Source organism: Mycobacterium simiae (genome assembly GCF_008370645.1).
Lineage (GTDB): Bacteria > Actinomycetota > Actinomycetes > Mycobacteriales > Mycobacteriaceae > Mycobacterium > Mycobacterium simiae_A.
Map to the genome: position 1 here is coordinate 1 of NZ_VTZN01000015.1, position 48,874 is coordinate 48,874.

Here is a 48,874-nt window from a genome sequence, read left to right on the forward strand (position 1 = left end):
CCGTGCTCATCGCGATCGAAGGCGTCGACGGCGCCGGCAAGCGGACGCTGACCGAGGGTCTGCGCAAGGCCTTCGAAGCGGCTGGGAAATCGGTGGCCGCGCTGGCTTTCCCGCGGTATGGCAGCTCGATCACTGCTGACCTGGCCGCGGAGGCGCTGCACGGCCAGCATGGCGACCTCGCGTCGTCGGTGTACGCCATGGCGACGCTGTTCGCACTGGACCGGGCCGGCGCCGGGGCCGAAATCGCCGAGCTGCGCGGCAACTACGACGTGGTGATTCTGGACCGCTATGTTGCCTCCAACGCGGCCTACAGTGCGGCGCGTCTGCGTCAGGGCGCCGGCGGCGCAGCGGTGGCCTGGGTCCAGCAGCTGGAGTTTCAGAGGATGGGACTGCCCGAGCCCGATTGCCAGGTGCTGCTCGCGGTGTCCACCGAAGTCGCCGCGCAGCGCGCTCGAGACCGGGCCCAAGCCGATCCGGGACGAGCGCGGGACAGCTACGAACGCGACGAGCAACTGCAGCAGCGCACCGGCGCTGTCTACGCGCAGCTGGCTCGCGCCGAGTGGAGCGGACGATGGTTGGTGGTCGACTCCACGGTCGATCCGGACCGGCTGGCGGCCACTCTTCTGGTCCCAAACGGGCGGTTTTGACGGTATTTGCCCGTATCGAATGAGAAACGCCCGTGTGTTGAGTGAGTTTTGTCCCGTTCTGGTGCCAACATGGACACCATGAGGCAAAGGATTCTGGTTGTCGACGACGACGCTTCGCTGGCCGAGATGCTCACCATCGTGTTACGCGGGGAGGGCTTCGACACCGCCGTCATCGGCGACGGCACTCAGGCCCTGACCGCGGTGCGTGAGCTGCGCCCCGATTTGGTGCTGTTGGATTTGATGTTGCCCGGCATGAACGGCATCGACGTGTGCCGGGTCTTGCGCGCCGATTCGGGTGTGCCGATCGTCATGCTCACCGCCAAAACCGACACCGTGGACGTGGTGCTAGGTCTTGAATCGGGGGCTGACGACTACATCATGAAGCCCTTCAAGCCCAAAGAGCTGGTCGCGCGGGTGCGGGCGCGCCTGCGCCGCAATGACGACGAACCCGCCGAGATGCTGTCCATCGCCGACGTCGATATAGACGTGCCGGCACACAAGGTGACCCGCAACGGCGAGCAGATCTCGCTGACGCCGTTGGAATTCGACCTACTGGTCGCGCTGGCACGCAAACCCCGTCAGGTGTTTACTCGTGATGTGCTGCTCGAACAGGTGTGGGGATACCGGCACCCGGCGGACACCCGCCTGGTGAACGTCCACGTTCAGCGTCTGCGGGCCAAGGTGGAGAAAGACCCTGAAAACCCGACCGTGGTTCTGACCGTTCGAGGAGTGGGATACAAGGCCGGACCTCCGTGATCCCCCCCGGAGACGATGCAGAGCGCAGCGATGCTGAGGTGGGGGCACCACCCGCTTGCGGGGGACGGCGCCGGTGATCTTCGGCTCTCGGCGACGCACCAGGAGTCGTTGGGGGCGCTCTGGCCCAATGACACGCGGTGTGAGCGCGTTGAGCCGCGCTGTTGCCATTGCGTGGCGTCGATCGCTGCAACTGCGAGTCGTAGCCTTGACGCTGGGGCTTTCGCTCGCGGTGATCCTGGCGTTGGGCTTTGTGCTGACCAGCCAAGTCACCAACCGGGTGCTCGACGTCAAGGTCAAAGCCGCGATCGAGCAGATCGAGCGAGCCCGCACCACCGTCAGCGGCATCGTCAACGGTGAAGAGACGCGCTCGCTGGACAGCAGCTTGCAGCTTGCGCGCAACACCTTGACCTCGAAAACGGATCCCGCCACCGGCGCGGGCCTCGCCGGTGCTTTCGATGCCGTGCTGATGGTGCCGGGAGATGGGCCGCGCGCCGCCTCGACCGCAGGACCGGTCGATCAGGTGCCCAGCGCATTACGTGGCTTTGTCAAGGCCGGGCAGGCTGCTTACCAGTACGCAATGGTGCACACTGACGGATTCTCCGGACCGGCGCTCGTCGTCGGTACGCCGACCTCCTCGCGGGTGGCCAACCTGGAGCTGTACCTGATCTTCCCGCTCGCCAATGAACAGGCCACCATCACGCTCGTGCGCAGCACAATGGCCACCGGTGGCTTGGTGCTGCTGGTCTTGCTGGCCGGCATTGCGCTGCTGGTTTCGCGCCAAGTGGTGGTGCCGGTGCGGTCGGCGTCGCGGATCGCCGAACGGTTCGCCGAAGGGCACCTGTCGGAACGGATGCCCGTCCGCGGCGAAGACGACATGGCCCGGCTGGCGGTGTCTTTCAACGATATGGCCGAGAGCCTGTCCCGGCAGATCACCCAACTCGAAGAGTTTGGCAACCTACAGCGCCGCTTCACTTCCGACGTCAGCCACGAATTGCGCACCCCGTTGACCACCGTGCGCATGGCCGCTGACTTGATCTATGACCACAGCGCCGATCTCGACCCGGCGCTGCGACGCTCCACCGAGCTTATGGTCAGCGAGCTGGACCGATTCGAGACGCTGCTCAACGACTTGTTGGAAATATCCCGGCACGACGCCGGCGTGGCCGAACTGTCTGTTGAGGCGGTCGACCTGCGGGCCACCGTCAACAACGCGCTGAGCAGCGTAGGTCACCTGGCCGAGGAGGCCGGCATCGAGTTGCTCGTGGACCTGCCCGCCGAAGAGGTGATCGCCGAAGTCGATGCCCGCCGGGTAGAACGGATCTTGCGCAACCTGATTGCCAATGCCATCGACCACGCCGAGCACAAACCGGTGCGGATCCGGATGGGCGCCGACGAAGATACCGTCGCGGTCACGGTGCGCGACTATGGCGTCGGGCTACGGCCGGGTGAGGAGAAGCTGGTGTTCAGCCGGTTCTGGCGCGCGGATCCATCCCGGGTACGGCGGTCCGGCGGCACTGGGTTGGGGCTGGCGATCAGCGTCGAAGATGCCAGGTTGCACCAGGGCCGGCTAGAAGCCTGGGGTGAACCCGGCCAAGGTGCCTGCTTCCGGTTGACGCTTCCGCTGGTCCGCGGCCACAAAGTGACCACCAGTCCGCTGCCCATGAAACCCATCCCGCAACCGGTCTCCCAACCCATTCCGCAACCCAGTGCCCCCGAACATAAGGAGCGGCCGCGGCCGCGCGAGCACGCCGACTGGAGCGGATGATGCGGCGACTCAGGGCGGTTCTGGCCACGCTGCTGCTGGCCGGGTCACTCGTCGGCTGCGCGAGCGTGCCCAGCTCGTCGGCTCCCCAGGCCATCGGCACCGTGGAGCGGCCTGCGCCGTCGAACCTGCCCAAGCCCACGCCGGGCATGGATCCCGACGTGCTCCTGCGCGAATTTCTCAAGGCAACAGCTGACCCGGCCAATCGACATCTGGCGGCACGCCAGTTCCTCACCCAATCGGCGTCCAACGCGTGGGACGATGCCGGTAGCGCGCTGCTGATCGACCATGTGGTTTTCGTCGAAACCCGTGCAGCTGAACGGGTTACGGCGACCATGCGGGCAGATATCCTGGGCTCCCTGTCCGACATGGGCGTCTTCGAGACAGCAGAAGGCCAGCTGCCGGAACCGGGTCCGATCGAGTTGGTCAAGACGTCCGGTGGTTGGCGCATTGACCGGCTGCCCAACGGCGTTTTCCTGGACTGGCAGCAATTCCAGTCGACCTATAAGCGCAACACCCTCTACTTCGCCGACCCCACCGGCAGGACCGTGGTTCCCGATCCGCGCTATGTCGCGGTGTCCGATCATGATCAGCTGGCCACTGAACTCGTCTCCAAGCTGCTGGCCGGTCCGCGTCCGGAGATGGCGCATACGGTGCGTAACCTACTGGCTCCGCCGCTGCGGCTGCGCGGTCCGGTGACCCGAGCCGATGGCGGCAAGGCCGGTATCGGAAAGGGGTATGGCGGCGCGCGCGTCGACCTGGAGAAGCTGTCGACCACCGATCCGCACAGCAGGCAATTGCTTGCTGCACAGATCATTTGGACGCTGGCCCGAGCCGACATCAGAGGGCCGTACGTGATCAACGCCGACGGCGCACCGCTCGACGATAGGTTCGCTGAAGGATGGAACACCTCCGACGTCGCCGCCACCGACCCGGGTGTGGCCGATGGTGCCGGGGCAGGTTTGCACGCGCTGGTGGGCGGGTCGCTGGTGGCGCTGGACGGGCAGCGGATCACCACCATGCCCGGAGCCTTCGGACGGATGGGAGACCAGACAGGTGCCGCCCTATCCCGCAGCGGGCGCCAGGTGGCCTCCGTCGTGACGTTGCGGCGTGGCGCCCCTGATGTGGCGGCCTCGTTGTGGATCGGCGATCTTGGCGGCGAGGCGGTCCAGTCCGCCGATGGCCACAACCTTTCGCGGCCTAGCTGGTCGCTGGACGACGCGGTGTGGGTGGTGGTCGACACCAACATCGTGCTGCGGGCAATTCAGGAACCTGCATCGGGACAGCCCGCGCGGATCCCGGTTGACGCTACCGCGGTGTCCAGTCGCTTTCCCGGGGCGATCACCGACCTACAGTTGTCGCGCGACGGGACTCGTGCCGCGATGGTGATCGACGGGCAGGTGATTCTCGCCGGTGTCGAACAGACCCAGGCGGGCCAATTCGCCCTGACCTATCCACGGCGGCTGGGTTTCGGGCTGGGGAGCTCCGTGGTGTCGTTGTCCTGGCGCACCGGCGACGACATCGCGGTGACGCGCAACGATGCCACGCATCCGGTGTCGTATGTGAACCTCGACGGGGTGAACTCTGACGCGCCGTCCCGCGGATTGCAGATACCGCTGTTTGCCATCGCGGCTAATCCGTCGACGGTGTACGTGGCCGCCCCGCAAGGGGTCCTGGCGTATTCGGCGTCGGCCGCCGACGGTCAACAAGGCTGGTCTGAGGTAGCGGGCCTGATGGTGGCCGGGGCCACACCAGTACTGCCCGGATGAGTGCTGCGCTGAGCTGACCTCACCGGCTACCCTCGCAGTGAGGAGGCGCTTATCGATGTCGCCGAAAGTTCCCTTCCTGCGGTGGGAAGATCCGTTTCGCGCGCTGGATATGCTGGCCTCATTGTGGTCGTCGACCGGATTGCCGTCGGTGAGTGCCGGCGCCGCCCAGGCGGTTTCCATGCCCTACCGGACGCTGTTCATGACGCTGCAGCAACTGCTCGTCGGCAAGGAAGTCACGGTGCGCATCGGTGGCGACGACGTGGTGCTGACTGTCACCGAGTTGAATTCTGACCTCGACCCGCAGGGGTTGGCTGTTGGTCAGCTCGGCGAAGTCAGGGTAGCCGCGCGCGACGTTAGGTGGGGCGATGACCAATCAAGGCACCACTTGCACAGCGCCGTGGCGGTCCTGCGCAACGTCCATATCCGTCCAGGCGTGCCGCCGCTGGTGGTGGCCGCTCCCACCAGGTTGTCGTCAGTGCTGCCGACGGAGATCTTCGATGATGTGCTGCGGCAGGTGGCTCCGCAACTGCGCAGCGAGCTGCGGGAAGACGGCACCGCCCGGCTGCGCTGGGCGCGACGCCCCGGTTGGGGCGGGGTGGAGGTGAACGCCGACGTGGTTGGGACGACATTGTGGCTGCGGCCGCGCGCGGTGATCGCCGGGCACCGGCGATGGCGGTTGCCGATGCGGACTCCCGCCTATCAGGTGCCGCTGCCCGAGCTGCCGCATGGGTTGCTGCTCACCGACGTTAGCCTGGAACCGGGTTCGCTGAAGCTGTCTGCGCTGCTTCCGGAGTGGCGGATGGAGTTGCCGTTGCGGCATCTTGAGGAGCTGATCACCCGATTGAGTCAGGGTGCGCTCAGCTTCAGCTGGCCTTCGTTGCTACGAGGTTCAGACTGATTGCCGGCACGGGGGCGCCTCCGGGTGTGGCAAGCGCTCGCGAAATGAACGATGAGGTCTTCATTTGCTGGAACGGCATCCCGGTTAGCCCGCGGCTTCGTTCCGCAAGTCACTATTTGGGAAAGCCGGGGTCACGACGCGGTCGGTGCGCTGTATCGGTTCGGCAACCAAGATTTCCGGGTCTAGGCAAGCATTCGGAGCACCGATACGGTTCCATTGCCACGCTGATGGCGGGCACCCGGACAATGACGAATGGAGTTGGCGTTGCAGCTGGTCGATCGATTCTGCGTCGCAGTTGCTGGCGGTGTGGGTTTATGCTGCGCCGCTTTAGCGTTCAGTCCGGGCCTGTCAGCCAGTCCATTGCCGGCCGGCGGTCCGACCTGCATCGAGCAATTTGCAGCGCTCGGTTCGGTCGCGCCGATAGGTGCCGCTCCAGTGGTGCTGCCTGGCCCGGCGGTAGCCGGACCTGTGCCCCTCGCGCCAGTGGCTCCGGTGGTGCCGATCGCGCCGGTGGTGCCGGTTGGGCCGGTGGTGCCGGTAGTGCCGGTTGGACCGGTGGTTCCGGTAACTCCGGTCGCGCCAGTTGCTGGCGCTGCTGCACCAGCTGAGGCCGCGCCGGCTGCTGCTCCGGTAGTGATGGCTGGCGGCTCGGGTAAGGGTGCGCCGACCAATCCGACTGCGCCGGTACTCGAACCGGCGGTTTTGCCCGGTCCGCCCGCGCCTGCGGCAGCGGGGCCGCCACCGGCGCCCATCTCGGCAATCCTGGCGGGGGTCGCGACGCCGCTTCCGGCGTGCGCAGCAGCTGGCGCCCCCGCGGAGTAGGGGCGCGTTATCCCACCCGCACCGGCGCTGCGTCGGACTACATGTGGCTGACGTCCTCAACCGCTATCGACCGAACCGCCCACGGAGCCGAGGACACGTAGCGTCACGGTTGTCAGTTCTCGCCGGCACACTGACACCGTGCTCGACCTAGTCCTTCCGCTGCAATGCGGCGGCTGCGGCGCTTCGGCAACGCGATGGTGTCCAGCGTGCGCAGCCGATCTCGTGGTCAAATCCGGCGAACCGCACGTGGTCAACCCCCGGGTGGAGCCGCAGGTCCCGGTTTTCGCGCTCGGCGGCTATGCCGGCGCGCGTCGCCAAGCGATCCTGGCGATAAAGGAGCACGGCCGCCGCGATCTAGTCGCACCACTGGCCCGGGCCCTGGCCATCGGCGTGCACCGGCTGCTGTGCTGGGGCATGATCGATACTCCGCTGACGCTGGTGCCCGCGCCGACACGGCGATCGGCGGCGCGCCAGCGTGGGGGAGACCCCGTCACCCGAATGGCCCGCGCCGCGGTGGCGGGCCATCCGGACATCAGTGTGGTCCAGGCGTTGCGAATGAGAGCGCTAGCCCGCGACTCGGTGGGCTTGGGAATCTCCGCCCGTGAGCGCAACATCGCGGGCCGGGTACTGCTGCGCACCCGGCCAAGCACCGAAGTCCTGATCGTCGACGACATCGTCACCACCGGAGCGACGGTGCGCGAGTCGGTCCGGGTGCTGCAGGGCGCTGGTGTAAGGGTGGTTGCCGTGCTGGCGGTCGCAGCGGCGTGACAACCCGCGCCATGGCTTGGCGCGGCGGCTGGTCGCGCAACCCAAGGAATGTGCCACAAGACCGCCAAGAACTCGCAAAAGGCCGGCCAATTCAGTAGCACCGTAGGGTGAACACAAGCTAACGTCGAAATCAGATCTATGGACTCGAACTCATCATCAGCCATGTTTCCAAAGTTGACGCGCTACCCGCGGTAGGAGGTGAGTGTTCGGCATCTTGCACCGGCGGGCAGCCTGCGGCGGTGATCGCGCTAGGACCGCTCTAACCCTGTCGGTGTGTATCTGAAGACCCGGCACGCAGGGCGCGTGCGACGTGAAAAGAGAAACGAGTTGTCACGAATGTCAAGGCCAACTGTGGAATCCGATCAGGTCTTGGACCAAGCGCCGGCTGACACCGACCAGCAGGCGGAGCCGAAAGCGAACGCCGAGATCGTGTTCAAAGGCCGCAATGTGGAGATCCCCGACCACTTCCGCATCTACGTTTCGCAAAAACTTGCTCGCCTGGAGCGGTTCGACCGAACTATCTATCTGTTCGACGTCGAACTCGACCACGAACGCAATCGTCGCCAACGCAAGTCCTGTCAGCGGGTGGAGATCACTGCTCGCGGCCGCGGGCCGATAGCCCGCGGTGAGGCCTGCGCCGACAGCTTCTATGCCGCGGTTGAATCCGCCGTCGCAAAGCTGGAGAACCGGCTGCGCCGCAGCAAAGACCGCCGCAAAGTGCACTACGGCGACAAGACCCCCGTGTCACTGTCCGAGGCCACCGCGGTAGCGCCACCTCCGGATAAGGCGTTCGAAGCCCAGCCCGGCGAGCCGCACGATCATGATGGCGCAGGCCTGGACCATGAGCCGGGTCGCATCGTCCGAGTCAAGGAGCACCCGGGCAAGCCGATGTCCGTCGACGACGCGCTCTACGAAATGGAGCTTGTCGGACACGACTTCTTCTTGTTCTTCGACAAGGAGACTGAACGGCCGACCGTCGTCTATCGCCGGCACGCCTACGACTATGGTTTGATCCGGCTGGCTTGACGATCACCGGCGAAATCCTGGGCGTCACCTACGATGGGAGTCGCCGCTTTAACAAGAAGACTCCTACCCACAAGGGATATAGCTGTGCTGTCGAAGTTGCTGCGCCTTGGTGAAGGTCGCATGGTCAAGCGCCTCAAGAAGGTGGCCGACTACGTCAACACGTTGTCGGAGGACGTCGAAAAGCTCACCGACGCCGAACTGAGAGCCAAAACTGACGAGTTCAAGCGGCGCCTGGCCGACGAGAAAAACCCAGAAACCATCGACGACCTGCTGCCCGAGGCGTTCGCAGTCGCGCGGGAGGCCGCCTGGCGAGTGCTCGACCAACGTCCCTTCGACGTCCAGGTGATGGGTGCCGCGGCGCTGCACCTGGGCAACGTCGCTGAGATGAAGACCGGTGAAGGCAAGACCCTGACCTGTGTGCTGCCCGCCTACCTCAACGCACTGGCCGGCAACGGCGTGCACATCGTCACCGTCAACGATTACCTGGCCAAACGCGACAGCGAGTGGATGGGCCGGGTGCACCGCTTCCTAGGTCTGGAAGTCGGTGTCATCCTCGCCCAGATGACCCCGGACCAGCGCCGGTTGGCCTACAACGCTGACATCACTTACGGCACCAACAACGAGTTCGGCTTCGATTATCTGCGCGACAACATGGCGCACTCGCTCGACGACCTGGTGCAGCGCGGGCACCACTACGCCATCGTCGACGAGGTCGACTCCATCCTGATCGACGAGGCCCGCACCCCGCTGATCATTTCCGGTCCCGCCGATGGCGCCTCCAACTGGTATGTCGAGTTCGCCCGGTTGGCGCCGCTGATGGAAAAGGACACCCACTACGAGGTCGACCTACGCAAACGCACCATCGGCGTGCACGAAAAAGGCGTCGAGTTCGTCGAAGACCAGCTCGGCATCGACAACCTCTACGAGGCAGCCAACTCCCCGCTGGTCAGCTACCTCAACAACGCGTTGAAGGCCAAGGAGCTGTTCCACCGCGACAAGGACTACATCGTCCGCAATGGTGAGGTGCTCATCGTCGACGAGTTCACCGGTCGGGTGCTGATCGGACGCCGCTACAACGAGGGCATGCATCAGGCCATCGAGGCTAAGGAGCACGTCGAGATCAAGGCTGAGAACCAGACGCTGGCCACCATCACGCTGCAGAACTACTTCCGGCTCTACGACAAACTGGCCGGTATGACCGGCACCGCTCAGACCGAGGCGGCCGAGCTGCACGAGATCTACAAGCTCGGTGTGGTCAGCATTCCCACGAACAAGGAAATGATCCGGTCGGACCAATCCGACCTCATATACAAGACCGAAGAGGCCAAGTACATCGCGGTGGTCGACGACGTTGCCGAGCGCTACGAGAAGGGTCAGCCAGTGCTGATCGGTACCACCAGCGTGGAGCGCTCGGAGTATTTGTCGCGGCAGTTCACCAAGCGGTGTATCCCGCACAACGTGCTCAATGCCAAATACCACGAGCAAGAGGCGGGCATCATTGCCGTGGCGGGCCGCCGGGGCGCCATTACCGTTGCCACCAACATGGCCGGGCGCGGCACCGACATCGTGTTGGGCGGCAACGTCGACTTCCTCACCGACCAGCGGCTGCGCGAGCAAGGCTTAGATCCGGTGGAGACGCCCGACGAGTACGAGGCGGCTTGGCACCAGGAGCTGCCTGTCGTGAAGGAGGAGGCCGGCAAAGAGGCAACCGAAGTGATCGACGCGGGCGGCCTCTACGTGTTGGGTACCGAGCGTCACGAATCGCGCCGCATCGACAACCAGCTGCGCGGCCGGTCCGGTCGGCAGGGCGACCCGGGCGAGTCACGCTTCTACCTGTCGTTGGGCGACGAACTCATGCGCCGGTTCAACGGTGCCGCGCTGGAGTCGCTGCTGACCCGGCTCAACCTGCCCGACGACGTGCCGATCGAAGCCAAGATGGTCACCCGTGCCATCAAGAGCGCGCAGACGCAGGTCGAGCAGCAAAACTTCGAAGTCCGCAAGAACGTCCTCAAATACGACGAGGTGATGAACCAGCAGCGCAAGGTGGTCTACGCCGAGCGCCGCCGCATCCTGGAAGGCGAAAACCTCAAAGAGCAGGCCTTGGACATGGTGCGCGACGTGATCACCGCCTACGTCAACGGCGCGACCGCCGAAGGCTACGCCGAGGATTGGGATCTGGACGCGTTGTGGACGGCGCTGAAGACGCTGTACCCGGTCGGGATCAAGCACGAGACTCTGACCCATCACGACGCCGACTCCGACCGTGACGATCTGACCCGCGAGGAGCTGCTGGACGCTCTCCGCGAGGACGCTGAACGTGCTTATGCGGTAAGGGAATCCGAGCTAGAAGAGCTTGCCGGTGAGGGCGCGATGCGCCAGCTGGAGCGCAATGTGTTGCTCAACGTCATCGACCGCAAGTGGCGCGAGCACCTCTACGAGATGGACTACCTCAAAGAGGGCATCGGGCTGCGGGCGATGGCGCAGCGCGATCCGCTGGTCGAGTATCAGCGCGAGGGTTACGACATGTTCATGGCCATGCTCGACGGCATGAAAGAGGAGTCGGTCGGCTTCCTGTTCAACGTCAGTGTGGAGGCCGTCCCGGCGCCGCAGGTCGAGGTCGCTCCGGTCGAAGAACCTGAAGGCCTGGCCGAGTTCGCGACCAAGGCCGCCGCATCGGACGAGCGTCACGAGGCTCCGAAAGAGCCGGTAGGCGCATTGCGCGCCAAGGGCATTGAGGACGAGTCGCCGGCGCTGACGTATTCCGGCCCGGCCGAGGACGGCTCGGCGCAGGTGCAGCGCAACGGTGGTGGGGGGCAAAAGGCGCCGGCCGGGGCGTCGGCCGGCGCTAGCCGGCGGGAACGGCGCGAAGCCGCGCGGCGGCAAGGTCGCGGCCCCAAGCCGCCGAAATCGGTGAAGAAGCGCTAGCGTGCTGCGCCGAAACGTGAAGCTAGCCGCACGCTCGGCGGCGAACGTGCGACTGGCTTCACGGTCGCTGCGCCAAATTGAGGCAGCTGCCCCATGCGCCGGGGCGGCGGACGCGTGAACCATCCAGGTATGATTACTTCACGCAGCCCCTACGACGCCGCCACGGCAATCTTGCAACACCCCGCCCTGCCCGCCGGCGATGACGAACGATTCGTCGGTTTCGGTGTCATGGGCCTACCGTTCGCCAGCGGCCATTACCTTGCGCTGCGGCATTTTCCGGCCGCCACGTTCGCGCCGCCCTACAAATCGGTATGGCACTGCGGGCCCGACGGTGTCTGGACTTTCTACGCCACGACGCCGGGTGCGCAAAGCTGCGCGCGTTACTTCAGCTCGGCGACCCCGCACGATGCGGTCCAGTGCGACATCGAGGTCGAGTGGATCACGCCGTGGTCGCTGTTCGTCGGCATCACCGGACTACTCGAGTGGTGGATGGATATCCGGTCAACTGTGTCGACGCGGCTGATGAGCGCGATCGGCGGGCGGCTGCCCACCGGGGCGTGGACCAACCGGGTGGCCCTGGCCGCGCTGAGCCGCGCCGTCGGTCCGACCCTCGGCGCCGGACAGGTCCGGCTCGCCGGTACCGCCCCGAACGGGCAACGATTCATGATCGCCCCTCAGCAGGTGTGGGCGGTGCCGCGGTCGCGTGCGGTGTTGGCCGGCATGGACCTGGGGCCGGTGGGTCCGCTGGCCAGTCAAGCGCGGCTGGCCGGCTTTCGGCCACCACAACGCGGCCTGTTCGTCGTGGGCTCCGGGCACTTCGAGACTTTCGACGCGAACCGTCATCATGCCGTCCAACGCACCGTCTCGTTTGGCTGACCGACGGTCCTCCGCTGGGCACAATGGGTGAATGCCGTCTGGAGCCCAGGCTTCCGAGCTGCCTACCCGCGCGGAGTTGCTTGCCGCGCTGTCGGTGGCGATCGACCTCGGCCTGGGGCAACCCGCAGAACACATGCTGCGGTCTGCGCTGATTGCGACCAGGCTGGCCGATCGGCTCGGGCTCAGCGACCAACAGCGGGATTCCACCTACTACGCGACGTTGATCATGTGGATCGGATGTCACGCTGACTCGCACGAGTACGCGCGGTGGTTCGGTGACGACATCGCCGTCCGCCATGACTCCTATCTGGTTGATTGGTCCGGGCTGCCGTACTTGCGCTTTCTGGCGAGCAATGTGGGCCGGGGTCAGCCGTTGGTGTACCGGCTCAGCGCGATGGCGACTCTTTTCGTCAACGCCCGCGGCCACATTTCCCAATTGATCCACTCGCATTGCACGTCTGCGGCTGTGCTGGCCGACCAAATAGGTTTGGACCCCAATGTGCAAGCGGCACTGGCGTTCACGTTCGAGCGTTACGACGGCGGCGGTCTGCCTACGGGTGCCTACGGTGACGCTATCCCGATTCAGATGCGCGTCGCCCAACTGGCCGACATGGTAGAGGTTCACCACCGCACCTATGGGGTTGAGGGTGCTGTCGCCATGGCTCGCAGCAGGCGGGGTGGGCAGTTCGATCCTGAGGTGGTCGACACGTTTGCCGACCATGCCGACGCGATCCTGGCTGGACCGCCGACCGGTGATGCGTGGGCGGCAGCAGTGCGCGCCGCGCCCGACCACTTTCAGCCGCTGGATGACCAGACGCTGGATACACTACTCGTCGCCCTGGGGGACTTCGTCGACTTGAAATGCCCGTTCACATTCGGGCATTCCCGGGCGGTGGCCCGACTTGCGGGTGACGCCGCCACCGCCGCCGGACTTGACGGCGACGCGGCGGTGCTGACCCGGCGCGCTGGCCACGTTCACGATCTGGGCCGCATCGGCGTCTCGAACCAAGTCTGGTCGCGTCCAGGGCCGTTGAGCGCGGCTGAATTTGAGCGGGTCCGGTTGCATCCGTACTTCACTGTGCGAATCCTCAATCAGGTCCCCGGGCTTCGGAAGTTGGCTGAGGTCGCTGGCAATCACCATGAGCGCCTCAACGGTTCGGGATACCCGCGTGGGCTCGCCGGGACCGCGTTGACTCTGCCGGACCGGGTGTTGGCGGCCGCGGTCAGTTACCAATGCGCTTGTGAGCCAAGGCCCTATCGGCAGCTGTTGACACCGAAATCGGCGGCCCGGCGGCTGCGGCAACGGGTGCAAGCCGGCGACCTGGACACCGTCGCGGTTGAGGCAGTGCTGCACGCGGCGGGGCATCGGGCGGACCGGTCGAATCGACGCCCACATGGGCTCACGCCCCGGGAGGTCGAAGTGCTATCCCTGGTTGCTCGCGGCGCCTCCAACAAGGAGATCGCGACGGCGCTGGTGATCAGCGAAAAGACGGCCCGTAACCACGTGGAGCGCACCTACGCCAAGATCGGCGGGTCGAATCGCATCGGCGCCAGCATGTACGCGCTGAGCCACGGCCTGGTGAGCGCTTAGCCCAGTTGAGGCAAACGCCCCATCCTGCGACCCGGCTCTGCGCTACACAATCGGGAGATGAAGCGCTACTTGATCGTTGGTTACGGTGCCGTGAGCTACCTGCTTTTCCTGGCGGCCTTCGCGTATGCCATTGGCTTCGTCGGCGCCATTATTGTGCCCCGCAATGTTGACCACGGTATCGCCGCGCCGACGGGGCAGGCCGTGCTGGTCAACCTGGCGCTGCTTGGGTTGTTCGGAGCCCAGCACAGCGTCATGGCGAGGTCGAAATTCAAACGGTGGTGGACTCAATTCGTGCCGCCGCCGATTGAGCGCAGCACGTTCGTACAGCTGGCCAGCGCTGCACTCCTCGTGCTCTATTGGCAATGGCGAACCATGCCGACGGTGATCTGGGACGTGCGGCACCCGGTAGTCCGGGTGGTGCTATGGGTGTTGTTCTGGCTCGGTTGGGTGACGGTATTGACGTCGACCTTCATGGTCAGTCATTTCGAGCTATGCGGGCTGCGTCAGGGGTACTTGGCTTGGCGCGAAAAGCTTTACGCTGCCATAGGTTTTCGCGTCAACCTGCGCTATCGCCTGGTGCGCCATCCGATCATGCTCGGCTTCCTGGTCGCTTTCTGGGCTGCACCCACAATGACGGCAGGACACCTCCTGTTCTCGATCGGTACCACGGGGTACGTCCTGTTGGCCCTACAGCTGGAAGAGCGCGACCTAGTGGCGGCACTGGGCGACCAGTACTGCGATTACCGCCGCGATGTGCCCATGCTTGCTCCCGGTTTGGGTCGATACGCAACCAAATCTGCCACCCGGCAATAATTGTCGCTGAAATTCCAGTTGCTAGGCGATCAGCTTCCGGGTGGCCGTCATGTCGCCCTCGCTCTGCTCGGCTGCTACGAGGTCGGCTGCTATGCGATGCGGCGGCGTGGGGTGAGCGTGGCTGCGCCCTGGCACCGCACAACTAGGAAATTGGTCGGTGCCACTTCAATCTTGATGGCATTTCGTCGAGTATGGACATGTGCATGTCAAGGAGGTGCTGCTGCCCGGTGTCGGGCTTCGGTACGAGTTCACCAGCCACATGGGTGAGCGAATAGGCATTATTGCCCGGCGTACCGGCGATTTTGAAGTCGTGACCTATACCGCGCAAGATCCTGACGCGTGCCGGCCGGTCTTTCGCCTTACCGAAGAAGAGGCCGAGGCTGTGGCCCAGATTCTCGGTGCTCCGAGGATCGCCGAGCGCTTTACCCAGCTGACCCGTGAAGTGCCTGGGCTGGAAGCGGGCCAGATCACCGTCGGGCCAGATAGCCCGTTTGTCGAGCGACCGTTGGGAGACACTCGGGCTCGCACCCGCACCGGCGCGTCGATCGTTGCCGTCGTGCGCGGTGATGATGTCATCGCTTCGCCCAATCCGGCAGAAGTACTGCGTGCGCGCGACGTGCTGATAGTGATCGGCACCGAAGAAGGTATCGGCGGAGTCGAGCAGATCATCGATAAGGGCTGAGCCGGTGGAAGTTTCCAGGGCGCTGCTCTTCGAGGTCGGGGCGCTCCTGACAGCGCTTGCCCTGTTGGGTGCGGTCGCGCGCCGGTTCGCGCTGTCCCCCATCCCGGTCTACCTGTTAGCAGGACTTTCGGTGGGTAAAGGTGGGATCGTTCCGGTGGCTGCGGCCGACGACTTCATCACCACCGGCGCTCCCATCGGCATCGTGTTGCTGCTGCTAACCCTGGGTCTGGAGTTCTCCACCACCGAATTTGCCAGCAGCCTGCGCCATCACATGCCGTCGGCCGGTGTCGACATCGTCCTTAACGCCACCCCCGGTGCACTGGCCGGCTGGCTGCTGGGGTTGAACGGCGTCGCCATCTTCGCGCTGGCCGGCGTCACCTACATCTCATCGTCGGGAGTCATCGCGCGTCTGCTCGAGGACTTGGACCGGCTCGGTAACCGCGAAACCCCGGCGGTGCTGTCGGTGCTGGTGCTCGAAGACTTCGCGATGGCCGCCTACCTACCGATGTTTACCGTGCTGGCCCTGCGTGGCAGCTGGATCGAAGCGCTCGCGGGTACGCTAGCCGCGGTCGCTGCTCTGCTCGCGGCCTTCGCCGCGTCCTTCCGCTGGGGCCATCACGTCGGCCGGCTGGTGGCGCACCCTGATTCCGAGCAATTGCTGTTGCGGGTCCTGGGCCTCACCCTGATGGTCGCGGCGCTGGCCGAGTTATTGCATGCATCGGCCGCGGTCGGCGCGTTCTTGGTAGGCCTGACCCTCACCGGGGAGACGGCCGACCGGGCGCGCCGGGTGCTGGGTCCGCTCCGCGACCTATTCGCCGCGATCTTTTTCCTGGCCATCGGGGTATCGGTCGACCCGAGAGGGCTACTTCCGATGCTTCCGGTAGCCATCGCCTTGGCTGCTGTCACCGGCGCGACCAAAGTACTCACCGGAATGTTCGCCGCACGCCGCGACGGCGCGGCGCGCCGCGGGCAGCTGCGTGCCGGGACGGCGCTCATCGCCAGAGGCGAGTTCTCGTTGATCATTATCGGATTGGTCGGCGCGTCGATCCCCACGGTGGCGGCGTTGGCGACCTCCTATGTCTTCATCATGGCGACCATCGGTCCGGTTCTGGCTCGTTACGGCGGCGGACGGCTAGCGGCCGCGGCCTGACCGTCAACCGATGTGTAAGGCAACGACTAGCCATCGCGGTGGGCTGGACGCGGCCACTTGTTCCACGCGGCAGGCGATGGCATGGACCCGTTCACCGCGGCTGTAGGTGCCAAAAACTTCAGCCGCGGTGTCCGCGGACCCGACCGGCTGCAACCGCACCCGTCGCAACCTGGCGGCTCCGTGGGGGCCAGCCTTCGCTTGGCCGACCGAGAGCACCGAGTCAACGAGGCTGGCCGCCAGTATCGATCGCAGCTGTGCCGCTGGACGACGGCGGTCGATGACTTCCAGCACCCGGCGCAGGGCAGCGTCGGTGAAGACCGCGGCCTGGCGAATCGCTGCCGACATCGTTTCGACCCCGGCTCGCTCGCCGGGTGGCCGACGTGCAGCGCGCCCACTACGCGGCCGCAACGGTACGTGCGATGATTGCCGGCACCTGGGGATGATTCGAGTCGCCGGCTCGTACTCGACCACGGGCACGACGGCGAAGGTCTCACGATGGGGTGGGCCGGCGATAGGACTGACGCTCAACGGGCACTCTCCATTTATGCGATGGACACCAACTGACGATCGGAACCGTGCGCTTGCTGGAGAGTGGCAGGCGCCCGCCGGTCATCATTGCACAAACCAACCCGATGCGTACCCGCCCGTAACGCGCCCGGGCCGGTCGTTACGGTGAGCCACATCGGTACCACCGACGGATTGCGGACGGATTGACAAGGAGGACAGGGCCGTAAATGGTGACCCGGTTGTCCACTGCGGACGCGTCTTTCTATCGGCTGGAGAACACCGCCACCCCCATGTACGTCGGGTCGCTAATGATCCTGCGCCGCCCGCGCGCCGGCTTGAGCTACGAGGCGCTGCTCGCCACGATCGAGCAGCGCCTGCCGCAAATCCCGCGCTACCGCCAGCGGGTGCGCGAGGTGAAAATCGGCATGGCCAGGCCCGTGTGGGTGGACGATCCTGACTTCGACGTCACCTATCACGTCCGGCGGTCGGCGTTGCCATCGCCAGGCAACGACGAACAACTCCATGAGCTGATCGCGCGGCTGGCCGCTCGGCCGCTGGACAAGTCACGTCCCCTGTGGGAGATGTACCTGGTCGAGGGACTGGAGAAAAATCGCATCGCCCTCTACACCAAATCGCACCAAGCGCTGATCAACGGGGTGACGTCGCTGGCAATAGGACACGTCATCGCCGATCGCACGCGGCGTCCGCCGCCGCTTCCCGAAGATATCTGGATCCCCGAGCGCGACCCCGGCAACACCCGGTTGGCGCTAGGCGCCATCGGGGACTGGATTGTCGGGCCGGGTGCGCAGCTTCAGGCCCTCGGATCTGCGCTCGCCGGGTTGGCCACCAACCACGGGCAACTCGTCGAGGCCGGCCGCCGAATGCTCGACGTAGCGCGCGCGGTGGCGCGCGGCACCGCACCGAGAAGTCCACTCAACGCGACCGTTTCGCGCAATCGGCGATTCACCGTTGCCCGCGGACGTTTGGAGGACTACCGAACGGTGCGCGCACGCTACAACTGCGATGTCCACGATGTAGTTCTGGCGGTGATAGCCGGCGCCCTAGGCAACTGGCTGATGTCACGTGGTGAGACGGTGGCAACCACTGAGACGGTACGGGCGATGGCGCCGCTATCCGTTTACGTCGACGACCAACTCGACTCATCCGGTCCTGGCCAGGCCATGAGTCAGGTGACACCCTTTCTCATCGACCTACCGGTTGGCGAGGGCAACGCCGTGGTGCGGCTGTCCCAGATTGCACACGCCACCGAATCCAACCCGACGGCAGCCAGCCTGGTCGATGCGCGGACCATTGTGACGCTGTCCGGGTTTGCCCCGCCGACTCTGCATGCCATGGGCCTGCGGGTCGCCACCAGCTTCCCTACCCTGTCCAAGCGGACATTCAACCTGCTGATTACGAACGCCCCGGGAGCGCAGTCGCAGATGTACGTCGCCGGCACCAAGCTGTTGGAGGCCTATGCCGTGCCGCCCTTGCTGCACAACCAGGCGCTGGCCATCAGCGTGACGTCCTACAACGGCATGCTGTATTTCGGAATCAATGCCGACCGCGACGCGATGAGTGATGTCGACTTGCTGCCCGGGCTGCTGAGGCAATCGCTCGAGGAGCTCTTGGAAGCATCTCGGTAGTCGCGCCGGTCGCCTGGTTTGGCGATATACCATCCGTTGATGTGAGCACTGTGACAAGCGATGACGCGCCGGCGAAGGCGAAGGCGAAGACGAAGAAATCCACCGCGCCGGCCCGACACAAAATTTCCGCCGAGCTATACCAGGCCGAATTATTCCGGCTGCAAACAGAATTCGTGAAGCTGCAGGAGTGGGTGCGCCATTCCGGGGCGCGCTTGGTGGTGGTCTTCGAGGGCCGCGACGGAGCTGGCAAAGGCGGCACCATCAAAAGGATCACCGAATACCTCAACCCACGTATCGCCCGTATCGTGGCGTTGCCAGCGCCGACGGATAGGGAACGTGGCCAGTGGTATTACCAGCGCTATATCGCACATTTGCCCGCCAAGGGGGAAATCGTGCTCTTCGACCGGTCGTGGTACAACCGGGCCGGTGTGGAAAAAGTGATGGAGTTCTGTACGCCGCAGGAGCATGCGCTGTTTTTGCGGCAGACGCCCATCTTTGAGCACATGTTGATCGACGACGGGATTCTGCTGCGCAAGTATTGGTTTTCGGTCTCCGAAGACGAGCAGCTGCGGCGGTTCAAGGCCCGTCGGAGCGACCCTGTGCGGCAATGGAAGCTCAGCCCAATGGACCTAGAGTCGCTGTATCGGTGGGAGGATTATTCCCGGGCGAAAGACCAGATGATGGTGCACACTGACATCCCGGCGAGCCCATGGTACGTCGTGGAATCCGATATCAAGAGACACGCACGGCTGAACATGATGGCGCACTTGCTGTCCACTATCGACTACCGGGACGTGGAGAAGCCGAAGGTCAAGCTGCCGAAACATCCGTTGGTAAGTGGAAACTACCAGCGTCCGCCACGTGAACTGTCGACGTACGTCGACGACTACACGGCCACATTGATCGAGCGCTAGTGCGCGGATTCACCCGATGACGCAGGTCTACATCCCGGCCACGTTGCCCATGTTGCAACAACTTGTCGCTGACGGTTCGCTGTGGCCCGTCAACGGCACCGCCTTCGCCGTGACGCCGTCTTTGCGTGAGGCCTACGCCGAGGGCGATGACGACGAGCTGGCCGAGGTGGCGCTGCAGGAAGCAGCATTGGCGTCGCTTCGGCTGCTGGCAGACGACAGCCACGAGAATCTGCCGCCACGCCGCGCGGTACTTGCTGCCGAGGTAGACGATGTCAAATTCCGCCCCGACCTCGATGACGCGGTTATCAGACTGGGCGCGCCTGTTTCGATGGATCACGTGGTCGCCGCGTACGTCGACAACGCTGCCGCTGAACCGGCTGTCGCAGCAGCGATCGCTGTCATCGATGCTGCCGATCTTGGCGACGAGGACGCCGACCTCGTGGTCGGCGACGCCCAAGACCACACGCTGGCTTGGTATGCCAAACAGGAGCTGCCGTTTCTGCTTGACCTGTTGTAACCGAGGGGACGGCCTGGATGTGACGTACCGCGCATCATCACATCTAGCTACGCAACCGTAAGTTACGGTACCGTAGCTTTGATGCATGGGCACGGCGCTGCCCCCGACTGGCGGATGCTTAAAGCCGCACCGCACGCAGGAGCTCTGTATGGGTAAGAAATACGCGGCGATTACCGCCGAGGTCATCGACACCAAACGCCCGACCGTTGCCGGGACAGACAGGCACCCGGGTTGGCATGCGGTGCGCAAGATCGTAGAGCGCGTCACCACGCCCCTGTTGCCCGATGACTACTTGCAGCTGGCCAACCCGCTGTGGTCGGCGCGAGAATTGCGTGGTCGTATTCTTCAGGTCCACCGCGAGACAGAAGACTCCGCGACCTTGGTTATCAAACCGGGCTGGGGCTTCAGTTTTGACTATCTGCCGGGCCAGTACATCGGAATCGGGCTCTTGGTCGACGGTCGCTGGCGCTGGCGTTCCTATTCGCTGACGTCCAGCCCGGTCGGGTCGTCTGGATCGGCGCGCACCGTCACTATCACGGTAAAGGCGATGCCGGAAGGGTTTCTCTCCACCCACCTGGTGGCCGGCGCGGCGCCGGGGACCATCGTGCGTCTGGCCGCGCCCCAGGGCCATTTTGTGCTGCCCGACCCGGCGCCGCCGTCGATTCTGTTTCTCACCGCCGGTTCCGGCATCACGCCGGTGCTGTCGATGCTGCGAACTTTGGTGCGCCGCAACCAAATTACTGACATCGTGCATGTGCATTCAGCTCCCACCGAAGCTGCCGCAATGTTCGGCGCCGAGCTCGCCGCACTGGCCGAGAACCACCCGGGGTACCGGTTGAGCTTGCGTGCGACGCGCGCCGAGGGCCGGCTGGATTTGGGTCGGCTCGGCGAGGAGGTACCGGACTGGCGCGAACGCCAGACCTGGGCGTGTGGACCTGCAGCCATGCTCAACCAAGCCGAGAAGGTGTGGTCGACGGCCGGTGTGGGCGAGCGCCTTCACTTGGAGCGCTTTGCGGTGTCCAAGGCGGCCCCCGCCGGCGCCGGTGGCGTGGTGACATTTGCCCGTAGCGGCAAGAGTGTTAACGCAGATGCGGCTACGTCGGTTATGGACGCGGGTGAAGGCGCAGGTGTGCAAATGCCTTTTGGCTGCCGCATGGGAATTTGTCAGTCGTGTGTGGTGGAGCTGGTGGACGGTCATGTTCGTGACCTGCGGACTGGTCGGGAACATGAACCCGGGTCGCGGATACAGACCTGTGTGTCGGCCGCCTCGGGCGATTGTGTGGTCAATAACTAAAGCTACCGATTGGTAACTTACGAGACCGTAGCTTACGATGACGTAGGTTGGGGTTTGTCGAGAAACCTTATGACGCAGGGAGAGACGATGGCGATTACCGACGTCGACGTATTCGCACATCTGACGGATGCCGACATTGACAATCTGGCGGCTGAACTCGATGCGATCCGTCAGGAGGTTGAAGACTCACGCGGTGCCTGTGATGCCCGCTATATCCGTCGCACAATCGCCGCCCAGCGTGCCCTGGAGGTGAGTGGGCGGCTGATGCTAGCCGCCAGCTCTCGGCGTTCCGCGTGGTGGGCGGGAGCCCTTACTCTTGGCGTGGCCAAGATCGTCGAGAACATGGAGATTGGCCACAACGTCATGCATGGGCAATGGGATTGGATGAACGATCCTGAGATTCACTCCTCGACCTGGGAGTGGGACATGAGCGGCTCGTCTAAGCACTGGCGTTACAGCCACAACTTCGTCCATCACAAGTACACGAACATCCTCGGCATGGACGACGACGTTGGCTACGGCATGCTGCGCGTCACCCGCGACCAGCGGTGGAAGAAATTTAACATCTTCAATGTGGTGTGGAACACCATCCTCGCGATTGGTTTCGAGTGGGGAGTTGCGTTGCAGCATTTGGAGATCGGGAAGATCTTCAAGGGTCGGGCCGACCGCGACGCCGCCAAGATCCGGCTGCGCGAGTTCTCCGCCAAGGCCGGTCGTCAGCTGTTCAAGGACTACGTGGCCTTTCCGGCGCTGACCGCGCTGTCCCCGGGGGCGTCATATAAATCGACGATGACGGCGAACGCGCTAGCCAACGTGATCCGCAACGTGTGGTCCAACGCCGTCATCTTCTGTGGGCATTTCCCGGACGGCGCCGAGAAATTCACCAAGACGGACATGATCGGAGAAACCAAGGGGCAATGGTATCTGCGGCAGATGCTGGGTAGCGCCAACTTCGACGCCGGGCCGGCGTTGCGGTTCATGAGCGGTAACCTGTGCCACCAAATCGAACACCATTTGTATCCTGACCTGCCCAGCAACCGGCTTGCCGAGATTTCGACGCGAGTGCGTGAGATCTGCGACAAGTACGACTTGCCTTACACCACAGGGCCTTTCCTGGTGCAGTACGCCAAGACATGGCGTACGCTCGCTAAGCTGTCGCTGCCTAACAAGTATTTGCGCGACGACGCCGATGATGCGCCGGAGACCCGTAGCGAGCGGATGTTCGCTGACCTGGAACCCGGTTTCACCGGCGTTGATCCGATGACCGGGCAACGCCGCGGCTTGAGGACCGCGATTGCCGCGGTGCGTGGCTGGCGGGGCCGCAAGCCTACGGGGGCTAGTGCCGCCAGCGACGATATGGCCGCCTAAGGTGCGTCACCCAGCGTGCAGTCACTGCGAGATCTTGGCGATTTCTTCGCATTCAGTTCACGTTCGGCGTCTTTGACCTGCCGTTCGCGGAACCCGGCCAGTGGCCGGTCACGTCTCCTTGAGCACAGCCAACAGCCGCCGGGCCGCGGCAACACGACGCACAGCAGTCCCCGACAAGGGGTCTAACGCGCATTCGGGATCCGCGGGCGGCCCCATGTGTGCGCAGCCGCGCGGACAGTTGTGGATCGCCTCCGCAAGGTCGGAGAAAGCCAACAGCACATCGTCGGGCCGGATGTGGGCCAAACCAAACGAGCGGATCCCGGGCGTGTCGACCACCCAGCCGGAACCTTCGAGCGACAGCGCCAGCGACTGTGTCGAAGTGTGCCGCCCCCGGCCGATCTCGGTTACCGCGCCGACCGCTCGATCTGCCTCGGGCACAAGGCGATTAACCAACGTAGACTTGCCGACTCCGGAATGTCCGAGCAAGACGGTAACCTTGTCGCCGAGCAAGTCTGCCACTGTGAGTAGCGGGTCATCGCGGCCGGCGGTGACCACCTTGAGGTGGAGGTCATTGAACTGCTCGGCGAATGGTTCCGGCGGGGCCAGGTCGGTCTTGGTCAAGCACAGAATGGGCGTCAGCCCGCCCGCATAGGCGGCGATCAGCGCCCGCTCGACCAGACCGGTGCGCGGCGGGGGGTCGGCCAACGCGACCACGATCAGCAGTTGGTCCGCGTTGGCCACTACCACGCGTTCAGTTGGATCGGTGTCATCAGCGGTGCGGCGCAACACCGTTCGGCGCGGACCGCGGCGGACGATGCGGGCCAGGGTGTCCGGCCGCCCGGACAGATCGCCCACCACGTCGACGTCGTCTCCGACGACAATGGGAGTACGGCCAAGCTCGCGCGCGCGCATGGCCGTGATTCGACGGTCGGGGTCAGCATTGAGCACGCACCCCCACCGGCCGCGGTCGACGCTCACCACCATGGCGGTCTCGGCTTCGGCGTGTTCGGGACGGGTTTTGGTCCGGGGCCGCGAGCCTCGACCGGAGCGGAGTTTGACGTCGGATTCGTCGTAGTCTCCGGGCTTCAAGCGCCAAACCCTTTGATCATCTCGGACCACAGCCGAGGAAACTCCGGCAACGTCTTGGTGGTGGCGCCGATGTCGTCCACCTCAACCCCGGGAACCCGTAGCCCAATAATGGCGCCGGCCATTGCCATCCGATGATCGGCGTAGGCGCGCCAGATACCGGGCCGCAGCGGTGCGGCGGTGATCACCAGGCCGTCGGATATTTGCCGGCAGTTGCCGCCTAGGCGGTTGAGCTCGGTGCTCAGCGCGGCCAGCCGGTCGGTCTCGTGGCCGCGCAAATGAGCGATGCCGCTCAGCCGGGATACCGATCCCGGGGTGGCAAGCGCTGCCAGTGCGGCAACTGAGGGGGCGAGCTCGCCGACGGCGCCCAATTCGACCTCGAATCCGCCGTACTCGGCCGGCCCTTGCCCCTCTAGGCATGAATCATAATGGGTGACAACGGTATTCATCTGGCCCAAGATGCTCAGAATATTGTCCGCCGGTTGGACGCTCTGGGCCGGCCAGCCGGTGATGCGCACCGTGCCGCCGGTCACCACTGCGGCTGCTAGGAATGCCACTGCGTTGGTGAGATCGGGTTCGACGTCCCAATGCCGCGCCTCGACCGCACCGGGTGCCACCCGCCAACTGTTCGGCACGGAGTCGTCGACGTCAATGCCGGCTTGGCGCAGCATGGTCACCGTCATCGCGATGTGCGGCGCAGACGGCAGCGTGGAACCGGTGTGTTGCACGGTCAAGCCGCGGGTGAAGGATGCTCCGGACAGCAGCAGGCCCGACACGAACTGCGACGACGCCGATGCGTCGATAACCACGGTGCCGCCGGTGATCGATCTCTTGCCATGCACGCAGAAAGGCAGACCAGTGCCGTCGATGTGGACACCGAGACCGCGCAGTGCATCGAGCAAAGGCGCGATGGGCCGGGCGCGCGCTTGGTCGTCGCCGTCGAAGGTGACTGGGGCAGCGCCGAGTGCGGCCAGCGGCGGAACGAACCGCAAGACCGTGCCCGCCAGGCCACAATCCACGCGGGCATCGGCAGCGGGTTCGATGCGGCCGCTGACCGTCAGTTCGCGATCCGTCCCCGCGACACGGACGCTCAGCGTCCGCAGCGCCCCGATCATCAGATCGGTATCCCGGCTGCGCAGCGCGCCGGAGATGGTCGACGCGCCGTGGCCCTGCGCGGCCGCCAGCGCGGTCAGCACTAGTGCCCGGTTAGTTTGCGATTTCGAGCCCGGAACGGTCACCGTCGCCCGCACCGGCATGGGTGAGAAGGGGGCCGGCCACGCTGTCCCCGGCTCGATGCTGTTCACCGCTTCATCCTGCCGTGTCGGCGCGTGTCATGAGTACCGGGCACCATGGGAGTCATGTGTGGACGATTTGCCATCACCACCGACCCGGCCGTGTTGGCCCAAAAAATCAGGGCGCTCGACGAAACTGGCGGAGCCGGATCCACAGCCGAGGCGCCCAACTACAACGTGGCACCCACCGACACGATCGCCACCGTCGTCGCCCGCCACCGCGAGCCGCACGACGAGCCCACTCGTCGGGTGCGGCTGATGCGCTGGGGACTGGTTCCGCCGTGGACCAAAGTCGGGCCCGACGGCGCGCCCGACACCAGAGGACCGTTGCTGATCAACGCCCGCGCCGACAAGGTCGCCACTTCTCCGGCGTTTCGCACTGCGGCACAGAGTAAGCGGTGCCTGGTGCCGATGGACGGTTGGTACGAGTGGCAGGCCAAAGCCTCAGGCGAGAAAGGCGACAAGACGCCGTTTTTCCTACACCGCCGGGACGGGGATCTGGTGTGCATGGCCGGCCTGTGGTCGGTGTGGAAGCCGAGCAAGGCTGCTGCGCCGTTGTTGAGCTGCACCATCATCACCACCGACGCCGTGGGGCCGATGGCCAAGATCCATGACCGGATGCCGCTGATGCTGGCCGAGGAGAACTGGGATGCGTGGCTAAACCCGGATGCGCCGCTGGACCAACAACTGCTGATGCGTCCGCCAGATGTCCACGACATCGCGCTGTGCCCGGTGTCGACCCTGGTCAACAGTGTGCGCAACAATGGCCCCGAGCTGCTGGAGCCGGCCGAGCCGCAGCCCGAGCAGATCACGTTGCTGTAGTGGGGCTGCCGCAAGGGAGTGTAGCCGTGTCGCTGACTACTCGTCTGACCCAATTCTTCGGGATCAAACACCCGATCCTGCTCGCGCCAATGGCTATGACGTCCGGGGGTCGGCTCGCGGCGGCGGTGACTGCCGCTGGTGGCCTGGGCCTTATTGGCGGCGGCTACGGCGAAGCCGATTGGCTGCGGCGCCAGTTCGACCAAACTGGCGGTGAAAGGGTGGGATGTGGGTTCATTACCTGGAGCCTCGCCCGTCACCCAGAATTGCTCGACACGAGCCTGGCCCGTGACCCGGCAACGATCATGTTGTCTTTCGGCGATCCACAAAACTTCGCCGATCGCATTCACGCGGCCAACATTCCGTTAACCTGCCAGGTGCAGACAGTCGGCCAGGCACGCCGTGTCCTCGACGTCCGCCCCGACATCATCATCGCTCAGGGTAGCGATGCAGGCGGACACGGAATGAGTGTCCGCTCGACTTTCACGCTGATTCCCGATGTCGTCGATCTCGTCGCTGAACACTCGCCTGACACGCTGGTCTTAGCTGCCGGTGGTATCGCAGACGGCCGTGGGCTTGCAGCGGCGCTGGCACTAGGTGCAGACGGTGCGCTGGTAGGTACCAGGTTTTGGGCCGCCAAAGAGGCGCTGGTGTCAGCGCGATCCCACCAGCGAGCCATCGAAGCCAGCGGAGACGACACAATCCGCACGCGAGTCTATGACATTGTGCGGCAGCGGGATTGGCCCGAGGAATACAATTTGCGGGTGCTGAGCAACTCGTTGATTCAGGCGTGGCATGGAAACGAATCCGAACTGATGGCTTGCTTACCAGATACGCTAAGTGCCTACGAAATGGCGGTCTCCGCCGAGGACTTCGATATCGTCACCATCCTGGTCGGCGAGGCGGTAGGACTCATTCACGAAATTCGCTCGGCCGCAGACATCATGCGCGAAATGACTCGCGACGCCGCCCGGATCCTCAACCGGCCGGTTGGGAGATCGCCGGACGAACCTAACCAGAAAGCGTAGGTAGGTCTCTTAGCGGTCCGCGGGTCCTACCTGGGTACCATCAGCGAAACATCGCAACCACAGCCGTGATGGTGAGCCCGACAAATCCACGGTAATATCCATGGATACTCCACGTTCTGGATAATCGCGTTGCACAAACTCATCGTGGCAAAGTAGCGGCCGCAATGGGTCCGGATAACCGCTCAGGGCAGACGCTTTTGGACCTCGAAGGCCAGACGCAGCTCAGCGAGATCATTTGGGCGCGAAAGTGATCGACCGGTCAGCCGCTCGATGCGGTGCAGCCGGTGCCGCACGGTATTGGGGTGGCAGTAAATCTTTGCTGCGGTGTCGTTGGCGGAGCCGCCGGCCTGCAGCCAAGCTTGGAAGGTTTCGAGCAGTGTCGAGCGTTCTTCGGCCGGCAGCGTGTCCAAGCGCCCGATCACGGAAGCTCTGATCTTGGCCATGACATCTGGGGCGCTGACCGCCGCGACCGCGAGCGGCGTGTCGTCGAAGACGCTAACCAGTGAGTCGCCCGGTGGCTTTTCGGTGACCGCGAGCCGCGCAAATCGCAGGCCGTCGTAGGTTTCGGCGAGTTCGCGATATGGCTGGCTGACGCCCACCCGCGCGGTAGCGGATTGCTCGAGCACCTCGACGAGCGCACTGCGGGTATCGAGCGGTCGGGGCCCGCGCAGATGGACGATGCCGACCTGCAAGTCGGGCAACAGCCGCCAGGCCGATCGGATATCGCGGGCGGAGAGCTTGTTTTCGATCGTCGGCAATCCCAGCTTGCCGATTGCTGGCAGCTGCGCTGCCACGACAACGTACGGGCCGGAAGTGGGCAGCCGCAGCACGTCTGCTACCTCCCAGAGGCTGTGAGTGTCGGTGATCCGACCCAACAGCAGCGCTTCGACTAGGGCTGACCGCTCTTCCTCCCGCTCCAAAATTTGTGTGGTCAGCTGTTGGCGGTAGGCGCTGGCCATCGCTTGCGTGAAGGTCTCTTGCGCTAGGAATATCCGTGCGGTGGCATCCAGGATCGCCTCGGTAGATATGGTGGCGGCGCGCGCGGTCGCAAGGGTCTGCTCCCACATGAATCGGAAACCAATGCGATAGGCGGTCATCACCGCGGGCAGCGGCACACCGGCAACCGCGCGGGTGGTTCCGGTGCGCTCAGCGGGCGCCACATCCACGTCGTGCCCGACGAGCGAATCAAAGACGTACGTCAGGTTCGCCACACAACTGTCGCGCACGTCGTCCTTGGTAATCACAGTGCCGTCGCGATACACGTCGATCTCTCGGCAGAGCAGATCAGCCATCGCATCGCCCAATTGTGCAGCGCTTGCCAGCATGAGCTTGCCGAGCTCGGCGATGTGTGGATCTGAAGTGGCGTTAGACCGGCCACCAGCTGGGTGTATTGCCGCACACATACTGCAAGACCTTAAGCGCGCGCACCTGCGGATGTGCGCGGTAACACCGAACCGGCCCTGAGGTTGTCCGCCGCAACATTGTGACCCCTACTGTCCCGAATGACCATTTACACAGCAGCCCAAGCACCTACGGAGACACCTGATGACCAGCCTAACCGCCCACCTCGTCGCATCGAAAGAAATGTACCCCCAACGCATTGCGCTGCGCTGCGACGATCTACAGATCACCTTCAGCGAGTTGCACACCGCGGCCGCTCGGGTGGCGACATTGCTGGAGTACGCCGGGATCAAGCCAGGTGATCGAGTCGGCTTGATGTTGCCCAATACTTCCGAGTACGCCATTGCGTTCTACGGGATCATGTATCGCGGCGCGGTCGCGGTCCCGATGAACCCGCTGCTGAAGGCCCGCGAGGTGGAGTACTACCTCTCCAACAGCGGCGCCAAGGCGCTGTTCGCGACAGCTGACTTTGCCGATGAGGCCACCGCGGGCGCCGCCAAAGTAGGCGTGCGGAACTGGATCGTCGACGACGCGCTGGCCAAGCTGGTCCAAGACCTTCCCGCCCAAGAATTTCCGGTGGATCGCACCGACGACGAAATCGCGATCATCTTGCATACGTCAGGCACGACCGGAAAACCTAAGGGCGCCATGCTCACTCACGCGAACCTAGGCCGCAATGCCGAGGTCAGCGTTCGCACGTTGATCAACACCGGGCCAAACGACGTGGTAATGGGTTGCCTACCGCTGTTTCACGTCTTCGGTCTGACCTGCGGACTTATCGCTTCTGTGCTCGCCGGCGCGATGTTAACCCTGATCCCGCGGTTCGACCCGCGCAAGGCGCTTGAGGTCATCGAGCGTGACGGCGTCACCGTGTTTCAAGGTGTGCCGACAATGTATTTGGCACTGCTCGGCGTGGCCGACACGGTCCAACCGGAGGCGGCGCAGAGTCTGCGAGTCTGCGTTTCCGGTGGCGCGGCGCTGCCTGTCCAGGTGCTCGACGACTTCGAAAAGACTTTTGGCTGTTCCGTTCTCGAGGGCTACGGCCTTTCCGAAAGCACCGCGGCGGCCTCGTTCAATCACCCTCACCGACCGCGCAAGGTTGGCTCTATCGGCATGCCTATTGAAGGCGTCCAGATGCGGGTCGTTGACCTAGCCGGAGCTGAGGTCGCGCAGGGGGAGACCGGCGAGATCCAAATCAGCGGTCACAACGTGATGAAGGGCTACTGGAACCTGCCGGACGCAACCCGAGACACCATAACTGCCGAGGGTTGGCTGGCCACCGGTGACATAGGACGAGTCGACGAAGACGGCTACTTCTACATCGTCGACCGCACCAAGGACATGATTATCCGCGGCGGCTACAACGTTTACCCACGTGAGATCGAGGAAGTGCTCTATGAGCATCCAGCGGTTGCCGAAGCTGCCGTGATCGGAATCCCGCACGATTCCCTCGGCGAGGAAGTCAGCGCTGCCGTCGCTCTCAAGAAAGGCGCGACAGCGAACCCCGACGAGCTGCGCGAGTACGTCAAGGCCCGGGTAGCCGCCTACAAGTACCCACGCGTGCTCTGGCTCGTCGACGCATTGCCCAAAGGACCCACCGGAAAGGTCCTCAAGCGTGAAATCACCGTCCCTACAACCGAAAGCAAATGATAACCGTGGCAACTGCGCTAACGAAACCCGATGAGCTGGCGACACCGCTAGACCTGCTGCTCACCAGCGCCACCCGGCCGTTTGTCAACCGGATGCTACCGAACACCACGTGGGCGCGTTTCGGTGCCAATCTCGCGCAACGCCCCGGCGCCGTGGCGGGCCGCGCGGCCGCGCTTACTCGTGAACTCGGCAGCATTGCCGCCGGAAGGTCACACCGCGCTCCGGCGCGGGCCGATACCCGGTTTGCCGATGCTGCCTGGCAAGAAAATCCGCTGCTGTACCGGATCATGCAGGCATATTTGGCCGGCGCGGAGGCAGCCGAGGGGTTGCTCGCCGACGCAGCGCTGGATTGGCGTGACCACGAAAAGATGCAGTTTGTCGTCGACAACGTCGTGGAGGGCCTGGCGCCCAGTAACAACCCGCTGATTAGTCCGCTGGGCTGGAAGGCTCTGATCGACACTGGCGGCCTCAGTGCGGTGCGAGGTGTTAAAGCCTTTGCCCGGGACCTGCTTTCGAAGCCCCGCGTGCCGGCGATGGTCGAGCCCGACGCCTTCTCTGTGGGGGAGACCGTCGCTATCACCAAAGGCGCGGTGGTACTGCGGACCTCGATGTTCGAGTTGATCCAGTATGCGCCGCAGACGCCGACGGTGCGTACGATCCCGTTGCTCATGGTGCCGCCGGTGATCAACAAGTTCTACATCATGGACATCGGACCTGGGCGCAGCATGATCGAGTACTTCGTTCAGCAGCGTCAGCAAGTATTTGCTATCTCGTGGCGCAATCCGCAGGCCCGCCACCGGGATTGGGGTTTCAACGCCTATGGCGCGGCGATCGTGGAGGCAATGGACGCGGTGCAGAAAGTCGCCGGGACCAACAGCGTTCACCTGATGGCGAGCTGCTCGGGGGGCATCATCGCGGCGATGACGGCTGCCCACCTCGCTCATATTGGCGAGGCCGACCGGGTCGCAGGTCTCACCCTGGCCGTTACCGTGCTGGACGAAATCCGCGCCGGTCTTGCCGCCGCGGCGATGAGTGAGCGGGCCGCACAGGCGGCAATACGAGTTTCGGCTCGGAAGGGCTACCTTGACGGCCGCGACATGGCAGAAACGTTCGCCTGGCTGCGTCCCACCGACCTGGTGTGGCGCTACTGGGTGAACAACTATGTGCAGGGCCGCAAGCCGGCGCCCTTCGACGTGTTGTTTTGGAACGCCGACACCACCCGGATGGCCGCGGCACTGCACCGCGACATGGTGCTCCTGGGTTTGCGCAACGCGCTGGTTACGCCCGGCGGAGTCAGCATGCTCGGTAGCCCGGTCGACCTGTCCAAGATCAGCTCGGACGCATATGTGATCGGCGGCGTCGCCGACCACATCTCCCCATGGCAAGCGACCTACCGTAGTGCCCGATTGCTGGGCAGCAAGGACAATCGCTATGTGCTTTCGACCAGCGGCCACATCGCGGCGCTGGTGAACCCGCCCGGTAACCCGAAAGCGTCCTTCCGGACCGGTGCGGTCGACGCAGAAAAGCCAGAACAGTGGCTCGAGTCTGCTCGGCAGCTTGCCGGCTCCTGGTGGCCGGACTACGTGGGCTGGCTAGGTGATCGCAGCGGACCGGAAATCGATGCGCCCAATGCGCTTGGAGAACAAGGTCTTCCGCCGCTGGCGCCGGCCCCGGGCAGTTACGTGATGGAGAAGTGACCCGTGGCTAAAACCCACGCCAAGAGTGCGCTTGGCGAGGAGCGCTACTTGTGCGTCGGCGGACAGCGGATCCGAGTTAACGTTCACCAGCGAACCGGCGTCCCGCTGGTGCTGTGCAATGGTATCGGGGCCAGCCTGGAGGTTCTCGATCCGCTGGTGGAACAACTCGACCGCACGGTCGTCAGGTTCGACGTTCCCGGGACTGGTGGATCACCCACATCTGTTCTTCCCTATGGGTTTCCCTACCTCGCCTGGATATTGGGCCGACTGCTGTCCAAACTGGGCATCGGGGCGGTCGATGTCCTTGGACTGTCCTGGGGTGGGGCCCTAGCTCAACAGTTCGCCCTCCAGCATCCGCGCCGGTGCCGGCGCCTAGTGCTAGTCGCGACGGGTACCGGTGTGATGATGGTACCGGGCCATCCCAGGATACTGGCGAAAATGCTTACTCCACGCCGGTTCTCAGAACCCAACTACGCAGCTTCCATAGCGGGTGAGCTATACGGCGGTACCGTCCGCGCTCACGGTGAAGACGTGGCCCAACTGTTCTTCCGGCAGCTGCGCGCCGGATCGAAGATTGGCTATTTGCACCAGCTGCTGGCGGGCTCCGTCTGGACCAGTCTGTTCGCCTTACCGGCGGTACGGCAGGAAACGTTGATCGTAGCCGGCACCGATGACCCGATTATTCCGGTTGCCAATGCCCACATCATGAACACGTTGCTGCCGCATTCTCGGCTGCATGTGCATTCCGGGGGACATATCGACCTGGTGCACAACGCGACCGAACTGGCGCCGGTCATCGAGCGGTTCCTGGGCAAAGCGGGACGCGAGCGTAACGCCACGGCCAATCGGCCGCTGCTTTTTCGCCATGGCGTTACGCTCGCGCCGCCAAGTCGGCGGTGACTTCTGTGGCACAGCTGCTTTCCGGCCACAGGCTTAAGGCTGGACGTACCCCGGTGGATTGACCTCCTCGACCCACAGGTCGACCCCGAGCTTGGCGCCCGGTGCGCAGTCATACACCGACAAGTCGGTGACACCGGATTCCACCAGCACGTCTTCGCACAACACCGAATTGCCGGTGTATTCGCGGGAGGGCTTGTTAAGGATGACGTAGGCCGCGTCGGCATACACCTCGGGCTTGCGGGCCCTTGCCATCGCCTCGGCGCCGCCGAGCAGGTTCTGCACGGCAGCGGTAGCCACCAGCGTGCGCGGCCACAAGGTGTTCGACGCGATGCCCGCGTCGCGCATCTCTTCGGCGATTCCCAACGCGCACAGCGTCATGCCGTACTTGGCCATCATGTAGGCCGTCGGCTTGAGCCACTTCTTGTCCAGTAGCACCGGTGGGGACAGGGTCAGGATGTGCGGGTTCGCTCGGCCCTTCATGTGCGGGATGCACGCTTGTGACACTGCGTATGTGCCGCGCACCTGGATTCCGTTCATCAGGTCGAAGCGCTTCATCGGCACTTCGGTGATGGACCCCAAGTTGATGGCCGAGGCATTGTTGACGCAGATGTCGATGCCGCCGAATCGTTCTGCAGCCTTGGCCACCGCGGACTCAACTGATTCGGGGTCACGGACGTCCCCGACGATCGGCAGTGCCTGTCCGCCCGCCTCCTCAAGTTCTTTGGCGGCGGTGTACACCGTGCCGGCAAGTTTCGGATGAGGCTCGGCGGTCTTGGCGACAAGGGCGATGTTGGCGCCATCGTGCGCGGCCCGTTTCGCGATCGCCAGGCCGATGCCCCGACTAGCGCCTGAGATGAACATGGTCTTGCCGTTGAGAGACATGGTCGTCACCCTAACGCCACCCGACATATTTCGACGTGCGGGACTGTCCCCACTCTCCGAAGGAAATAGCGGGCCTGCTGATGCCGTTGATTGGTGCGGCTGCTGTAGCCGGGTCGGCGATAGCAACAAACCAGAGACCGAAGCGAACCCTGTCGGTCGCGGCCTTTAGATTGGGGGAAGGGGAGCCGGGTGCCAACAGCGACGAGCCTGTTAAGCGAGGAGCAGTTGGAGCGCTTCCTTGCGAGTCCGGTGTCGCTACTGGCGCAGTCCGGTGAGACCGCAACCGAAGGGACCGTGTTAATCAAGATGTCCGACATCGATGGCCAGACCGGGCCCGAGGTTCCCAACCCCGAGCCGAACGAGGAGACGGACGAGCAACTGACGGCGCGCTTCGAGCGTGACGCAATTCCTTTGCTAGACCAGCTGTACGGCGGTGCGCTGCGCATGACGCGAAATCCCGCCGATGCCGAAGACCTACTGCAAGAGACGATGGTGAGGGCTTACGCGGGATTCCGTTCGTTCCGTGCGGGCACTAACCTCAAGGCTTGGCTGTACCGGATTCTGACCAACACCTACATCAACAGCTATCGCAAGAAGCAACGCCAACCGGTGGAGTATCCGACCGACGAGATTACCGATTGGCAACTGGCGGCCAACGCCGAGCATTCCTCCACCGGGCTGCGTTCGGCTGAGGTCGAGGCCCTCGAGGCACTGCCGGACTCCGAGATCAAAGAGGCGCTGCAGGCGTTGCCGGAAGAATTTCGCATGGCAGTGTACTACGCCGACGTCGAGGGCTTCCCGTACAAGGAGATCGCCGAGATCATGGATACGCCGATTGGCACGGTGATGTCGCGGCTGCACCGCGGTCGACGCCAGCTGCGGGCTCTGCTGGCTGACGTGGCCAAGGAGAGGGGCTTTGTCCGCGGTGAACAATCCCATGAGGAGGTGTCGTCATGAGCGATTTTTTCAGCTCAAGCGACTCGTACCCGGCCATTGAGGACTCTCACAGCTACCTTGGCTGCGCGGAGGTGATTGCGGAGGTGTGGACTCTGCTTGACGGTGAGTGCACACCGGAGACGCGCCAAAAGCTACGCCGACACCTCGAGGCATGCCCTGGATGCCTGAAGCATTACGGGCTCGAGGAGCGAGTCAAGGTGCTGATCGCGACCAAGTGCAAAGGCGAGAGGGCCCCAGCGGGCCTGCGGGAGCGGGTGCGGCTGGAGATCAGCCGGACAACCATTATTCGCGCCAGCGAGTAGGTGCGCTCGACCACGGGCGGGCATGTCTCGTCGCCGGGTCCAGCCCGATTGCCCGGCTCCTCCTCACGCCACACAGCGGCGTGCATCGTCGCCGGGTTAGGAGTTGGGCCGCTTACCGTGATTGGCCTTGCTGTGCTTGCGGTCGCGCTTCTTGCGGCCACGCTTGGCCATCGGGAACCTCCATGACTAATCAGATGCAGGACGGCCACGGGCCGCTCATGTTGGTGTCCAGTGTCGCACGCAGTTACCGAGGTAGGCACACGAGCCCGCGCGCCGCCACCCTCGGGGGCCTTATGGTTCGATATACAGAAGCTGATGGAAGCCCGATGGAGCAGCAGTCAGCATGCGAGATGGCCAACACGAGTGGGGTGATGATGTCCGAGGATGTTCGCGCCGAGATCGTGGCCAGCGTGCTCGAAGTCGTGGTCAGCGAAGGCGACCAAGTCGGCAAGGGCGATGTCGTGGTGCTACTCGAGTCGATGAAGATGGAGATCCCCGTCCTGGCCGAGGTCGACGGCACTGTCAGCAAGGTGAGCGTGGCCGTGGGCGATGTCATCCAGGCCGGCGACCTGATCGCTGTGATCAGCTAGCGACAAGCGAGAGCGACTCGGGAGTCATCGATGTCCACTCTCGGTGATCTGCTGGCCGAACACACGGTGCTTCCCGGTAACGCCGTCGACCACCTGCATGCGGTGGTCGGGGAATGGCAACTCCTGGCCGACTTATCGTTCGCCGACTATTTGATGTGGGTCCGCCGTGATGACGGCGTGCTGGTATGTGTGGCGCAATGCCGCCCCAACACCGCGCCGACGGTGCTGCAGACCGACGCAGTGGGCACCGTCGTCGCCGCCGAGAAGCTGGCACTGGTTGCCGAGACCTTCGATTCGGGCGCCGCCATTTGGGAACCGGATGCGGCCCAACCGCATTCGGGAGAACTGCCTGGTCCAAACGTCGGCGCCTCGCCGGTCCGCTACGGCAACCAAGTGGTGGCGGTGCTGACGCAGCATCAAACGGCAGTAGCAGCTCAACGCGCATCCGGTCACTTGGAAACCGCTTATCGGGATTGCGCCAATGATCTTCTGCACATGCTGGCCGAAGGCACGTTTCCCGACGTCGGCGACGTGGCTATGTCGCGATCTACGCCCCGTGCAGGTGACGGCTTCATCCGCCTGGATGTGAGCGGTGTAATCGCTTATGCCAGCCCCAACGCGCTGTCGGCCTACCACCGGATGGGTCTGAGCAGCGAATTAGAGGGGCACAAGCTAGTCGAGATCACGCGGCCGCTGATATCGGATCCGTTTGAGGCTGAAGAGATGGCAGAGCATGTCCGGGATTTGCTGACAGGCGGACCCAGTATGCGCATGGAGGTCGACGCCGGGGGCGCCACGGTGTTGTTGCGGACGCTGCCGCTGGTGGTACACGGCGTCGGCGCGGGTGCTGCCATACTGATCCGCGACGTCACCGAGGTGAAACGCCGGGACCGAGCCTTGATATCCAAAGACGCCACGATCCGGGAAATCCACCACCGGGTGAAAAACAACCTGCAGACTGTCGCGGCGCTGTTGCGGCTGCAGGCCAGGCGGACGGCCAATGCCGAGGGACGGGAAGCCCTGATCGAGTCAGTGCGCAGGGTGTCGTCGATCGCCTTGGTCCATGACGCCTTGTCGATGTCGGTGGACGAACAGGTGAACCTGGACGAGGTCATCGACCGGATTCTTCCAATCATGAACGATGTAGCGTCGGTGGACAGGCCGATCCGGATTAACCGAGTCGGCGACCTCGGTGTACTGGATTCCGACCGGGCCACGGCCCTGATCATGGTGATTACCGAACTGGTTCAGAACGCGATCGAGCATGCCTTCTCACCGGCGGCACAAGAGGGGTCTGTGACGATTCGAGCCGAGCGCTCGGCACGCTGGCTCGATGTCGTGGTCCACGACGACGGACGTGGTATGCCTGATGGATTCAGCTTGGAGAAGTCGGACAGCCTCGGCCTGCAGATCGTGCGGACATTGGTATCAGCGGAGCTAGATGGTTCATTGGGGATGCGGGAAGCCCCGGAGCGCGGCACCGACGTGGTTTTACGGGTGCCCATTGGGCGTCGGGGCCGGTTGATGGTGTAGTGAGCGCGCAACAATACGGCCCCGACGGTGCGTCGGGGCCGTAATAGCGGCGTACTGAGTCGTTTCAAACTCCGCTACGGGCCTTTGTCCGGGCGTTGCGACGCTTCAACGCTCGCCGCTCGTCTTCGCTCATTCCGCCCCAGACGCCCGAGTCCTGGCCAGTGTTTAGCGCCCAGCTGAGGCATTCCGTGGTCACTGGGCACCGGTTACAGACCAGTTTCGCGTCGGCGATCTGCGCGAGCGCCGGGCCGCTGTTTCCTACCGGAAAGAACAGCTCCGGATCTTCGTCCCGACAGACCGCCTTATGGCGCCAATCCATTAGTCACTACTCCTCACTAGGTGCGCAGCAAGGCGCACGGGCGATGCTTGGCTTAACGCGTGCACAAGAAAGATTTCCGCACCCCTACATATCTCTGCATGCAACCTTCCGATCGTTTCACAGGCTCAACAGATGTCAATAGCGTTACGTAGGCGCGTGGGCTATCTCACTTTGACGTGCTCTTAGCTAAGTCCTTACTCCGTTGTACTACACTAAGCCCCCAATTTCGCCCTACATTTTCGTCGCAAGCTTGTCACGGTGCAGATTATCGCAGGTCAAGCCGGGTTTTCGGAGGTGGAGCAGCCACCGCCAACGCGTTTGGCGCCGACCGAAACGTCATGGTTTCGCGTAGGCCGAGGTAATCGCCGTCGAACTGACAGGCCGTCGGACCCGCAGTGCTGGTAACCCGGAGCCAAGGCACATCATCGGCGGTGATGAGGTGCTTGAACTCGAACTTTGGCTTCTCGGCGAACATCTGTCGAACGATCCGCAGGGTGGGGATCGTCCGCAACGTAGTGGGTGCAAACACTCCAAGTCCTGACTCGAAGGTGCAGCCAGGATTGGTCCACACTGGCCGTTTGTTTGCGAAGGTCCACGGACTGGAGTTGGACACGAAGACGAAGCTCACCCGGGTGACCGGTCCTTGACCCGGAAGTTCTAGCGAGAGAGTGGGTTCACCGCGCGTGTAGGCCAAGACAGCAGGCACTGCCGCCCGAATGTAGCGCCAGGCTGTAACTTTGCCGCCCCGATCGCGTTCAGCCTCGACCGCCGCAACGACCTCTGCGTCCACACCCATTCCGGAGTTGAACACCGCCCAGCGCTCGCCGCAGTCGATCAGTCCGATGCGGCGCCACTGCGGCCGGCGTGCGTAATCGTCGAGTAATTGGATCAGCTGATTGGCAGCTGCAATCGGGTCGCGGGCAATTCCTAGGGCCCTGGCTAGCACATTCGCGGAGCCGCCAGGCACCACGGCGACCGCCGGGATGGGACCCTTCGGCGTGGCACCCGGGTGCCCCAACATGCCATTGACCACGCCGCTCACCGTGCCGTCGCCGCCGTGCACGACCACCAGATCCATTCCGGCGGCTACCGCCGCTTGGCCTAGTTCGGCTGCGTGGCCGCGGTGTTTGGTGTGCTCCATGGTGAGTTGAAGACGGCTTTTCAGCGCATGGGCGACCAGGTCGCGGGCAGCCGGTGTGATCGAAGTGGCAGTTGGGTTGACGATCAACACGGCTCGCATGACGCATGAGCCTAGGCGTGGCGACGATGCGGGCCGGTACGGCCTGAGGAGGAGCCGCGCGGCGACCAGGGCTAGGCAGGCAAAGTCGTCGTGGTCGCATGATTACGCTGATGGCGTGGTTGTTCGCGTCCCCTTGACCGTGCGCGGCGCGGGACTCATCGTCGCCGCGCAGGGGGCAGCGGCACTGGTCATGGCCGCGATCTTGGTCGTGCGTTGTCTTGCCGGAGCCGATCAGCGCGTGGTCAACGGCCTTGGAACCGCAGTATGGTTCGCGCTCGTGGGTGGCGGGGTGCTGGCCGCCGGATGCGCCCTGGCGGCGGGCCAACGCTGGGGCCGTGGGCTGTCTGTATTTGCCCAACTACTCTTGCTGCCGGTGGCGTGGTATCTGACTGTCGGCTCGCATCGACCGGCGTGCGGAATCCCGGTGGCAATCATCGCGTGTACCGTCCTGGTATTGCTTTTCAGCCCGTCGACACTGCGGTGGGTGGTCGGCGGCGATCAGCGTGGTTCGGCCAGTGCAGCCAATTCCGGGCCGGAGAGCCGATAGGTGGTCCACTCCCGCTGCGGCTGAGCGCCGATTGCGTCGTAGAGGGCGATGGCGTTCGAATTCCAGTTCAGCACGGCCCAGGACAGCCGGGTATAGCCGTTATCGAGGCATTCAGCGGCCAGTGTCGCCAGCAAGCTACGCGCCAGGCCGCGCCGGCGAAACGCCGGCCGCACGTAGAGATCTTCCAGATAGATGCCCTTGACGCCGTCCCAGGTGGAGAAGCTGGGAAACCACAACGCCATGGCCACGATCTGGCCGTCACTTTCGGCGATGTGGCCCCGAACGGACGGTGATGTACTGAAAAGGGCCGCCGTCAGTTGTTTTTCGGTGACGGTGCAGTGGTCGGCCGCGCGCTCGAATTCGGCGAGCTCGTGGATCATGGCCACAATTTCGGTGGTGTCTTCCGGTGTGGCTGGGCGGATAGTTGCCATCACTGTTTTACTCCGAGCGCGGTGAGTATGGTGCCGAATTTAGTTGTGGTTTCCTCGACTTCATCATCGGGATTGGATTCGGCAACGATTCCGCCGCCGGCGTGCGCGAGCGCGGTGCGGCGGTCGGCTGAGAGTTGAGCGCAGCGGATGGACACCACCCATTGGCCGTCGCCCCTCGCGTCGCACCAACCTATTGCGCCCGCGTAGAATCCGCGGTCGCCTTCCAGCGCCGCGATGAGCTCGCTGGCGGCGACTGTTGGCACCCCACCTACCGCCGGCGTAGGGTGTAGCGCCAACGCCAAATCCATTGCAGTGGTGCAGGTATCGCGCAATCGGCCGCGGATCGGCGTGCGCAGATGCCAGACCGCGGCGGTGCGGGTCAATTGGGGCTCGGACGCAATCTCAAGGTCATCGCACAGTGGTGCCAGTACTGCGCGCATCGCGTCGATGACCAACTGATGCTCGTGACGGTTCTTGGCTGAGCTGGCCAGGGCGGTTGCGTTGGCGGCGTCGACTTGTGGGTCAGCGGCACGGGGAGCTGAGCCGGCGAATGGCTGGCACACCACTTGATCGCCGAATCGGGCGACCAACAGTTCTGGGCTGGCGCCCACCAGCGCTGTCCCGGGGTAGTCGGCACCGGCAGCGCTCAGATCGACGAGGTATCCATACGATGTCGGGTCGGCAATGACCAGCCTGCGCAGGATGACACGGGCGTCCAGCGGAGCGTCGGCGGTCAACCGCAACGTACGGGCCAGCACCACTTTGCGCAACGGGTTGTCTTGCGCAGCAAGCCGCCGCCGTGCGTGGTTGATCCGGGCGCGATGCTCGGCAAGTGGTGGGATGGCAGCGCTAATGCTGACCGCCGGCAGCGGGCCAGTCGGCCAGCCGGGCAGTGTCTCCAGGCGTTGTACGGTATCCGGCACCATCAATGCGGCGGGTGCATTTACGTCAAACGGTAACGCCCCTAACAATATCGGCGCTTTACCCGAGTGCAGCGCCGCGTGCGCCGCCCGCACATCGTGGTACCGTGCCCGCACCCCGTCGACAACCAGGGTTCCTCCGGGCCCGCACAGCGCGAACGGTGGTTCATTGGATCTCAATCGCCTGCATACCCTTGCACGCCCAGTGCGCATAGCTGGCGGATCCCGTGCTCGAACCCGCAGATGCCGACCGATGCGGTGGGCATGAAGAAGCGGGCGCCCTCGGTGAGCGGTAGCTGGACCCAGCGCGTAATCACCGCTCGGGAAAAGTGGCTGTGGCCGACGAACACTACGTCGCGCGCCGCCATGTGCTCCAGTGCTAGTGCGACGGCGCCATCGGCGCGCTCGCTGACCTGCGCGACGCTTTCCCCGTCGGGGCATCCGTGCGTCCACACCAGCCAGTCGGGTTCGATTTCACGGATTTGGGCCGTCGTCAGGCCCTCGTAGGCGCCGTAGTCCCATTCGGCGATCAGCGGAGATATCTCATCGACCGTCAGTCCGGCTAACTCAGCGGTGGTCAGCGCCCGCTTACGTGGGCTGCTGATCACCAGTGGGTTGTCGAGCGCGAGTTCGGCCAGAGCCTTTTCGGCCAGCTTGGCCTGAATCCGACCGGATTGAGTCAGCTTGATATCAGTACGACCGGTGTGTTGGCCTGATTTCGACCACTCCGTCTCGCCGTGGCGCAGCAGCAGCAGCCGGTGGTTGTGTAAGCCCATGCCGACTGATTGTGCCGGACGACATGCCGGACCGTTCGCCCCTACCGCGTTGCCATGTACGTGTCAGGATGGCACTGTGACAGAAACCCGGGTACTGGCGGTGGCCAACCAGAAGGGTGGGGTAGCCAAGACCACGACGGTCGCCTCGCTCGGCGCTGCGATGGTGGACAAAGGACGGAGAGTTTTGCTCGTCGATCTGGATCCGCAAGGTTGTTTGACCTTCTCGCTCGGCCACGATCCTGACAAGCTGCCGGTCTCGGTGCATGAGGTGCTGCTTGGTGAAGTCGAGCCCAACGCGGCGCTGGTCACCACGATGGAGGGAATGACGCTGCTGCCGGCCAACATTGACTTGGCCGGTGCCGAGGCAATGCTGTTGATGCGGGCTGGCCGAGAGTATGCGCTCAAAAGAGCGCTGGCCAAACTCTCCGACCAGTTCGACGTTGTCATCATCGACTGTCCGCCCTCGCTGGGTGTGCTCACGCTCAATGGGTTGACAGCCGCCGACGAGGTCATTGTTCCGCTGCAGTGCGAGACGTTGGCCCATCGGGGCGTCGGGCAGTTCTTGCGCACGGTCGCCGACGTTCAGCAGATCACCAACCCCAGCTTGCGGTTGTTGGGCGCCTTGCCAACGCTGTACGACTCCCGAACCACCCACACCCGTGATGTCCTGCTGGACGTCGCCGACCGCTACGGCTTGCCGGTGCTGGCGCCCCCGATTCCGCGCACCGTGCGGTTCGCCGAGGCCAGCGCGTCGGGCTCGTCGGTCATGGCAGGTCGCAAGAACAAGGGCGCTGTGGCTTATCGCGAGCTGGCCCAGGCGCTGCTCAAGCATTGGAAGTCCGGAAAGCCGCTACCCGCGTTCGCGGTGGAGATTTAGCCGCGCAGGCGGGTGGTGCCCCAGCTGATGCATACCAACCGGCCCCAGCTTTAGCCCAGCGCCACCACGGTGTCGCCACGCTGTTCGATCACCTCGGAGCCGGAAACGACCGGGATCACCGCTTTCCCAGATCCCAGGGTGCTCGGCGGGCGGTCCACCGCAAGGTAGCCCTTGTTCTCCCCGTTGACCGGGTCGTAGACACCGATAGCGCCGGTAACCGGCACCAGCAGCTGACCTGCCATCATCACGCCCGGTCCTAACGGCGCAGCCGTTGCGCCCGCGGCAATGGTGTAGCGCTGGGTGAGTTTCCCGGTGTCGAAAACCATCAACGCATCGCCGGTCCACCACGTCACCAGGTTGCCGGTCTGCGACACCGTGGCAGCGGGCGATGGCGCTTTGGCTAGCAGGGTGCTTGCCACCGTGGTGCCGGTCTCGTCGATCACGTCGACGCGCGGTTGCGCGCCGGATGCTCCGGGCAGATACACCGCGGTGGTGTTTTGCGAGACGACCAGCACGCGAGCGCCCGATCCCGGCCGATTCCCGGGTTCAGGCACAATCCGTTGTTCGGGTTCGTCTTCTTCCTTGCCCGGGTGCAGCAGGACCAGCCGCAGGTCTGCTTGGTTATTGCAAGCCTCGAGCACGGAAACGGCTGACGAACTTGCCGCGGCCGATTCCAACGTGCACCCGGAATGCAGGCCCCGGTTCGAGGGTTTCACCCGGGCATCAGTCTCGCCGTAGGACAACATTCGGACCATGTCTGATCGCCACAGCTCGAGGCGGGTATTACCGGCGGACAACACGGTTGTGCCGTCGGAGGAGAGGAGCACACTCGGGTCGGCATAGCTGCTGCGAGCGGGTCCGCGACGGCCGGTTGAACCGTCAATGGTGCTGACCTGACCGCAACCGCGGTCATCGCGGTAAACGGCGACCGCGTAACGGTAGACCCAGGTCACGCCGCATAGGTCCGTGTCGCGGGAGTAGCTCCAGAGGGTTTCACCCGTCGCCGGATCCCGCCCCTCCACTCGGCGCCCGTCGCCGGTGGCAACCGTCCCGCCCGCCACGACGGGTACCCGAGTGGCGGGGCTGTGCGCGGTCCAAAGCTGCTTCAGTGCGGCCGGCACCTCCCGGGCGGGGGTTGGATTGGGCGCCGGAGTTGCGGCAGGTCGGCTGATGGTGGCCCGCGCGTCGCTGGTCCACCAGATCAGCGCAACGGCCAGGACAACAGCGACGGCGATGGCCGCGGCCGCCACGATATCGCCTTTGGTGCGCCGCTCCGGTTTGACCATCCGTGGGCGCGGCTCAGTTGGCTGACGCGGGCGCGCTGTCTTGGACGCAGGCGGGCTTGCGGCGGTGCCGGCGCCGCCGGGTGGTCTCGGTGCTACCCGACGGTGAGCTGGATCCCGAACCGGAGCCTGACTCTGAGCCGGTCTCGCCGCCGACGACCGGGCTCGTGGTGGGGTGCCCGGTGATCCGCTTGCCGCCGCGGGTGCGCCGTCGCTGCCGGGTGGCCGAGGCGGGCCGCACAGACTTCTCCGGCCGGCTTTCTTGGTCAGTGGCGCGGCGCTTGGGTTGCGACCGGTTCGGGGGACCGACGGTGCCGGCTGCCTCGGCCGGGATCGACAATTCGGTGTAGAGGTGTGGCGAGTTGGAGTAGGTCTCGGAGGGGTCGGGCGAGCCCAGGCCCAACGCCTTATCGATCATCGCCCATCGGTCCAGCTCGTCCCAGTCCACCAGGGTGACCGCCACACCGGTGCGTCCGGCCCGGCCGGTGCGCCCGATGCGGTGGACGTACATCTTCTCGTCCTCCGGGCACTGGTAGTTGATGACGTGGGTGACGTCGTCGATGTCAATGCCGCGCGCGGCCACGTCGGTGGCCACTAGCACGTTGATGTCGCCGGCGCGGAACGCCTTCAGCGCCTTCTCGCGCGCCACCTGTCCAAGGTCGCCGTGCACGGCGCCTACTGCGAATCCGCGCTCGTTCAATTCGTCGGCAACCTTCTGAGCCGTGCGCTTGGTTCGGGTAAAGACCATCGTCGCACCGCGGTCGCGGGCCTGCAGTACCCGGCTGACCAGCTCTAACTTATCCAGGGCATGGGCACGGTAGACGAACTGCTCGGTCGTGTCGTGCACGGCCAGCGAATGCGGGGCTTCGGCCCGGATATGGGTCGGCTGGACCATGAACGTGCGGGCCAGGGTAATGATCGGGTCCGGCATGGTCGCCGAGAACAGCATCGATTGCCGATCTGCGGGGATCTGACGCAGGATGCGCTCGATGTCCGGCAAGAAGCCCAGGTCGAGCATCTCGTCAGCTTCGTCGAGCACCAGTACGGATAGTCCGCCCAATTGGAGGTGGCCCTGCTGGGACAAGTCGAGCAGCCGCCCAGGAGTGCCGACCACGACGTCGGCGCCGGCGCGCAGCGCGTCGATCTGCGGCTCATAGGCCCGCCCGCCGTAGATCGAGACCACCGCCAGGCGACGATCCTCCTCGGCGTTTAGGTACTTGGCCGCCGCGGCTAGGTCGTCGGTGACCTGCAGACACAGCTCGCGGGTTGGCACCACAACCAGGGCCCGTGGGGCGCCAGTCAGCGGCCGCACCGCAGTGCCGGAGGTGATGCGCTGCAGCAGTGGCACGCCGAACGCGAAGGTTTTGCCCATGCCGGTGCGGGCCTGGCCGATCACGTCCTCGCCGGCGAGTGCCAGAGGCAAGGTGAGTTCCTGGATAGCAAAGGGATGCTCGATGCCCTTTTCCGAAAGTGCGCGGACGATTTCGTCGCGAACTCCGAGTTTGGCAAAGCTGTGTTCAGTTGTGCTTTTGAGTGCGGTCATACGCGAAGGAATAGCCTTTCGGTGACGGTATCGGTCTTGTCGGTGCGTCTCTGTCGCGGTTCGACGCGCGCACGAGTACCGACTCCGATACGTCGCCGAGTCGCTGGCCTGCTGCTCAATTTGATCCGGGGCCAGCTACGTGCACGCACATTTCCGGTAGTAGCAGCACAGAGCCAGCCACTACCAGCTCCCATGATAACCGGTCGGCCAACGGCCACCCATATGTCAGAAGTTCCGGCGACTAGAGTGTTGCCATGACTTCGCCCTCGTCCGCCGATCAGGTGGCCGATTCGACCAGGCCAAAGCTGTCGGCGGATCACCCGGGCGTCAACGAATTGTTCGCGTTGCTCGCTTACGGCGAGGTAGCGGCCTTCTATCGGCTGACTGACGAGGCGCGGATGGCTCCGAATCTGCGGGGGCGGATTTCGATGGCCAGCATTGCGGCCGCCGAGATGGGTCACTACGAACTGCTGCGTGATGCGTTGGAGCGTCGCGGAGTCGACGTGGTGTCGGCGATGTCGAAGTACGTGTCGGCGCTGGAGAATTACCACCGGCTGACAATGCCCAGTACCTGGCTGGAAGCGCTGGTGAAGACCTATGTCGGTGACGCGTTAGCCGCCGATTTGTATTTGCAGATCGCCGATGCGCTGCCCGACGAGGTTGCCGACGTGGTGCGCGCGGCGTTGTCGGAAACTGGACACTCCCAGTTCGTGGTTGCCGAGGTACGCGCTGCCGTGATGTCTAGCGGCAAACAGCGAAGCCGCCTTGCCCTGTGGTCGCGTCGTTTGCTCGGCGAAGCCATCACACAGGCGCAGTTAGTGCTGGCCGACCACGACGAACTCGTCGACTTGGTGGTGTCCGGTTCCGGGGGGTTGGGCCAGCTCAGTGCGTTTTTCGAGCGGCTGCAGCAGACGCACGACCAGCGGATGGGTGAACTCGGTCTGGCCTGATCGCGGTTAGCGAGTGCACGTGGTAATGATTGCGTTGTTGCTCGAGGCGACTACTAGCTGACCCTGGGCGTTGACGATAGCGCAATCGAGGCGACTGTAGATGCTGGTCGCGACCACCGACTCGGTGTGCACACCGGGATTCAAAACCACCATTTTGGTCCACGGTAAGGCCACGTTGAACTCGGTCACGGGGAACCCGCGCTCGTTGGTGTAGACCACGTTCACGATGTCGAGGAGCTGCTTGGTCCCCGTGACGCTGTAGACCACCGTCTGGGGATTTAATGTGGCCGACGGAGGTGCGCCAGGCTGCTGCGGTGCAGCTGTCGGTATCCGTGTCGGTGCGTTGCCGGGCGTTGTCACTGTGGTGACGGTCTCGGGGGGCAGTTGCACCGCCGAGGTGCTGGGCCGGTGAGTGGTACTTGGCGCACTCGAGTGTGGAGCGGGTGACGTGCTTGGCGGGGCGGCCGTTCGCGATGTGGTGGATATCACCGTGCGGGGGGTTGGAGCCCCAACGGTGGCCTTGGTCGTCGCGCTATCACCGCTGTTGATGATGACCGCGGTTGCGATGGCGCCGACCGCCACGACGGCGCCTAGAACGACGGCGACGGGACGCCACCGACTGGCACTGGGCCAGGCCAGCTCGCCGTAGCCGCTGTCATGGGCTCCGGTGTCATAACCGTCGTCGTCCGGGTAGTCCTGGACGTCGTCATGAAGGGTGTGAACTGTGTTGCTGATGGTGCTGATGTTATCGCCGGTCACCGAACCAGTCGGGTGTCGTGCGGCGTGTCAGACCGGGCTAGACCCAATTGTGACAGTCGGGCCGGGCGATTTCGCTTACCGTGAACTGCCGGCCAGGGGCCAGGCGGCGGTATGCGTTGCGTGCGTCTATTAGCCTGCTGCTGAAATGCTTGCGACTTCACTATCAACGGAAGGGGCCCCCGTGGAGGTCAAGATCGGTATCACGGACAGTCCGCGCGAGCTGGTTTTCGCCAGCGCACAGACCCCCGGAGAGGTCGAAGAACTCGTCAGTGAGGCGCTGCGGGAAAACTCGGGCCTGTTGAGCCTCAACGACGAGCGGGGTCGTCGGTTTTTGATTCACGCCGCCAAAATTGCCTACGTCGAGATCGGCGTCGCCGACAGCCGCCGGGTTGGCTTTGGAGTCGGGGTAGATGCCGCTCGGGCTTAGGAGCGGGCAAGGGGCACGTGCGAGAGTCCGCCCCAGGCGAACTGCACGGTGCCCTCGACGGCGTCTGATTTAGATATCGGACGGTCGGAGTCGAGCCAGTACCGGGCGCAGTCGACGCTCATGCCGACCAAGCCCACCGCGATCATCCGGGCCCGATGCGGATCCAACCCGGAATCCTCGCTGATCAGAGCAAAGATCGCGTCGATGCATGATTCGGTCGCGACCCGCACTTGAGCGGCGACCTCGGGCTCGGTGACATAGTCGTTCTCGAAGATCAGCCGGTAGCCCTGGCTGTCATGGTCGATGAAGTCGAAGAATGCTTGAACCGCAGCGTGCAGGCGCCCACGGTTGTCGGTGGTGGTGCGTAGCGCCTGCTGCACGCCCGAGACCAGGTTGTCCACATGACGGTTGAGCACCGCCAGATAAAGTTCGAGCTTGCTGGAAAAGTGTTGGTACAAAACAGGTTTGCTGACTCCAGCCCGCTCGGCGATCTCATCCATGCCGGCCGCGTGGTAGCCGCGGTCGACAAAGACGTCACTGGCGACGACCAGCAGTTGGCCACGGCGCTCATCGCGGGGCAGCCGATTGCCTCTTCGATTCGAGGCTTGGACGTCCACCGACCGCGCGCGGTCGGCCGATCTGACGGCACGTCTTTGCGCAGCCTTGGCGAGATCGCTCATCGGTCCTCAATCTGATTGCGCTCATTTCGCGGGCCGCTTGCCACCCCGCGCCCGCACGGTTTTGTCGCAACGACATTACTACCCGCGGCGCCGCGCTGATCAGAACTGGCGCTATCGAGGCCGGTGGATGGTAGTCCGTTCGGCCTGTTCGGGCGCGCCAGGGGTCGCGCTCCAGCCCGGCCATGCGATCCTGGGAAAATGACGTTCCAGCACCCACCACGCAGCATCGGCCGAGTGCCGGTGCTGCGTGACCAGTGGCGTGAACCGCTGCGGGCCCAGCGTGACCCGCTCGGGCAGGCTGCCGGTCGGCCCCGGGCTGACCGCGGCCGGCCACGTCAGTGGCGCAAACAGACCTGGCTGGGCCGGTTTGTGTCGACCTACGGCTGGCGCGCGTATGCATTGCCGGTTCTGGTGGTGCTCACAGTGGTGGTGGTGTATCAGACGGTGTCGGGCACCGCATCGCCCAAGCAGGCGGTGGCTGCCGCGGTTCACGACCCGCCCACTATCGGTTCGGTTGGTACGACGATTTTCGACGCGCCGCCTCGTGGCCTGGCCGCGTTCGCCGCTGACCTGCCGGCCGGCACGTTACCCGATGGCGGTCCCTTTACCGAGGCAGGAGAAAAGTCTTGGCGGGTAGTTCTCGGTGCGACACCGCAGATCGGCCAGGGTACGGCAAAGGTGTTTAGGTACACCATCGAGATCGAGAACGGGTTGGACCCTACGATGTATGGCGGCGACAGCGCGTTTGCGCAGATGGTCGACCAGACGCTGGCCAACCCCAAGGGCTGGACGCACGATCCGCGTATTGCGTTCGTCCGGATCGACGGAAACGACAACGGAAAAGTTGACTTTCGCATTTCATTGGTGTCACCGCTGACGGTGCGTGAAGGATGCGGCTACGAGTTTCGGCTCGAAACTTCGTGTTACAACCCCTCGTTTGGGCCGGACCGGCAAGCGCGCGTCTTCATCAATGAGGCGCGTTGGGTGCGCGGAGCCGTTCCGTTTGAAGGTGACGTCGGTTCCTACCGGCAATACGTGATCAACCACGAGGTTGGCCATGCCATTGGCTACGTGCGTCACGAGCCGTGCGAGAAGCAGGGCGGCTTAGCGCCGGTAATGATGCAACAGACATTCTCTACGTCCGATGACGATGCGGCCAAGTTCGACCCCGATTTCGTCAAGGCGGATGGCAAGACCTGCCGATTCAATCCCTGGCCCTACCCGATCGCCTAGCCCGGCGACGATGCGCGCCGT

48 protein-coding genes are annotated in these 48,874 nt (G+C 64.3%); 33 read left to right on the forward strand and 15 right to left on the reverse strand.

Features of this window, described 5'->3' with window-relative positions; all coding sequences use genetic code 11:
* The first annotated feature begins 2 nt into the window (after positions 1-2).
* The 14 genes from F0Q45_RS04350 to F0Q45_RS04420 all read left to right on the forward strand — a co-directional run bounded on the left by F0Q45_RS04350 (position 3) and on the right by F0Q45_RS04420 (position 16,485).
* Complete coding sequence (locus tag F0Q45_RS04350; protein ID WP_149652765.1) at positions 3-647, forward strand: dTMP kinase; 645 nt, start codon at positions 3-5, stop codon at positions 645-647.
* A 69-nt stretch (positions 648-716) separates the two neighbouring features.
* Positions 717-1,403 (forward strand): two-component system response regulator MtrA, encoded by a 687-nt coding sequence (gene mtrA, locus F0Q45_RS04355; protein WP_015354856.1) that lies wholly within the window; start codon positions 717-719, stop codon positions 1,401-1,403.
* 73 nt (positions 1,404-1,476) lie between these two features.
* The gene (gene mtrB, locus F0Q45_RS04365) at positions 1,477-3,168 is read left to right on the forward strand and encodes an MtrAB system histidine kinase MtrB (RefSeq protein WP_149652767.1); all 1,692 of its coding nucleotides are present in this window, start codon (positions 1,477-1,479) and stop codon (positions 3,166-3,168) included.
* Positions 3,168-4,934 (forward strand): MtrAB system accessory lipoprotein LpqB, encoded by a 1,767-nt coding sequence (gene lpqB / locus F0Q45_RS04370; RefSeq protein ID WP_373424919.1) that lies wholly within the window; start codon positions 3,168-3,170, stop codon positions 4,932-4,934. The genes mtrB and lpqB overlap by 1 nt, the downstream gene beginning before the upstream one ends.
* 55 nt (positions 4,935-4,989) lie before the next feature.
* Positions 4,990-5,832, forward strand: a complete 843-nt coding sequence (locus F0Q45_RS04375) for an LmeA family phospholipid-binding protein (RefSeq protein ID WP_149652769.1) — start codon at positions 4,990-4,992, stop codon at positions 5,830-5,832.
* 483 nt (positions 5,833-6,315) lie between these two features.
* Positions 6,316-6,654: a hypothetical protein gene (locus F0Q45_RS27510; RefSeq protein WP_188112785.1), complete on the forward strand. Its 339-nt coding sequence runs from the start codon at positions 6,316-6,318 to the stop codon at positions 6,652-6,654.
* A 138-nt stretch (positions 6,655-6,792) separates the two neighbouring features.
* Entirely contained in the window at positions 6,793-7,422 is a 630-nt protein-coding gene (locus F0Q45_RS04385; protein WP_149652771.1) for a ComF family protein, read from the forward strand.
* 336 nt (positions 7,423-7,758) lie between these two features.
* A complete protein-coding gene (gene hpf / locus F0Q45_RS04390) occupies positions 7,759-8,448 on the forward strand; it encodes a ribosome hibernation-promoting factor, HPF/YfiA family (protein WP_149652772.1) in 690 nt (229 codons plus the stop codon).
* An 84-nt stretch (positions 8,449-8,532) separates the two neighbouring features.
* Positions 8,533-11,373, forward strand: a complete 2,841-nt coding sequence (gene secA, locus F0Q45_RS04395; RefSeq protein WP_149652773.1) for a preprotein translocase subunit SecA — start codon at positions 8,533-8,535, stop codon at positions 11,371-11,373.
* 129 nt (positions 11,374-11,502) lie between these two features.
* The gene (locus F0Q45_RS04400; protein WP_149652774.1) at positions 11,503-12,249 is read left to right on the forward strand and encodes a hypothetical protein; all 747 of its coding nucleotides are present in this window, start codon (positions 11,503-11,505) and stop codon (positions 12,247-12,249) included.
* A 31-nt stretch (positions 12,250-12,280) separates the two neighbouring features.
* Positions 12,281-13,840: an HD domain-containing phosphohydrolase gene (locus F0Q45_RS04405; RefSeq protein WP_149652775.1), complete on the forward strand. Its 1,560-nt coding sequence runs from the start codon at positions 12,281-12,283 to the stop codon at positions 13,838-13,840.
* A 57-nt stretch (positions 13,841-13,897) separates the two neighbouring features.
* Positions 13,898-14,653, forward strand: a complete 756-nt coding sequence (gene mddA / locus F0Q45_RS04410; RefSeq protein ID WP_149652776.1) for a methanethiol S-methyltransferase — start codon at positions 13,898-13,900, stop codon at positions 14,651-14,653.
* A 199-nt stretch (positions 14,654-14,852) separates the two neighbouring features.
* Complete coding sequence (locus F0Q45_RS04415) at positions 14,853-15,335, forward strand: cation:proton antiporter regulatory subunit (protein ID WP_149652777.1); 483 nt, start codon at positions 14,853-14,855, stop codon at positions 15,333-15,335.
* Positions 15,336-15,339: 4 nt separating this feature from the next.
* Positions 15,340-16,485 (forward strand): cation:proton antiporter, encoded by a 1,146-nt coding sequence (locus F0Q45_RS04420; protein WP_149652778.1) that lies wholly within the window; start codon positions 15,340-15,342, stop codon positions 16,483-16,485.
* A 3-nt stretch (positions 16,486-16,488) separates the two neighbouring features.
* Here the strand turns inward: F0Q45_RS04420 and F0Q45_RS04425 are convergent, their stop codons facing one another.
* Positions 16,489-17,013, reverse strand: coding sequence for an Rv3235 family protein (locus tag F0Q45_RS04425; protein WP_149652779.1), 525 nt, complete (start codon positions 17,011-17,013; stop codon positions 16,489-16,491).
* A gap of 206 nt (positions 17,014-17,219) precedes the next feature.
* On the opposite strand from F0Q45_RS04425, the gene F0Q45_RS04430 reads away from it, so the two are divergent.
* The 5 genes from F0Q45_RS04430 to F0Q45_RS04450 all read left to right on the forward strand — a co-directional run bounded on the left by F0Q45_RS04430 (position 17,220) and on the right by F0Q45_RS04450 (position 22,731).
* Positions 17,220-18,638, forward strand: a complete 1,419-nt coding sequence (locus F0Q45_RS04430; protein WP_149652780.1) for a WS/DGAT/MGAT family O-acyltransferase — start codon at positions 17,220-17,222, stop codon at positions 18,636-18,638.
* A 41-nt stretch (positions 18,639-18,679) separates the two neighbouring features.
* The gene (gene ppk2 / locus F0Q45_RS04435; protein ID WP_149652781.1) at positions 18,680-19,552 is read left to right on the forward strand and encodes a polyphosphate kinase 2; all 873 of its coding nucleotides are present in this window, start codon (positions 18,680-18,682) and stop codon (positions 19,550-19,552) included.
* 16 nt (positions 19,553-19,568) lie between these two features.
* Entirely contained in the window at positions 19,569-20,069 is a 501-nt protein-coding gene (locus tag F0Q45_RS04440; RefSeq protein WP_149652782.1) for a DUF6912 family protein, read from the forward strand.
* Between the two features lie 148 nt (positions 20,070-20,217).
* On the forward strand, positions 20,218-21,363 hold the full coding sequence (locus F0Q45_RS04445; RefSeq protein ID WP_149652783.1) for a ferredoxin reductase: 1,146 nt from the start codon (positions 20,218-20,220) through the stop codon (positions 21,361-21,363).
* Positions 21,364-21,450: 87 nt separating this feature from the next.
* Positions 21,451-22,731, forward strand: coding sequence for a fatty acid desaturase family protein (locus F0Q45_RS04450; protein WP_149652784.1), 1,281 nt, complete (start codon positions 21,451-21,453; stop codon positions 22,729-22,731).
* A 108-nt stretch (positions 22,732-22,839) separates the two neighbouring features.
* Here the strand turns inward: F0Q45_RS04450 and rsgA are convergent, their stop codons facing one another.
* Positions 22,840-23,820 (reverse strand): ribosome small subunit-dependent GTPase A, encoded by a 981-nt coding sequence (rsgA, locus tag F0Q45_RS04455; RefSeq protein ID WP_149652785.1) that lies wholly within the window; start codon positions 23,818-23,820, stop codon positions 22,840-22,842.
* Positions 23,817-25,073, reverse strand: a complete 1,257-nt coding sequence (gene aroA / locus F0Q45_RS04460) for a 3-phosphoshikimate 1-carboxyvinyltransferase (RefSeq protein WP_149652807.1) — start codon at positions 25,071-25,073, stop codon at positions 23,817-23,819. Before aroA ends, rsgA begins: the two co-directional genes overlap by 4 nt.
* A 102-nt stretch (positions 25,074-25,175) precedes the next feature.
* Here aroA and F0Q45_RS04465 point away from each other — a divergent pair, with 102 nt between their 5' ends.
* Positions 25,176-25,931, forward strand: coding sequence for an SOS response-associated peptidase (locus F0Q45_RS04465; RefSeq protein ID WP_188112786.1), 756 nt, complete (start codon positions 25,176-25,178; stop codon positions 25,929-25,931).
* Positions 25,932-25,957: 26 nt separating this feature from the next.
* A complete protein-coding gene (locus tag F0Q45_RS04470) occupies positions 25,958-26,956 on the forward strand; it encodes an NAD(P)H-dependent flavin oxidoreductase (RefSeq protein ID WP_149652787.1) in 999 nt (332 codons plus the stop codon).
* Between the two features lie 182 nt (positions 26,957-27,138).
* On the opposite strand, the gene F0Q45_RS04475 is transcribed toward F0Q45_RS04470, so the two are convergent.
* The gene (locus F0Q45_RS04475; RefSeq protein WP_149652788.1) at positions 27,139-28,359 is read right to left on the reverse strand and encodes a PucR family transcriptional regulator; all 1,221 of its coding nucleotides are present in this window, start codon (positions 28,357-28,359) and stop codon (positions 27,139-27,141) included.
* A gap of 142 nt (positions 28,360-28,501) precedes the next feature.
* Between F0Q45_RS04475 and F0Q45_RS04480 the strand changes: the two genes are divergently transcribed.
* From F0Q45_RS04480 to F0Q45_RS04490, 3 genes are read left to right on the forward strand one after another with little or no spacing between them, the layout of a single operon-like run.
* The gene (locus F0Q45_RS04480; protein WP_149652789.1) at positions 28,502-30,007 is read left to right on the forward strand and encodes a long-chain-fatty-acid--CoA ligase; all 1,506 of its coding nucleotides are present in this window, start codon (positions 28,502-28,504) and stop codon (positions 30,005-30,007) included.
* The gene (locus F0Q45_RS04485; RefSeq protein WP_149652790.1) at positions 30,004-31,704 is read left to right on the forward strand and encodes a PHA/PHB synthase family protein; all 1,701 of its coding nucleotides are present in this window, start codon (positions 30,004-30,006) and stop codon (positions 31,702-31,704) included. Before F0Q45_RS04480 ends, F0Q45_RS04485 begins: the two co-directional genes overlap by 4 nt.
* Positions 31,705-31,707: 3 nt before the next feature.
* Positions 31,708-32,604 carry an alpha/beta fold hydrolase gene (locus F0Q45_RS04490; protein ID WP_149652791.1) on the forward strand — a complete coding sequence of 299 codons (897 nt, stop codon included), beginning with the start codon at positions 31,708-31,710 and terminating at the stop codon, positions 32,602-32,604.
* A gap of 33 nt (positions 32,605-32,637) precedes the next feature.
* Here F0Q45_RS04490 and F0Q45_RS04495 read toward each other — a convergent pair whose 3' ends face one another.
* Complete coding sequence (locus tag F0Q45_RS04495; protein WP_149652808.1) at positions 32,638-33,486, reverse strand: SDR family oxidoreductase; 849 nt, start codon at positions 33,484-33,486, stop codon at positions 32,638-32,640.
* A gap of 306 nt (positions 33,487-33,792) precedes the next feature.
* Between F0Q45_RS04495 and F0Q45_RS04500 the strand changes: the two genes are divergently transcribed.
* Both F0Q45_RS04500 and rsrA read left to right on the forward strand, forming a co-directional pair.
* Positions 33,793-34,443 (forward strand): sigma-70 family RNA polymerase sigma factor, encoded by a 651-nt coding sequence (locus F0Q45_RS04500; protein ID WP_188112787.1) that lies wholly within the window; start codon positions 33,793-33,795, stop codon positions 34,441-34,443.
* Complete coding sequence (rsrA, locus tag F0Q45_RS04505; protein WP_149652793.1) at positions 34,440-34,745, forward strand: mycothiol system anti-sigma-R factor; 306 nt, start codon at positions 34,440-34,442, stop codon at positions 34,743-34,745. Before F0Q45_RS04500 ends, rsrA begins: the two co-directional genes overlap by 4 nt.
* Before the next feature lie 96 nt (positions 34,746-34,841).
* Here the strand turns inward: rsrA and F0Q45_RS30095 are convergent, their stop codons facing one another.
* Positions 34,842-34,916: a 50S ribosomal protein bL37 gene (locus tag F0Q45_RS30095; RefSeq protein ID WP_085976515.1), complete on the reverse strand. Its 75-nt coding sequence runs from the start codon at positions 34,914-34,916 to the stop codon at positions 34,842-34,844.
* 203 nt (positions 34,917-35,119) lie between these two features.
* Here F0Q45_RS30095 and F0Q45_RS04515 point away from each other — a divergent pair, with 203 nt between their 5' ends.
* Entirely contained in the window at positions 35,120-35,335 is a 216-nt protein-coding gene (locus tag F0Q45_RS04515) for a biotin/lipoyl-binding carrier protein (protein ID WP_036391739.1), read from the forward strand.
* 30 nt (positions 35,336-35,365) lie between these two features.
* Positions 35,366-36,868 carry a sensor histidine kinase gene (locus F0Q45_RS04520; RefSeq protein ID WP_149652794.1) on the forward strand — a complete coding sequence of 501 codons (1,503 nt, stop codon included), beginning with the start codon at positions 35,366-35,368 and terminating at the stop codon, positions 36,866-36,868.
* A gap of 64 nt (positions 36,869-36,932) precedes the next feature.
* On the opposite strand, the gene whiB1 is transcribed toward F0Q45_RS04520, so the two are convergent.
* A complete protein-coding gene (gene whiB1 / locus F0Q45_RS04525; RefSeq protein ID WP_023371700.1) occupies positions 36,933-37,187 on the reverse strand; it encodes a transcriptional regulator WhiB1 in 255 nt (84 codons plus the stop codon).
* Positions 37,188-37,452: 265 nt separating this feature from the next.
* Entirely contained in the window at positions 37,453-38,427 is a 975-nt protein-coding gene (locus F0Q45_RS04530; RefSeq protein ID WP_149652795.1) for a diacylglycerol/lipid kinase family protein, read from the reverse strand.
* A 115-nt stretch (positions 38,428-38,542) separates the two neighbouring features.
* On the opposite strand from F0Q45_RS04530, the gene F0Q45_RS04535 reads away from it, so the two are divergent.
* Positions 38,543-38,974, forward strand: coding sequence for a hypothetical protein (locus F0Q45_RS04535; RefSeq protein WP_149652796.1), 432 nt, complete (start codon positions 38,543-38,545; stop codon positions 38,972-38,974).
* Here the strand turns inward: F0Q45_RS04535 and F0Q45_RS04540 are convergent.
* From F0Q45_RS04540 to F0Q45_RS04550, 3 genes are read right to left on the reverse strand one after another with little or no spacing between them, the layout of a single operon-like run.
* Entirely contained in the window at positions 38,926-39,405 is a 480-nt protein-coding gene (locus F0Q45_RS04540; RefSeq protein WP_149652797.1) for a GNAT family N-acetyltransferase, read from the reverse strand. The two genes, F0Q45_RS04535 and F0Q45_RS04540, sit on opposite strands and share 49 nt — an antisense overlap.
* Positions 39,405-40,538, reverse strand: a complete 1,134-nt coding sequence (locus F0Q45_RS04545) for an isochorismate synthase (protein WP_149652798.1) — start codon at positions 40,536-40,538, stop codon at positions 39,405-39,407. Before F0Q45_RS04545 ends, F0Q45_RS04540 begins: the two co-directional genes overlap by 1 nt.
* A complete protein-coding gene (locus F0Q45_RS04550) occupies positions 40,502-41,101 on the reverse strand; it encodes an acid phosphatase (RefSeq protein WP_149652799.1) in 600 nt (199 codons plus the stop codon). The genes F0Q45_RS04545 and F0Q45_RS04550 overlap by 37 nt, the downstream gene beginning before the upstream one ends.
* A 76-nt stretch (positions 41,102-41,177) precedes the next feature.
* Between F0Q45_RS04550 and F0Q45_RS04555 the strand changes: the two genes are divergently transcribed.
* Positions 41,178-41,978 carry a ParA family protein gene (locus tag F0Q45_RS04555; protein WP_149652800.1) on the forward strand — a complete coding sequence of 267 codons (801 nt, stop codon included), beginning with the start codon at positions 41,178-41,180 and terminating at the stop codon, positions 41,976-41,978.
* A 50-nt stretch (positions 41,979-42,028) separates the two neighbouring features.
* Here F0Q45_RS04555 and F0Q45_RS04560 read toward each other — a convergent pair whose 3' ends face one another.
* A complete protein-coding gene (locus tag F0Q45_RS04560) occupies positions 42,029-43,264 on the reverse strand; it encodes an Rv3212 family protein (protein ID WP_149652801.1) in 1,236 nt (411 codons plus the stop codon).
* Positions 43,265-43,277: 13 nt separating this feature from the next.
* Positions 43,278-44,804 (reverse strand): DEAD/DEAH box helicase, encoded by a 1,527-nt coding sequence (locus F0Q45_RS04565; RefSeq protein ID WP_149652802.1) that lies wholly within the window; start codon positions 44,802-44,804, stop codon positions 43,278-43,280.
* Positions 44,805-45,058: 254 nt separating this feature from the next.
* Between F0Q45_RS04565 and F0Q45_RS04570 the strand changes: the two genes are divergently transcribed.
* Entirely contained in the window at positions 45,059-45,754 is a 696-nt protein-coding gene (locus F0Q45_RS04570; RefSeq protein WP_149652803.1) for a ferritin-like fold-containing protein, read from the forward strand.
* A gap of 6 nt (positions 45,755-45,760) precedes the next feature.
* On the opposite strand, the gene F0Q45_RS04575 is transcribed toward F0Q45_RS04570, so the two are convergent.
* The gene (locus F0Q45_RS04575; protein WP_149652809.1) at positions 45,761-46,336 is read right to left on the reverse strand and encodes a threonine AND proline RICH protein; all 576 of its coding nucleotides are present in this window, start codon (positions 46,334-46,336) and stop codon (positions 45,761-45,763) included.
* Positions 46,337-46,694: 358 nt separating this feature from the next.
* On the opposite strand from F0Q45_RS04575, the gene F0Q45_RS04580 reads away from it, so the two are divergent.
* Positions 46,695-46,940: a DUF3107 domain-containing protein gene (locus F0Q45_RS04580; protein ID WP_149652804.1), complete on the forward strand. Its 246-nt coding sequence runs from the start codon at positions 46,695-46,697 to the stop codon at positions 46,938-46,940.
* Here the strand turns inward: F0Q45_RS04580 and F0Q45_RS04585 are convergent.
* A complete protein-coding gene (locus F0Q45_RS04585) occupies positions 46,937-47,620 on the reverse strand; it encodes a TetR/AcrR family transcriptional regulator (RefSeq protein WP_149652805.1) in 684 nt (227 codons plus the stop codon). The two genes, F0Q45_RS04580 and F0Q45_RS04585, sit on opposite strands and share 4 nt — an antisense overlap.
* Positions 47,621-47,818: 198 nt before the next feature.
* Between F0Q45_RS04585 and F0Q45_RS04590 the strand changes: the two genes are divergently transcribed.
* Complete coding sequence (locus tag F0Q45_RS04590; protein ID WP_149652806.1) at positions 47,819-48,853, forward strand: DUF3152 domain-containing protein; 1,035 nt, start codon at positions 47,819-47,821, stop codon at positions 48,851-48,853.
* Positions 48,854-48,874 lie beyond the last annotated feature (21 nt).

Excerpts from the sequence above, each read along its gene's own strand:
- F0Q45_RS04485 (WP_149652790.1), top strand. The coding sequence starts at position 30,004 with ATGATAACCGTGGCAACTGCGCTAACGAAACCCGATGAGCTGGCGACA.
- F0Q45_RS04480 (WP_149652789.1), top strand. The coding sequence starts at position 28,502 with ATGACCAGCCTAACCGCCCACCTCGTCGCATCGAAAGAAATGTACCCC.
- mtrA (WP_015354856.1), top strand. The coding sequence starts at position 717 with ATGGACACCATGAGGCAAAGGATTCTGGTTGTCGACGACGACGCTTCG.
- hpf (WP_149652772.1), top strand. The coding sequence starts at position 7,759 with ATGTCAAGGCCAACTGTGGAATCCGATCAGGTCTTGGACCAAGCGCCG.
- F0Q45_RS04585 (WP_149652805.1), bottom strand. The coding sequence starts at position 47,620 with ATGAGCGATCTCGCCAAGGCTGCGCAAAGACGTGCCGTCAGATCGGCC.
- F0Q45_RS04400 (WP_149652774.1), top strand. The coding sequence starts at position 11,503 with ATGATTACTTCACGCAGCCCCTACGACGCCGCCACGGCAATCTTGCAA.
- F0Q45_RS04545 (WP_149652798.1), bottom strand. The coding sequence starts at position 40,538 with ATGCGCACTGGGCGTGCAAGGGTATGCAGGCGATTGAGATCCAATGAA.
- F0Q45_RS04440 (WP_149652782.1), top strand. The coding sequence starts at position 19,569 with ATGACGCAGGTCTACATCCCGGCCACGTTGCCCATGTTGCAACAACTT.
- aroA (WP_149652807.1), bottom strand. The coding sequence starts at position 25,073 with ATGCCGGTGCGGGCGACGGTGACCGTTCCGGGCTCGAAATCGCAAACT.
- F0Q45_RS04430 (WP_149652780.1), top strand. The coding sequence starts at position 17,220 with ATGGTGACCCGGTTGTCCACTGCGGACGCGTCTTTCTATCGGCTGGAG.
- F0Q45_RS04540 (WP_149652797.1), bottom strand. The coding sequence starts at position 39,405 with ATGGCAACTATCCGCCCAGCCACACCGGAAGACACCACCGAAATTGTG.
- F0Q45_RS04475 (WP_149652788.1), bottom strand. The coding sequence starts at position 28,359 with ATGTGTGCGGCAATACACCCAGCTGGTGGCCGGTCTAACGCCACTTCA.
- F0Q45_RS04560 (WP_149652801.1), bottom strand. The coding sequence starts at position 43,264 with ATGGTCAAACCGGAGCGGCGCACCAAAGGCGATATCGTGGCGGCCGCG.
- F0Q45_RS04550 (WP_149652799.1), bottom strand. The coding sequence starts at position 41,101 with ATGGGCTTACACAACCACCGGCTGCTGCTGCTGCGCCACGGCGAGACG.
- F0Q45_RS04500 (WP_188112787.1), top strand. The coding sequence starts at position 33,793 with ATGTCCGACATCGATGGCCAGACCGGGCCCGAGGTTCCCAACCCCGAG.
- whiB1 (WP_023371700.1), bottom strand. The coding sequence starts at position 37,187 with ATGGATTGGCGCCATAAGGCGGTCTGTCGGGACGAAGATCCGGAGCTG.
- F0Q45_RS04590 (WP_149652806.1), top strand. The coding sequence starts at position 47,819 with ATGACGTTCCAGCACCCACCACGCAGCATCGGCCGAGTGCCGGTGCTG.
- lpqB (WP_373424919.1), top strand. The coding sequence starts at position 3,168 with ATGCGGCGACTCAGGGCGGTTCTGGCCACGCTGCTGCTGGCCGGGTCA.
- F0Q45_RS04565 (WP_149652802.1), bottom strand. The coding sequence starts at position 44,804 with ATGACCGCACTCAAAAGCACAACTGAACACAGCTTTGCCAAACTCGGA.
- rsrA (WP_149652793.1), top strand. The coding sequence starts at position 34,440 with ATGAGCGATTTTTTCAGCTCAAGCGACTCGTACCCGGCCATTGAGGAC.
- mddA (WP_149652776.1), top strand. The coding sequence starts at position 13,898 with ATGAAGCGCTACTTGATCGTTGGTTACGGTGCCGTGAGCTACCTGCTT.
- F0Q45_RS04445 (WP_149652783.1), top strand. The coding sequence starts at position 20,218 with ATGGGTAAGAAATACGCGGCGATTACCGCCGAGGTCATCGACACCAAA.
- F0Q45_RS04530 (WP_149652795.1), bottom strand. The coding sequence starts at position 38,427 with ATGCGAGCCGTGTTGATCGTCAACCCAACTGCCACTTCGATCACACCG.
- F0Q45_RS04465 (WP_188112786.1), top strand. The coding sequence starts at position 25,176 with ATGTGTGGACGATTTGCCATCACCACCGACCCGGCCGTGTTGGCCCAA.
- F0Q45_RS04495 (WP_149652808.1), bottom strand. The coding sequence starts at position 33,486 with ATGTCTCTCAACGGCAAGACCATGTTCATCTCAGGCGCTAGTCGGGGC.
- F0Q45_RS04515 (WP_036391739.1), top strand. The coding sequence starts at position 35,120 with ATGTCCGAGGATGTTCGCGCCGAGATCGTGGCCAGCGTGCTCGAAGTC.
- F0Q45_RS04405 (WP_149652775.1), top strand. The coding sequence starts at position 12,281 with ATGCCGTCTGGAGCCCAGGCTTCCGAGCTGCCTACCCGCGCGGAGTTG.
- F0Q45_RS04450 (WP_149652784.1), top strand. The coding sequence starts at position 21,451 with ATGGCGATTACCGACGTCGACGTATTCGCACATCTGACGGATGCCGAC.
- F0Q45_RS04520 (WP_149652794.1), top strand. The coding sequence starts at position 35,366 with ATGTCCACTCTCGGTGATCTGCTGGCCGAACACACGGTGCTTCCCGGT.
- F0Q45_RS04375 (WP_149652769.1), top strand. The coding sequence starts at position 4,990 with ATGTCGCCGAAAGTTCCCTTCCTGCGGTGGGAAGATCCGTTTCGCGCG.
- F0Q45_RS04570 (WP_149652803.1), top strand. The coding sequence starts at position 45,059 with ATGACTTCGCCCTCGTCCGCCGATCAGGTGGCCGATTCGACCAGGCCA.